49 protein-coding genes, 1 tRNA gene and 3 pseudogenes (1 of these 53 running past the window's edge) are annotated in these 57,671 nt (G+C 47.7%); 28 read left to right on the forward strand and 25 right to left on the reverse strand.

Annotation, left to right across the window (positions count from 1 at the left end; genetic code table 11):
* Positions 1-349: 349 nt before the first annotated feature.
* The 8 genes from CIK89_RS08445 to CIK89_RS08480 form a co-directional block, all read right to left on the reverse strand.
* Positions 350-420: transfer RNA gene (locus tag CIK89_RS08445), tRNA-Gln, on the reverse strand.
* 70 nt (positions 421-490) lie between these two features.
* A complete protein-coding gene (gene tyrS / locus CIK89_RS08450) occupies positions 491-1,786 on the reverse strand; it encodes a tyrosine--tRNA ligase (RefSeq protein WP_094390946.1) in 1,296 nt (431 codons plus the stop codon).
* 53 nt (positions 1,787-1,839) lie between these two features.
* Positions 1,840-2,091: a membrane protein insertion efficiency factor YidD gene (yidD, locus tag CIK89_RS08455; protein WP_094391030.1), complete on the reverse strand. Its 252-nt coding sequence runs from the start codon at positions 2,089-2,091 to the stop codon at positions 1,840-1,842.
* A 2-nt stretch (positions 2,092-2,093) separates the two neighbouring features.
* Positions 2,094-2,486 (reverse strand): ribonuclease P protein component, encoded by a 393-nt coding sequence (locus CIK89_RS08460; RefSeq protein ID WP_094390947.1) that lies wholly within the window; start codon positions 2,484-2,486, stop codon positions 2,094-2,096.
* A gap of 93 nt (positions 2,487-2,579) precedes the next feature.
* On the reverse strand, positions 2,580-3,329 hold the full coding sequence (locus CIK89_RS08465) for a uroporphyrinogen-III synthase (protein WP_094390948.1): 750 nt from the start codon (positions 3,327-3,329) through the stop codon (positions 2,580-2,582).
* 7 nt (positions 3,330-3,336) lie between these two features.
* Complete coding sequence (locus tag CIK89_RS08470; RefSeq protein WP_094390949.1) at positions 3,337-4,365, reverse strand: DUF4271 domain-containing protein; 1,029 nt, start codon at positions 4,363-4,365, stop codon at positions 3,337-3,339.
* Positions 4,366-4,374: 9 nt separating this feature from the next.
* Positions 4,375-5,634: a methionine adenosyltransferase gene (metK, locus tag CIK89_RS08475; protein ID WP_094390950.1), complete on the reverse strand. Its 1,260-nt coding sequence runs from the start codon at positions 5,632-5,634 to the stop codon at positions 4,375-4,377.
* A 94-nt stretch (positions 5,635-5,728) separates the two neighbouring features.
* The gene (locus tag CIK89_RS08480; protein ID WP_094390951.1) at positions 5,729-6,649 is read right to left on the reverse strand and encodes a site-specific tyrosine recombinase; all 921 of its coding nucleotides are present in this window, start codon (positions 6,647-6,649) and stop codon (positions 5,729-5,731) included.
* Positions 6,650-6,763: 114 nt separating this feature from the next.
* Between CIK89_RS08480 and CIK89_RS08485 the strand changes: the two genes are divergently transcribed.
* The 6 genes from CIK89_RS08485 (at position 6,764) to CIK89_RS08505 (ending at position 14,147) form a co-directional block, all read left to right on the forward strand.
* Entirely contained in the window at positions 6,764-8,614 is a 1,851-nt protein-coding gene (locus tag CIK89_RS08485; protein WP_094390952.1) for a 2-oxoacid:acceptor oxidoreductase subunit alpha, read from the forward strand.
* A 6-nt stretch (positions 8,615-8,620) separates the two neighbouring features.
* On the forward strand, positions 8,621-9,628 hold the full coding sequence (locus tag CIK89_RS08490; RefSeq protein WP_094390953.1) for a 2-oxoacid:ferredoxin oxidoreductase subunit beta: 1,008 nt from the start codon (positions 8,621-8,623) through the stop codon (positions 9,626-9,628).
* Between the two features lie 31 nt (positions 9,629-9,659).
* Entirely contained in the window at positions 9,660-9,806 is a 147-nt protein-coding gene (locus CIK89_RS13565; protein ID WP_158215003.1) for a hypothetical protein, read from the forward strand.
* 535 nt (positions 9,807-10,341) lie between these two features.
* Positions 10,342-11,442 carry a redox-regulated ATPase YchF gene (gene ychF, locus CIK89_RS08495; protein ID WP_094390954.1) on the forward strand — a complete coding sequence of 367 codons (1,101 nt, stop codon included), beginning with the start codon at positions 10,342-10,344 and terminating at the stop codon, positions 11,440-11,442.
* A 75-nt stretch (positions 11,443-11,517) separates the two neighbouring features.
* A complete protein-coding gene (gene lgt, locus CIK89_RS08500) occupies positions 11,518-12,336 on the forward strand; it encodes a prolipoprotein diacylglyceryl transferase (protein ID WP_094390955.1) in 819 nt (272 codons plus the stop codon).
* Between the two features lie 5 nt (positions 12,337-12,341).
* Entirely contained in the window at positions 12,342-14,147 is a 1,806-nt protein-coding gene (locus tag CIK89_RS08505; RefSeq protein WP_094390956.1) for a HAMP domain-containing sensor histidine kinase, read from the forward strand.
* Positions 14,148-14,210: 63 nt separating this feature from the next.
* Here CIK89_RS08505 and mutS read toward each other — a convergent pair whose 3' ends face one another.
* The 3 genes from mutS to CIK89_RS08520 are packed head-to-tail and all read right to left on the reverse strand — an operon-like array spanning position 14,211 to position 18,552.
* Positions 14,211-16,832: a DNA mismatch repair protein MutS gene (mutS, locus tag CIK89_RS08510; RefSeq protein ID WP_094391031.1), complete on the reverse strand. Its 2,622-nt coding sequence runs from the start codon at positions 16,830-16,832 to the stop codon at positions 14,211-14,213.
* Positions 16,833-16,854: 22 nt separating this feature from the next.
* Positions 16,855-17,280, reverse strand: coding sequence for a SufE family protein (locus tag CIK89_RS08515; protein ID WP_094390957.1), 426 nt, complete (start codon positions 17,278-17,280; stop codon positions 16,855-16,857).
* 21 nt (positions 17,281-17,301) lie between these two features.
* Positions 17,302-18,552, reverse strand: a complete 1,251-nt coding sequence (locus CIK89_RS08520; RefSeq protein WP_094390958.1) for a peptidase U32 family protein — start codon at positions 18,550-18,552, stop codon at positions 17,302-17,304.
* Between the two features lie 331 nt (positions 18,553-18,883).
* Here CIK89_RS08520 and CIK89_RS08525 point away from each other — a divergent pair, with 331 nt between their 5' ends.
* Both CIK89_RS08525 and CIK89_RS14030 read left to right on the forward strand, forming a co-directional pair.
* The gene (locus CIK89_RS08525; protein ID WP_094390959.1) at positions 18,884-20,431 is read left to right on the forward strand and encodes a YifB family Mg chelatase-like AAA ATPase; all 1,548 of its coding nucleotides are present in this window, start codon (positions 18,884-18,886) and stop codon (positions 20,429-20,431) included.
* Between the two features lie 6 nt (positions 20,432-20,437).
* Positions 20,438-20,833, forward strand: coding sequence for a group II intron maturase-specific domain-containing protein (locus CIK89_RS14030; protein ID WP_021989953.1), 396 nt, complete (start codon positions 20,438-20,440; stop codon positions 20,831-20,833).
* A 212-nt stretch (positions 20,834-21,045) separates the two neighbouring features.
* On the opposite strand, the gene CIK89_RS08535 is transcribed toward CIK89_RS14030, so the two are convergent.
* The 3 genes from CIK89_RS08535 to CIK89_RS08545 all read right to left on the reverse strand — a co-directional run bounded on the left by CIK89_RS08535 (position 21,046) and on the right by CIK89_RS08545 (position 24,036).
* Positions 21,046-23,454 carry a TonB-dependent receptor gene (locus CIK89_RS08535; RefSeq protein WP_094390960.1) on the reverse strand — a complete coding sequence of 803 codons (2,409 nt, stop codon included), beginning with the start codon at positions 23,452-23,454 and terminating at the stop codon, positions 21,046-21,048.
* A gap of 282 nt (positions 23,455-23,736) precedes the next feature.
* Positions 23,737-23,901 (reverse strand): integrase core domain-containing protein, encoded by a 165-nt coding sequence (locus CIK89_RS08540; protein WP_094390961.1) that lies wholly within the window; start codon positions 23,899-23,901, stop codon positions 23,737-23,739.
* Between the two features lie 6 nt (positions 23,902-23,907).
* The gene (locus CIK89_RS08545) at positions 23,908-24,036 is read right to left on the reverse strand and encodes a DDE-type integrase/transposase/recombinase (RefSeq protein WP_158215004.1); all 129 of its coding nucleotides are present in this window, start codon (positions 24,034-24,036) and stop codon (positions 23,908-23,910) included.
* A gap of 75 nt (positions 24,037-24,111) precedes the next feature.
* On the opposite strand from CIK89_RS08545, the pseudogene CIK89_RS14035 reads away from it, so the two are divergent.
* A pseudogene (locus CIK89_RS14035) lies at positions 24,112-24,260 on the forward strand (xylose isomerase); the annotation flags it as partial.
* A 23-nt stretch (positions 24,261-24,283) separates the two neighbouring features.
* Here CIK89_RS14035 and CIK89_RS13350 read toward each other — a convergent pair.
* The 3 genes and pseudogenes from CIK89_RS13350 to CIK89_RS08560 form a co-directional block, all read right to left on the reverse strand.
* Positions 24,284-24,466 (reverse strand): annotated as a pseudogene (locus CIK89_RS13350) (IS5/IS1182 family transposase); the annotation flags it as partial.
* A gap of 346 nt (positions 24,467-24,812) precedes the next feature.
* Positions 24,813-25,379, reverse strand: a complete 567-nt coding sequence (locus CIK89_RS08555; RefSeq protein WP_094380541.1) for a 6-carboxytetrahydropterin synthase — start codon at positions 25,377-25,379, stop codon at positions 24,813-24,815.
* 5 nt (positions 25,380-25,384) lie between these two features.
* Complete coding sequence (locus CIK89_RS08560; protein ID WP_094390963.1) at positions 25,385-25,801, reverse strand: Fur family transcriptional regulator; 417 nt, start codon at positions 25,799-25,801, stop codon at positions 25,385-25,387.
* Positions 25,802-25,980: 179 nt separating this feature from the next.
* Here CIK89_RS08560 and CIK89_RS08565 point away from each other — a divergent pair, with 179 nt between their 5' ends.
* The 3 genes and pseudogenes from CIK89_RS08565 (at position 25,981) to CIK89_RS08575 (ending at position 27,908) form a co-directional block, all read left to right on the forward strand.
* Positions 25,981-26,301 carry a hypothetical protein gene (locus CIK89_RS08565; protein WP_144007386.1) on the forward strand — a complete coding sequence of 107 codons (321 nt, stop codon included), beginning with the start codon at positions 25,981-25,983 and terminating at the stop codon, positions 26,299-26,301.
* A 14-nt stretch (positions 26,302-26,315) separates the two neighbouring features.
* Positions 26,316-26,483: pseudogene (locus CIK89_RS08570) on the forward strand (magnesium chelatase); the annotation flags it as partial.
* A gap of 102 nt (positions 26,484-26,585) precedes the next feature.
* Entirely contained in the window at positions 26,586-27,908 is a 1,323-nt protein-coding gene (locus CIK89_RS08575) for an alpha-L-fucosidase (protein ID WP_094391032.1), read from the forward strand.
* 690 nt (positions 27,909-28,598) lie between these two features.
* On the opposite strand, the gene CIK89_RS08580 is transcribed toward CIK89_RS08575, so the two are convergent.
* Together CIK89_RS08580 and CIK89_RS08590 are read right to left on the reverse strand one after the other, a co-directional pair.
* Positions 28,599-29,972: an ATP-binding protein gene (locus CIK89_RS08580; RefSeq protein WP_094390965.1), complete on the reverse strand. Its 1,374-nt coding sequence runs from the start codon at positions 29,970-29,972 to the stop codon at positions 28,599-28,601.
* 556 nt (positions 29,973-30,528) lie between these two features.
* The gene (locus CIK89_RS08590; RefSeq protein WP_094390967.1) at positions 30,529-32,190 is read right to left on the reverse strand and encodes a nucleoside kinase; all 1,662 of its coding nucleotides are present in this window, start codon (positions 32,188-32,190) and stop codon (positions 30,529-30,531) included.
* Positions 32,191-32,276: 86 nt separating this feature from the next.
* Here CIK89_RS08590 and CIK89_RS08595 point away from each other — a divergent pair, with 86 nt between their 5' ends.
* The 6 genes from CIK89_RS08595 (at position 32,277) to ispG (ending at position 39,369) form a co-directional block, all read left to right on the forward strand.
* Positions 32,277-33,998 (forward strand): Na/Pi cotransporter family protein, encoded by a 1,722-nt coding sequence (locus tag CIK89_RS08595; protein ID WP_094390968.1) that lies wholly within the window; start codon positions 32,277-32,279, stop codon positions 33,996-33,998.
* Between the two features lie 605 nt (positions 33,999-34,603).
* Entirely contained in the window at positions 34,604-35,251 is a 648-nt protein-coding gene (locus CIK89_RS08600; protein ID WP_094390969.1) for a hypothetical protein, read from the forward strand.
* Positions 35,248-36,765: an RNA polymerase factor sigma-54 gene (rpoN, locus tag CIK89_RS08605; RefSeq protein ID WP_094390970.1), complete on the forward strand. Its 1,518-nt coding sequence runs from the start codon at positions 35,248-35,250 to the stop codon at positions 36,763-36,765. The genes CIK89_RS08600 and rpoN overlap by 4 nt, the downstream gene beginning before the upstream one ends.
* Positions 36,762-37,382, forward strand: a complete 621-nt coding sequence (locus CIK89_RS08610; protein WP_094390971.1) for a phosphatase PAP2 family protein — start codon at positions 36,762-36,764, stop codon at positions 37,380-37,382. Before rpoN ends, CIK89_RS08610 begins: the two co-directional genes overlap by 4 nt.
* A 70-nt stretch (positions 37,383-37,452) precedes the next feature.
* On the forward strand, positions 37,453-37,959 hold the full coding sequence (gene purE / locus CIK89_RS08615; protein WP_094390972.1) for a 5-(carboxyamino)imidazole ribonucleotide mutase: 507 nt from the start codon (positions 37,453-37,455) through the stop codon (positions 37,957-37,959).
* A 27-nt stretch (positions 37,960-37,986) separates the two neighbouring features.
* The gene (gene ispG, locus CIK89_RS08620; RefSeq protein ID WP_094390973.1) at positions 37,987-39,369 is read left to right on the forward strand and encodes a (E)-4-hydroxy-3-methylbut-2-enyl-diphosphate synthase; all 1,383 of its coding nucleotides are present in this window, start codon (positions 37,987-37,989) and stop codon (positions 39,367-39,369) included.
* Positions 39,370-39,556: 187 nt separating this feature from the next.
* Here the strand turns inward: ispG and rnc are convergent, their stop codons facing one another.
* From rnc to CIK89_RS08640, 4 genes are all read right to left on the reverse strand, one after another.
* Positions 39,557-40,597 (reverse strand): ribonuclease III, encoded by a 1,041-nt coding sequence (rnc, locus tag CIK89_RS08625; RefSeq protein ID WP_094390974.1) that lies wholly within the window; start codon positions 40,595-40,597, stop codon positions 39,557-39,559.
* Positions 40,587-41,849, reverse strand: coding sequence for a beta-ketoacyl-ACP synthase II (gene fabF / locus CIK89_RS08630; protein WP_094390975.1), 1,263 nt, complete (start codon positions 41,847-41,849; stop codon positions 40,587-40,589). The genes rnc and fabF overlap by 11 nt, the downstream gene beginning before the upstream one ends.
* 110 nt (positions 41,850-41,959) lie before the next feature.
* Complete coding sequence (locus tag CIK89_RS08635) at positions 41,960-42,196, reverse strand: acyl carrier protein (RefSeq protein WP_094390976.1); 237 nt, start codon at positions 42,194-42,196, stop codon at positions 41,960-41,962.
* Between the two features lie 187 nt (positions 42,197-42,383).
* Complete coding sequence (locus tag CIK89_RS08640) at positions 42,384-43,382, reverse strand: NAD(P)-dependent oxidoreductase (RefSeq protein ID WP_094390977.1); 999 nt, start codon at positions 43,380-43,382, stop codon at positions 42,384-42,386.
* A 287-nt stretch (positions 43,383-43,669) separates the two neighbouring features.
* Between CIK89_RS08640 and CIK89_RS08645 the strand changes: the two genes are divergently transcribed.
* From CIK89_RS08645 to CIK89_RS08675, 7 genes are all read left to right on the forward strand, one after another.
* A complete protein-coding gene (locus CIK89_RS08645; protein WP_094390978.1) occupies positions 43,670-44,272 on the forward strand; it encodes a DUF4254 domain-containing protein in 603 nt (200 codons plus the stop codon).
* 8 nt (positions 44,273-44,280) lie between these two features.
* A complete protein-coding gene (locus CIK89_RS08650; RefSeq protein ID WP_094391033.1) occupies positions 44,281-45,333 on the forward strand; it encodes a glycosyltransferase family 9 protein in 1,053 nt (350 codons plus the stop codon).
* Positions 45,334-45,519: 186 nt separating this feature from the next.
* Entirely contained in the window at positions 45,520-46,125 is a 606-nt protein-coding gene (locus CIK89_RS08655) for an FKBP-type peptidyl-prolyl cis-trans isomerase (RefSeq protein ID WP_094390979.1), read from the forward strand.
* A gap of 34 nt (positions 46,126-46,159) precedes the next feature.
* Positions 46,160-47,029 (forward strand): FKBP-type peptidyl-prolyl cis-trans isomerase, encoded by an 870-nt coding sequence (locus CIK89_RS08660; RefSeq protein ID WP_094390980.1) that lies wholly within the window; start codon positions 46,160-46,162, stop codon positions 47,027-47,029.
* A gap of 176 nt (positions 47,030-47,205) precedes the next feature.
* A complete protein-coding gene (locus tag CIK89_RS08665; protein WP_094390981.1) occupies positions 47,206-47,679 on the forward strand; it encodes an Lrp/AsnC family transcriptional regulator in 474 nt (157 codons plus the stop codon).
* Between the two features lie 19 nt (positions 47,680-47,698).
* The gene (locus CIK89_RS08670; protein ID WP_094390982.1) at positions 47,699-49,468 is read left to right on the forward strand and encodes a membrane dipeptidase; all 1,770 of its coding nucleotides are present in this window, start codon (positions 47,699-47,701) and stop codon (positions 49,466-49,468) included.
* A gap of 39 nt (positions 49,469-49,507) precedes the next feature.
* The gene (locus tag CIK89_RS08675) at positions 49,508-50,512 is read left to right on the forward strand and encodes a M28 family peptidase (RefSeq protein WP_094390983.1); all 1,005 of its coding nucleotides are present in this window, start codon (positions 49,508-49,510) and stop codon (positions 50,510-50,512) included.
* 266 nt (positions 50,513-50,778) lie between these two features.
* Here CIK89_RS08675 and CIK89_RS08680 read toward each other — a convergent pair whose 3' ends face one another.
* Both CIK89_RS08680 and CIK89_RS08685 read right to left on the reverse strand, forming a co-directional pair.
* A complete protein-coding gene (locus CIK89_RS08680; protein ID WP_094390984.1) occupies positions 50,779-51,438 on the reverse strand; it encodes a DUF4294 domain-containing protein in 660 nt (219 codons plus the stop codon).
* 6 nt (positions 51,439-51,444) lie between these two features.
* The gene (locus CIK89_RS08685; RefSeq protein ID WP_094390985.1) at positions 51,445-53,049 is read right to left on the reverse strand and encodes a carboxylesterase/lipase family protein; all 1,605 of its coding nucleotides are present in this window, start codon (positions 53,047-53,049) and stop codon (positions 51,445-51,447) included.
* Between the two features lie 551 nt (positions 53,050-53,600).
* Here CIK89_RS08685 and leuS point away from each other — a divergent pair.
* The 3 genes in view from leuS to CIK89_RS08700 are tightly spaced (at most 21 nt apart) and all read left to right on the forward strand, a layout consistent with a single transcriptional unit that may run on beyond the window.
* On the forward strand, positions 53,601-56,450 hold the full coding sequence (gene leuS, locus CIK89_RS08690; RefSeq protein WP_094390986.1) for a leucine--tRNA ligase: 2,850 nt from the start codon (positions 53,601-53,603) through the stop codon (positions 56,448-56,450).
* A 16-nt stretch (positions 56,451-56,466) separates the two neighbouring features.
* On the forward strand, positions 56,467-57,423 hold the full coding sequence (locus CIK89_RS08695) for a YitT family protein (RefSeq protein WP_094390987.1): 957 nt from the start codon (positions 56,467-56,469) through the stop codon (positions 57,421-57,423).
* Between the two features lie 21 nt (positions 57,424-57,444).
* Positions 57,445-57,671: the 5' portion of a non-canonical purine NTP diphosphatase gene (locus tag CIK89_RS08700; RefSeq protein ID WP_094390988.1), read on the forward strand. 394 nt of this gene lie beyond the right edge of the window; the window shows 227 of its 621 coding nt (coding positions 1-227); its start codon is at positions 57,445-57,447; its stop codon lies beyond the right edge, outside the window.

Raw genomic sequence — 57,671 nt, forward strand, 5'->3', positions numbered from 1 at the left:
TTTGAAAGTATCTCTGATGGCAGAATTAACTGTGCCAATGCTAATAGTCCTTGATTGTTCATGGTGCAAAGATATAAATTTTCTGTAGAATCAAAGAATATTCCCCCCTAGGTTTATCGGGTGAGCCGTTTTCAAGTTGTTACGTCATGCGTGTACGTACACGCAGCAAACTCTAACAATTACCCACAGATATCTATAATTTATTGGTGTCTGTCAGCAAAAATATAATGAAAAAGGTTGTTCGGATGGGCGATAGCGCTATTCTACAAGACCACATGAGTATGGTCATCAATAGCAAAGGGCTGGACTCATTTGTGAGAGTCCAGCCCTTTTGCTATGGCTTGGAATGTTGTCCTAGGCGGATTCGAACCACCACAAACAGAACCAAAACCTGTTGTGCTACCATTACACCATAGGACATACATACCCGTTAGCGGCTGCAAAGGTACGCAAAATTTGGCGTTCCACCAAATTTTTCCTTCAAAAAATATTATTTTACTACCAACAGATAGTAGTTCTTCTTACCTTTCTGTGCCAGAAGATACTTTCCATCGATGAGATCTTCGGCTGTAATAGGACGATTCTGGTCGGTCAGCTTCTCCTTGTTGAGACTTACACCGCCTCCCTGAACCATTTTGCGCATCTCGCCCTTTGAAGGGAATACAGGTGCTGCAACGGTAAAGAGTTCGATGGCAGACTGCCCCAACTGGTCTTTGCCAATCTCAAACTGAGGAACTCCGTCGAATACATCAAGGAAGGTTTGTTCGTCGAGACGCTCCAGGCTCTCCTTGGTAGATTTACCGAAAAGGATAGACGAAGCCTCGATAGCGGTGTCAAGCGCCTCCTGCGAGTGAACCATGACAGTAACTTCCTCTGCCAAACGCTTCTGAAGAATACGGCGACCGGGGTCCTGTTTGTGTTCTTCGACCAGTGCATCGATAACCTCCTTCTCCAGTGAAGTGAAGATTTTGATATAGCGTTCCGCATCATCATCGCTCACATTGAGCCAGAACTGATAGAACTTATAAGGTGTGGTGCGCTTAGGATCGAGCCAGATGTTACCACTCTCGGTCTTACCAAACTTCTTACCGTCGCTCTTGGTGATGAGTGGGCAAGTGAGTGCAAAGGTCTCCACATCGTTGCCAAGGGTACGGCGGATGAGTTCTGTACCTGTGGTCATGTTGCCCCATTGGTCGTTACCGCCCAACTGAAGTTTCACACCTTTGTGCTGATAGAGGTAGAGGAAGTCGTAGCCCTGAAGCAACTGATAGGTGAATTCGGTGAATGACAGTCCGTCGCGTGCAGTTCCATTGAGACGTTGCTGCACACTTTCCTTAGCCATCATATAGTTAACGGTAATGTGCTTTCCCACCTCTCTTGCGAAATCGAGGAAGGTGAAGTCCTTCATCCAATCGTAGTTGTTGACCATCTCGGCGGCATTTGCTTCTTTAGAATCGAAGTCGAGAAACTTAGCCACCTGTGCTTTGATGCACTCCTGATTGTGATAGAGTGTCTCATTGTTCAGCAGATTGCGCTCCTGACTCTTACCTGAAGGGTCGCCAATCATACCGGTAGCTCCACCCACCAGGATGAATGGTTTGTGGCCGCAACGCTGCAAATGGCGCAACATCATGATACCACAGAGGTGACCGATGTGTAACGAATCGGCAGTAGGGTCAGTACCCAAGTATGCCGAAACCATTTCTTTCTGGAGCAGTTCTTCTGTGCCAGGCATCATCTGTGCCAGCATTCCGCGCCAGCGAAGTTCTTCTACAAAGTTCTTCATATACTATATTGTTTTTAGATTTCCTGTATGTTGTTTCAAGTTGTGGGCATGGTTCACGGCACGGGGTCATAACCCGAACCGCCCCATGGATTGCATCTGAGGATGCGCCAAATGGCAAGTGCAAGTCCTTTGACAGGGCCATGCTTGATGAGTGCCTGACGTGCATATTCGCTGCAAGTGGGTGTGAATCGGCATGACGGCGGTGTATATGGTGTGATAGCCACCTGATAGAAACGGATGGGTAGCAGCAACAACCACACCAAGATGCGCGATATAATCTTTATCAGACGACGTACCCACTGCATCATCATAATTTCTCTGCTATGCGGTTCAACAGTTTGTTTATCTTCTCTGCCACCACCTCAGAAGGGAAGAGTTCGTCGGCAAGCCATACAAATCCCACCATCAGTGCACGCCCCGACTGCTGTTCTACAGCCTCAACAATAATTTGCTTATTGAGTCGGTATGCTTCGCGCAACTGTCGTTTGACGCGATTACGCTTGACGGCCCGTTTGAAATGGCGTTTAGATACGCTCATCAGTACCTTGACAGGCGGTTCGCCCTCGTGGCGTTCAGTCTCTCTCCAGACTGCCCTGATAGGGAATGAAGCCACAGAGCGGCTGCCTGCCCTGTCGAAGAGTTGTTCTGTGAGTCGCAATCCACACAACCGCTCTTGCTTGTTGAGCGTATGGGTAGCCATGGTGATATCTGTCTATACCTTATTTATATATAGAGGCTCGATCATCCACTAACGGATAAGACCTCGCCATTGGGATAGCGCAATGTTGCGCAGTTAGCCTTTGTGCTCTTCCAGATAGTGTTGAAGTGCACCAGTCATTGAGGGATATTGCTTTGAAGGAGCTTCCAAGTCGACGCGCAATCCAGCATCCTGAGCAGCCTTGGCTGTAGCAGGGCCGAAGGTTGCGATAGCCACTTTTCCCTGATCGAAGCTGGGGAAATTCTTGGTGAGTGACTCAATTCCCGAAGGACTGAAGAACACCAACATATCGTAATCGAAGTCTTTTGCTTCCTGTTCGGTAAAGTCGTTGCTCACGGTGCGATACATCACGCACTCGCGATGCTGCAGTTTTTTCGACTCCAGCAACTTAGCTACCGATCCACTGTTTACATCACTCATTGGTACAAGATATTTCTCTGTCTTGTGCTTAACCATTGTAGGCAGCAAATCGTCAATCTTTCCAGTATGTCCGAAGAACACTTTGCGCTTGCGATACTGCACGTATTTCTGTATATACAGCGATATTGTCTCTGTCACACAGAAATATTTCATATCTTCAGGAATGGTGATACGCATCTGCTTTGCCAGCGTGAAGAAATTGTCGATGGCGTGACGTGAAGTGAAAACAATTGCCGTAAAATCGAGAATGTTTATTTTCTGCGCACGAAACTCTTTTGGTTCCAGTCCTTCAACCTTGATGAAAGGACGGAATACAAACTCTACGTTATATTTTTCCGCAATATCAAAATATGGCGATTTTTCACTTATTGGTTTCGGTTGCGAAATGAGAATCTTCTTGATCATCGGTGTCCTAAAAATTTATTTGCAGATAATTTCCTATGAATACCGCTATACTCCAAAAAACAAGCAACGGTACTATTTCAAGGGTGCAAAAGTACAAAAAAAATTGCAAATTAACGAGTTTTCTATTGAAAAAGATGGTCAGACACTTACTGAGCGACATGATTTTAACCAAAATGGCCACGACAGCAACGCACGTAATGCTGGTTTCCGGACTTAGACCGAAATAGGCATGCAGCAACACGACAGGGAACAAAAGCACTCCTTCTACCGATAAAAGAAACAAGGAGGACTTTATCCATTGTTCATTTTTTTTCTTTCCAAAGAACACCAGATTGACCCACGTACTAAGGAGGAGCTTACCTGTGAAATATGCCACTGTCAATCCAAAGAAGATGGCTATGAGTTGGTAGTTGGACTGAAGTGTGAAGGTGGTGCCGATAAAGTTTAGCGTATAGAAATAGCACACCAGTGCCACTAACAGGCTGGTGACTAATCCTAAGAAAAACTGGAAGCGCATCTCACTACTTGTCTCCTTCACCTCGGTGATTCCTTCTGCAGGTCGATAGAAGAACGCTTTGAATTGGCGAGCCACGAAACGACGGGCATGGGAGAATGCCACAACGGCAGCCAGGAAACATACCACCAGCATAGAGGTGATGAGGTCATCGTTATGGATGCTGTAGGGCACGGGTGAACCGGCAATACCGATACGTCCACCGGAGAGTTCGGGGTGGAACATGGCATTGTGGGAGAAGAATCCTTCGCGATAATACTGCGGGAGTTCTGCCTTCAACAGATCGTGACCCGCATCATGTCCCGGCAGATGCAGGGTGTCGGGGCGCGTACTCCATCGGATGGGTGCCGGCTTGAAATGGGCTTGAATGGCAGAGTCCTGCTGAGCAGGCGTAGCATTGCGAGGCAACCATCTGAGCACCTGAGCCGGTGTCAGTTGGCGCACGGGTGCAGCACCAGTTACCGACGCAGTGTCGGCATGTGCCGTATGTTGACTATGCGCAATGCTGTCTGCCTGTTGCACGGAATAGAATTAAAGTGCGAATTCGCGTTTGATATCCTCTACCCGATCGAGCTTTTCCCAAGTGAAGAGCTCTACATCGATGGTTTTTGTCTCATGATAACGACTGGTAAAGGTTTTCTTCACCACTTCGGGATGACGTCCCATGTGACCATAGGCTGCGGTCTCCAGATACATGGGCTGGCGCAACTTCAACTGGCGCTCGATGGCTTTTGGACGCAGGTCAAACAGTTTCTCGATGCGCTGTGCTATCTCGCTGTCGGTCATATTCACACGTGAACGACCGTAAGTATTGACGTAGATATTCATCGGACGTGCCACACCGATGGCATAGCTCACCTGTACCAACATCTCGTCGGCTACTCCGGCAGCCACCATGTTCTTAGCGATATGGCGTGCGGCATAGGCAGCAGAACGATCGACCTTAGAAGAGTCTTTACCAGAGAAAGCACCGCCACCGTGTGCACCCTTACCTCCGTAAGTATCTACAATGATCTTACGACCGGTAAGTCCGGTATCTCCATGAGGACCACCGATAACAAACTTACCCGTTGGGTTGACGTAGTACTTGATCTGATCGTCGAAGAGCCTGAGCACCTTCTCGCTCTTGATCTGTGCTTTAACGCGTGGTATGAGGATGTTGAGCACATCAGCCTTGATTGTGGCAAGCATGCGCTCGTCGTCATCGTCAAACTCATCGTGCTGGGTTGAAACGACGATGGTATCGATGCGTTCGGGTGTTCCGTCGTCGCTATACTGTACGGTCACCTGACTCTTAGAGTCGGGGCGGAGATAAGTCATCTCCTTTCCTTCGCGACGAATATCCGCCAAAGTGCTTACGATAAGATGTGAGAGGTCGAGCGAAACAGGCATGTAGTTCTCTGTTTCGTTAGTTGCATAGCCAAACATCATGCCTTGGTCGCCGGCGCCTTGGTCTTCGTCATCCTCACGGTCAACACCACGGTTGATGTCGTCGCTCTGTTCGTGGATGGCGGTAAGCACGCCGCAGGAGTCTCCGTCAAACTGATATTCGGCCTTGGTATAGCCGATTTTCTTGATGGTATTGCGGGCAATGGTCTGCAAGTCAATATATTCACGGCTTCTAACCTCACCCATGATAACCACCTGTCCGGTAGTTACAAAGGTTTCGCAAGCCACACGAGCATGCTCGTCGTAAGCCAGGAACTGGTCGAGTATGGCGTCACTGATTTGGTCAGCCACCTTATCGGGATGGCCTTCAGATACTGATTCTGATGAGAAAAGGTATGACATGTTTATCTTCTTATATTTTTGTTTTCGGCTGCAAAGTTACGCAGATTTCGGGATATGACAAAATAAAACGGCGGTGTTCTGCAAGCATTTATACCTATTTAACCTCGTTTTTGACGTTACGCGGATGATGTTCCAATATCTGCTGGCGTAGCGTACTCATATCCACATGGGTATAAATCTCGGTGGTGGCTATGGATTCGTGGCCCATCATCATTTGTATGGCACGCAAATCGGCACCTCCTTCCAGCAATGCCGTAGCAAACGAATGTCGAAGGGTATGGGGAGAGATGGTTTTCTGAATACCGGCAGCCACAGCCTGGCGCTTGATCATGATGAGTATCATGGTTCGGGTGAGATGCGCCCCACGTCGGTTGAGGAACACATAATCTTCCTCGCCGGGCTTGATATTTATCTGCCGACGGTCGGCAAACCAAAATTCAATTTCGTCGAGGGCTTTCTGCGAGATGGGTACGAGACGCTCTTTAGATCCTTTGCCCACCACTCTGATGTAGCGCTCTTGTATGAAGAGGTTGCTGAGCTTGAGTGTGACGAGTTCGCTGACACGCAGTCCGCAGGAAAAGAGCGTTTCGATAATCGCCCTATTGCGCTGCCCTTCCCATTTGGTGAGGTCTATGCTTGCCTTGAGCATATCCACCTCACGGGTGGAGAGTACCTCTGGCAGATGAGTGCCGAGCACCGGACTCTCCAACAGTTCCGACGGATCGTCGTCACGCCAACCGTCGGTCTGCATGAACCGAAAGAAGGATCGCACCCCACAAAGTATGCGACACTGGGAGCGTGGCCCGATGCCGATATCGTGGAGTGTTGCAGCGAAATGTTGCAGGTCGGGCAACTGCACGTCAAACACATCTTTGTTTTCATCGCGCAGATAGCCCAACAACTTCTGCAAATCGCGCTCATAGGCATCGAGCGTATTGTCGGAAAGTCCGCGTTGCAACCTCAGGAAACGCAAGTATGGACGTACGTAGTCTTTGCTATTTTTCTTCATATTCATTCACAAAATTACTGCAAAACGCGCAAAAAACAAAATATATATGCTTTTCTTTTTGTTATTCCGCTTTTAATCGTACCTTTGCAAACACATTTAGCAATTTAGATTTTTATTTTTATGGCTGAAGAATTAGAAATCAAGGAGCTCGACCAGGTAGTCGTACGCTTCTCGGGTGATTCCGGTGACGGTATGCAGTTGGCCGGAAACATCTTTTCTACGGTGAGCGCCACCGTAGGTAATGGTATTTCCACTTTCCCAGATTATCCGGCAGATATCCGTGCCCCACAAGGCTCGCTGACCGGTGTCAGCGGATTCCAGGTTCACATCGGTGCTGGCAAGGTCTATACCCCTGGTGATCAGTGTGACGTGCTTGTAGCCATGAACGCTGCAGCGCTGAAGACACAGCTGAAGTATGCCAAGCCCCAAGCCACCATCATCATCGACACCGATTCATTCGGTCCAAAGGACTTGGAGAAAGCACAGTTTGCCACTCCCGACTATCTCGGCGAACTCCATGTAGATCCCGATCGTGTCATCCAGTGCCCGCTCACCACTATGGTGAAAGCGTGTCTGGCAGAAAGTGGCATGGACAACAAAGCCATTCTGAAGTGTCGCAACATGTTTGCGCTGGGTTTGGTTTGCTGGCTCTTCAACCGCGACTTGAACCTCGTTGCCAATTTCTTGCGTGAGAAATTCGCCAAGAAACCTGCCATTGCCGAGAACAACATCAAGGTGGTGCAGGCTGGTTACGACTACGGTCACAATACCCATTCATCCGTACCGGCTACCTATCGCATCGAATCAAAGACCAAGGTGTCCGGACGCTATATGGATATCACGGGTAACAAGGCTACTGCCTACGGTCTTATTGCTGCTGCCGAAAAGGCAGGTCTGCATCTCTTCTTAGGCAGCTACCCTATCACTCCAGCCACAGATATTCTTCACGAACTGTCGAAACACAAGTCATGCGGTGTCATCACCGTACAGTGTGAAGACGAAATCAGCGGATGCGCTTCAGCCATCGGTGCTTCGTTTGCCGGAGCATTGGCTGCTACCAGCACCTCCGGACCTGGTGTATGTCTGAAGAGCGAAGCGATGAACTTGGCAGTGATCGACGAGTTGCCACTGGTTATCATCGATGTACAGCGTGGCGGTCCTTCTACAGGTCTGCCCACCAAGAGTGAGCAAACCGATTTGCTGCAAGCTCTCTTCGGCAGAAACGGTGAGAGTCCAATGCCCGTTATTGCCGCACTGAGCCCCACAGACTGCTTTGACGCCGCCTACGAGGCAGCAAAGATAGCGCTCGAACATCTGACTCCCGTCATCCTGCTCACCGATGCTTTCATCGCCAACGGATCTGCTGCTTGGAAGTTGCCAACCATGGAGGGGCTCCAAGCCATTAAGCCTCACTACGTAACTCCTGAGATGAAGGGCCACTATACCCCATACTTCCGCGACGAAGAAACAAAGGTTCGCTACTGGGCAATCCCCGGACAGGAGGGCTACACCCATATCCTTGGCGGACTGGAGAAGGACGGTAATACCGGTGCCATCTCTACAGATCCTGAAAACCATGACCACATGTGTCGTCTGCGTGCCGAGAAGGTGGCAAAAATCCCCGTTCCCGACTTGCAGGTACTGGGCGACAAAGACGATGCCGATCTGCTCATCGTAGGTTTCGGATCTACTTACGGTCACCTTGTAAGTGCGATGCAGGAACTGCAAGCCAAAGGCTACAAAGTGGCACAAGCCCAGTTCAAATATGTCAACCCACTGCCTAAGAACACGGCAGAGGTACTCTCGAAATATAAGAAAGTGGTCATTGCCGAGCAGAACCTCGGCCAGTTGGCTACTTGGCTGCGTGCCAATGTAGATGGCTTAGTGCCCTACCAGTTCAATCAGGTAAAGGGACAGCCATTTGTAGTGGCAGAGTTGGTAAAGGCATTTGAGGACATTTTAAAGAAGTAAAGCGTTATGAGTGAATATACATTCCAAGACTATAAGAAGGGACAGCCACGTTGGTGTCCGGGTTGCGGCGACCATTTCTTCCTGGCGTCGCTCCATAAAGCCATGGCAGAAGTGGGTGTTGCACCCCACAACATGGCAGTCATATCGGGTATCGGTTGCTCCAGCCGTCTGCCCTATTACGTAAACACCTATGCCATGCAGACCATCCACGGTCGTGCTGCAGCTATTGCTACTGGTGCGAAAGTGGCTAACCCAGACCTCTGCATCTGGCAGGTCAGTGGCGACGGTGACGGTCTTGCCATCGGCGGTAACCACTTCATTCATGCCATGCGTCGTAACATCGACCTCAACATGATTCTGCTCAACAACCGCATCTACGGTTTGACAAAAGGTCAGTACTCGCCCACCTCACCCCGTGGCTTCGTTTCTAAGTCGAGCCCCTATGGCACGGTAGAGGATCCATTCCGCCCCGCAGAACTCTGTTTCGGTGCTCGCGGTCACTTCTTTGCCCGTAGCGTTGCCACTGATGCTGCCGAGACTCAGGACATCCTGAAGGCTGCTTACCAGCACAAGGGTGCTGCCGTTTGCGAGATTCTGCAAAACTGCGTTATCTTCAACGACGGTTGCCACGAGTCGGTATATACCAAGGAAGGCCGCAAGAAGAACGCTATTTATGTGCGCCACGGCGAGAAACTCGTGTTCGGTGAGAACAACGAATTTGGTCTGGTGCAGGAAGGTTTCGGCCTGAAGGTCGTGAAAATCGGCGAAAACGGCTATACTCTCGATGATGTATTGGTACACGACGCCCATTGTGAGGACAACACCCTGCAGTTGAAGTTGGCTATGATGTCCAACGAAAACGGCTTCCCCATCGCCCTCGGTGTTATCCGCGACGTTGACGCACCTACTTACGACGAGTCGGTACACGTACAGCTCGATGAGGTGTCAAAGCAGAAGAAGTATCATAACTTTGCCGAACTGCTCGAAACCAACGACATCTGGGAAGTGAAATAAAACGCACTGACACCCTATAACCATCAACGATATGGGGCTGCAACAGCATTCGTGCCTGTTGCAGCCCTTGTTGTTGGACTGCATCCTCCCACTAACTACCGTAAGCACGGCATTTCCCGTGCTCTCCTATGGTGCATCGGTTTTCATCGTCTCTCCACAATCTTCCACCCCCACATGACACAACAGGGCATAAAACAACCGTTTCCAAGTCATCTTCCAAAAGCCACATAATCCGCTAACCACCACCACTTTGCAACACTACAAAAGGCACATTCCTCAGCAAATCAATTTGAATTGGTCAGCAAATCAATTTGAATTGGTCAGCAAATCAATTTGAATTGGTCAGCAAATCAATTTGAATTGGTCAGCAAATCAATTTGAATTGCCATCAAACATAAGTGACCTGGGCAGGTAATGATGCCACCACACAGCAGCAATGTATAGGGCAAAAACACGTCATGCCCTATTCCTTGCTTGACAGCACAACCTCTTCATGCAGAAAAAGTATTACCAAAACGCTTTATCTTGACATTTTTTTAACCAGCATTTTCCAATAATTCCCCTGTTAACTTGAATTCACTCCGACATATGACCACCATAATTGCGCCATCTGTTATACTATTTGTGCAAAATTGATAATTATTCCGTTTTTTGTTTGGCAATTAGCCGATTTATTGATAAATTTGCACTAAAATAGAAATAAACGAAGAACTATGTCTTTAAAATGTGGTATAGTGGGACTTCCAAATGTGGGTAAGTCCACTCTTTTCAACTGCCTGTCAAGTGCAAAAGCTCAGGCTGCCAATTTTCCATTCTGCACGATAGAACCCAACGTCGGAGTAATCACAGTACCCGACGAGCGACTCACCAAACTTGCTGAGATAGTACACCCAGGACGCATCGTACCCGCTACTTGTGAAATAGTGGATATTGCAGGACTGGTAAAAGGAGCATCCAAGGGAGAAGGACTCGGTAATAAATTTCTGGGCAACATCCGCGAAACAGATGCCATCATCCACGTGCTCCGCTGCTTTGAAGATGATAACATCACCCACGTAGATGGCACCATCGACCCCATCCGCGACAAAGAAATCATCGACACCGAACTGCAGTTGAAAGACCTGGAGACCATCGAGAGCCGTTTGGCAAAAACCGAAAAGGCTGCCGCTGCAGGCAATAAAGATGCAAAAATAGAGGTGGCTGTGCTCAAAGCCTATAAGGAAGTGCTCGACCAAGGAAAGAACGCACGCATCGTAGAGTTTGAGAGCAAAGACGAACAAGACTGCGCGCGCAACCTCTTCCTGCTGACTGCAAAGCCCGTGCTCTATGTGTGCAACGTCAGCGAATCGGATGCCAAAGAGGGCAACGACTACACCCGACGTGTTGAAGCACTGGCACAGGAGGAAGGTGCCGAAGCCATGGTGATAGCCGCCAAGACCGAGGAAGACATTGCCGAACTGGAATCATACGAGGACAAACAGATGTTCTTGGAAGAACTCGGACTGGAAGAGAGCGGTGTGAACCGACTCATCAAGAAAGCCTACTCCCTGTTGAACCTCGAAACATTCATCACCGCCGGAGAAATGGAAGTCAAGGCATGGACCTACCACAAAGGATGGAAAGCACCGCAATGTGCCGGAGTTATCCATACTGACTTTGAGAAAGGATTCATCCGTGCAGAGGTCATCAAATACGACGACTATATCCAGTATGGATCGGAAGCCGCTGTACGCGAAGCCGGAAAAATGGGCATTGAAGGCAAGGAATACATCGTGCAGGATGGTGACATCATGCACTTCCGCTTCAACGTATAAGCCATGGCGCCCCTTTCCATGAAAGGTGGCGCAACGGACACTCACTCATTGATTACTTAAATTCATCTACGAGACATGCTTAACCTGATCAACTTCATTGTCTGGAATCCCAGCATCTCATTCGGACCATTCCGCTGGTATTCCCTATGCTGGCTTCTCGGACTGGCGCTGGCCTATTTCACCGTGCGCCGCCTCTATCGCGAACAGCACATCAAAGACGAGTATTTTGATCCGCTATTCTTTTATTGCTTCGTGGGAATACTTGTCGGAGCACGTCTCGGTCACTGCATCTTCTATCAACCCGACTATTTCCTCACCAGCGGAAAGGGATTCGTAGAGATGTTGCTGCCCATCCATTTCATGGCAGATGGCGGATGGAAGTTCACGGGCTACGAAGGTCTCGCCTCCCACGGAGGTACCCTCGGACTGATGATAGCCCTCTGGCTCTATGTGAAGCGCACCAAACTCAGCATCTGGACCGTACTCGACAATATCGCAATAGCTACGGGTGTGACCGCCTGCTTTATCCGACTCGGCAACTTGATGAACTCCGAAATCATCGGAAAGGTTACCGATGTGCCCTGGGCATTCATCTTTGAGCGCGTCGATTCAGCACCACGCCACCCCGGACAACTCTATGAAGCGATTGCCTACGCCATTCTCTTTGCCATCATGTGGGCACTCCATAAGCGCATGACAAACCGCATCGGAACCGGTTGGTTCTTTGGATTCTGTCTGACATACATATTCACTTTCCGTTTCTTCATAGAATACACGAAAGAAGTGCAAGAGGCTTTCGAGGCTTCGCTACCGCTCGACATGGGACAAATCCTGTCCATCCCCTTCATTATCATCGGCATCTGCTGCATGTTCAGAAAACCTAAAAAGGAATAGCCACTATGCGAAACCTGCTCCTTCTCATCATCCTGTCACTGTGTGGAAGTATCACCACACAAGCGTCACACCATTCGCAAGATACTGCCTATGTAAAAATGACACTCCACTACTTTGACCTCTACCAAAAAGGCAAAGACGAGAAGGAGTATTACAAAGCGGCAAAGCAGATGAAAGACTATCTGCTGGACCACAATGATAAGGAGCTATATTATACCATTCGCAGTCAGGAAGTGATTTTCGACGCCAATCTGGGCAAGACCTACAGAGCCTTGCAGAAGGTGAACACCATTCTGAAAGACATCGAACAGGAGAAAAACAAAGACTCCTATGTACAACTTATCAACTACACGCTCGGCAGCATTTACCACCTGAGAGGCAACTACCGACTGGCAGAATACTACTATAAGAAAGCCAATGAGAAATGCGCACCAACGGATTCACCGTCGCGCATGGACATCTATTCGCAGATGGCAGAACTAAAACTCATTGGTTCGCCTAAAGAAGCAGACCAGTGGATAGAGAAACTGGGCGTTCTCACCCGTGCCAGCCATAATCCAGAATACCACAAAGCCTATCTCATGCTAAAAGGAAAACTATACTTCTATCATAAAGACAGATGGAGCTTTGATAAAATCTATCGGGATTTCTTCAGTATTCAAAGAAAACATCCCGAATTTGACAACGACGGTGTGGCACTCATGAAAGCCATGAATCTGGCTTTCTCAGGCGACTATCAATCAGCACTGCAGTTGATCAATGCCGACAACAACGAGATTGAAGCAATCGACAAACCGGGATTGCGCATCCAAATCTACAAGATGATGGATCGCTATGACCTTGCCCTTGATGAATTTGGAAAGATAAAATTGCGTCGCGACTCGCTGGATACCGACATGCTCTTCGACAGTATGACCGAAATAGATACGCAGATGTCGATCTATAACCGTACCAAACACATGGCTGACAAGAACCGCAAGATGTTGATAGCATCGCTCTTTACCATCTGCGTCATGCTCACTCTGGCACTCATATCCATCATCTACCACCATCTGATGCGCCGCCGCTATCAGAAAACCATCGAGCAAAAGAACCGTGAACTCAGTGTGGCACTGGAGCAAGCCACGGAGTCGGACCGTATGAAGACAGCATTTATCGAACATGTCAGCCATGAGATACGCACACCACTCAATATCATTACAGGATATGCGCAACTCATCGGCAATCCAGAATACGAAATATCGCCCGAAGAACATACGGAGATGGTGAACAGCATCAATGAGAATAGCAACATGATCACCACCATATTCAACGAATTGCTCGATATTGCACAATACAGCAGCAATAAAAAGTTTGTTTGTGAGGATATGGTAAACGTTGGAAGTCTCTTAAAAACCATCATCGGAGATGCTGAAGAAAAGAACAAGGGACGACTGCAACTGATTGCCGAGAACACCGAGCCAGACGACTTCACCATCAAGACCAATAAGATTGCACTGTGTCGTGTGCTCTCACAACTGATGGACAATGCCATCAAATTTACGAAGAGTGGATCGGTAACACTCGGTTTCCATGCCGACAAAGCGTCGAAGACCTTACAATTTACCGTTACCGATACAGGTATCGGCATACCGTTGGCTCATCAAGAAAAGGTGTTCGACAGATTCTACAAAGTAGATATGTTCAAACAGGGATTCGGTCTCGGACTCCCCATTTGCCGCAAAGTCAGCGAACTGCTTGGTGGTACTATTGTGGTTGACAAAGACTACGTTGGCGGTGCACGCTTCATCCTTACACTGCCCATGCTGTAAGGATGAAACGCCACGGCTATGTTTTCAAACAAAGACTTTTCTGATTTTCAGATACGGAATCGTTTATTTCCCAGAAACGATTCTACGGATTTCGTTCAGTTTGTTGAGTGCCTCAACGGGGGTAAGGTTGTTAATGTCCAACCCTAATATCTCATCGCGAATCTGACAAAGCACAGGGTCGTCGAGTTGGAAAAACGACAACTGCATGCCTTCCCTGCTATCGGCAATAGCCGCAGTAGGCTTACCTGCCGTGCCCACTTGCGCATTGTCTGCCTCCAGTTGTTGAAGAATCACGTTGGCACGCTTCACAATGGACTTCGGCATACCGGCTATTTCTGCCACATGGATACCGAATGAATGTTCCGAACCGCCCTTCATCAGTTTGCGCAGGAATATCACTTTGCCATCCTTCTCCTTCACACTCACATTATAGTTGCAGATGCGTTTGAAGTTTTTCTCCATCTCGTTCAACTCGTGATAATGGGTGGCAAAGAGCGTGCGAGCCTGTGCGCGCTGGTTTTCATGCAGATATTCCACAATAGCCCATGCTATTGAGATACCGTCGTAAGTACTCGTTCCACGTCCCAGCTCGTCAAAGAGCACCAGTGACCGTGGTGTAACATTATTCAATATATTAGACGCCTCGGTCATTTCCACCATAAAGGTAGATTCGCCGAGCGACAGATTATCGCTGGCACCGACACGGGTGAATATCTTATCCACCAATCCTATATGTGCACTGTCTGCCGGTACAAAGCTTCCCATCTGTGCCATGAGCACGATAAGGGCGGTCTGGCGGAGCAAAGCCGACTTACCTGCCATATTTGGACCGGTGATAATCATAATCTGTTGACGTTCGCGGTCCAAGTGAATATCGTTGGGCACGAAATGTTCGCCTATCGGGAGTTGCTGTTCTATCACGGGGTGACGACCCTGACGGATGTCGATCACATCGGTTTCATCGATGACCGGTCGCACATAATGGTTTTCCTCAGCCACCTTGGCTGCCGACAACAGGCAGTCGAGATAGGCCACCACCTGTGCATTGGTCTGCAGTTGTGGGATAATATCCTGCAAGGCTGTGACCAGTTCGGCAAAGAGCCGTTGTTCAAGTGAAAGGATTTTATCCTCCGCACCGAGTATCTTCTCTTCGTATTCCTTCAGTTCCTGGGTGATGTAACGTTCGGCTTGCGCCAGCGTTTGCTTGCGAATCCAGCCGGCAGGCACCTTGTCTTTATAGGTGTTGCGCACCTCCAGATAATAGCCAAACACATTGTTATAGCCGATTTTCAACGAAGCAATTCCCGTCAATTCTGTTTCGCGCTCCTGTATCTTCATCAGGTAGTCCTTACCCGAATAAGCAATATTGCGCAAGTCATCGAGTTCGGTATTGACGCCAGAACGTATCACCCCACCGCGTTGCACCAGTTGTGGCGAATCGTTGTTCACTTCGCGTTCTATTCTATCGCGCAGTTCTTCACACAACTGCAGTTGGCGCCCTACCCGCACAATAGCGTCATTGTCGGCAGACAGACAGGCCTGTTTGATGGGAGCTATGGCTTGCAAAGCAGTTTTCAACTGCACCACTTCGCGAGGTGAAACCTTTCCTGTAGCCACTTTGGAGGCAATGCGCTCCAAGTCGCCGATGCGCTGCAACTGATCATCCACACACAGTCTGAACTCCGGTTGACGGAAGAAATAATCCACCACATCAAGTCGTTCGTTGATGCGCTTAGGATCTTTCAACGGAAAGACGACCCATCTACGCAACTGGCGACCGCCCATCGGCGATACGGTGCGGTCTATCACCGACAGCAATGACTTACCGTCTTCCTGCATCGTGCCCAACAGTTCGAGCGACCGTACGGTAAACTTATCCAAGCGCACATAGCGGTCTTCCTCAATACGGTTGAGCGATGTGATATGTGAGATATGGTTATGGAGGGTCTGTTCCAGATACTGAAGGATGGCACCGGCAGCCACCATGCCGCTTTTCAAATGGTCAACACCGAAGCCTTTCATCGACTTCACATGGAAATGGCGCAGCAGTTTCTGTTGTGCAGCCTGTTCGGTAAACACCCAGTCTTCCATTTCAAAGGTACAAAGCCGCACACCGAAGTTGCGTTCAAATTCTGCTTTTCGGTTGTGGTTATAGAGCACCTCCTTCGGTTGGAAGTTGGACATGAGTTTCTCCACATAGTCGGCAGTGCCTTCACCGGTAAGGAATTCGCCCGTTGAGATATCGAGGAAAGCCACACCGCATAGTCCTTTACCGAAATGTACAGCAGCCAGGAAGTTGTTTTCCTTATAGTTCAGCACATTATCCTGCATGGCAACACCCGGTGTCACCAGTTCGGTAATGCCACGCTTCACCAGTTTTTTGGTCAACTTCGGGTCTTCCAACTGGTCGCAGATAGCCACACGCATACCTGCACGAATGAGTTTCGGCAGATAAGTATCGAGTGCATGATGCGGGAAGCCCGCCATGGCATCGCCTTTGGCGCCTGCACCGTTGTTTCGGTGAGTCAAAGTGATGCCCAACACCTGCGAGGCAGTGATGGCATCGTCGCAATAGGTCTCATAAAAGTCACCGCAACGAAACAGCAAGAGTGCCTCAGGGTGCTTTGCCTTGAGGTCGAAAAACTGTTTCATCATCGGTGTGAGTTCCTTTTCTTTCTTTGCCATCGTCGTCAGTCTTTTATTGTGTTTATCCTTGTTCTTTAGTGCGGAATGCCAATGCATACATACGCATCTGTTTCACCATAGCCAGCAAACCGTTGCTGCGAGTGGGTGACAGATGCTCTTTCAGTCCTATCTGCTCTATGAAATACAGGTCTGAATCGAGTATTTCCTGCGGTGTATGTCCGCTGAGCACACGGATGAGCAATGCCACAATACCTTTCACGATAAGTGCATCGCTCTCTGCCGTAAAGGTAATGATGCCGTCAGCATAGTCAGCCTGTAGCCACACACGGCTTTGGCAACCGTCTATCAGGTTGCTTTCCACCTTATAGCGCTCATCGAGGGGTGCTTGTTCGTTGCCCAAGTCGATCAGCAGTTGATATTTGTCCATCCAGTCGTCGAAACCGGAAAACTCATCGATAATCTCGTCTTGAATTTCGTTGATGGTCATAAATATATAATATAGGTGTGTTTAATCTTCGTTGTTTTTGATAATCTTAAAGAGTTTATCGCTAGGGCGCACCTTCTCTGGAACTTTGAACGATACGCGAGTGCCTTTCTGTGCGGTTGTCACGGCATGGGTATCGTCATGGATTTCCTCTACCGTCACATAGAGTGCGCCAGTGGTAGGACCGGTGATGAGCATCTTGTCGCCTACTGAGAACTCGCAAGCCTCGCATGAGAACTCGGCAACACCAAGTTTCGAGAAGTATTTCATGCCCTTGCCCACATATACTTTGCGCTCTGTGGCACACGATCCGTAATGGCTGTTCCACTCTCCAAGGCGCTGTCCTTGATAGTATCCGTCCCAGAAACCGCGGTTGAAAACGGTAGCAAGGCGTTCGTCCCAGTCATCCTTCTTCTCCTCGGTAAATGTTCCGTCGAGGACACTCTGAATGGCTTCCTTATAACATTCCACTACAGTTTTGACATATTCGGGACCGCGGGCACGACCTTCAATCTTAAACACACGGACGCCACTCTTCATCATTCTGTCGATGAAGCGCACGGTCTTCAGGTCTTTCGGACTCATGATATACTTATTGTCTATCTCCAGTTCGATGCCTGTCTCCCGATCGGTCACCAGGTAAGAGCGGCGGCAGATCTGCATACACTCACCGCGATTGGCAGAGCGTCCGGTATTGTCAAGACTCATATAGCACTTGCCGCTGATAGCCATACACAAGGCGCCATGACAGAACATCTCGATACGGATCTGTTGTCCGCTCGGTCCGCAGATGTGCTGTTCTTCTATCTGCTGATAGATTTCAGCCACCTGGTCGAGGTTCAATTCGCGTGCCAATACCACTACATCGGCAAACTGGGCATAGAATTTCAATGCCTCGATATTCGAAATGTTCAGTTGAGTAGAGAGATGTACCTCTTGCCCGATACGGTTGCAATAGGTCATCACCGCCACATCCGATGCTATCACTGCAGAAATGCCAGCCTCTTTGGCGGCATCCACAATCTCGTGCATGAGCGGAATATCCTCACCATAGATGATGGTATTGACCGTGAGATAGGTCTTTACCCCTTGTGCATTGCATGTTGCAGCGATTTCCCGCAGGTCGTCGATAGTAAATGCCGATGCGCTGTGAGCACGCATATTGAGTTTCTCGATGCCGAAATACACCGAGTCTGCTCCGGCTTTTAGTGCCGCAGCCAGCGAGTCATGGCTACCCACAGGAGCCATGATTTCATAGTCAGCTATCTGGTTCATGGGTGCAAAATTACAATAAAATAGGTGGATAACAAAATGAAAAGTCATTTTTATCCTCAATCGGTCATCAGATTTCAATTCTGACGGAACACACTTACGAAAGAAACGGAAATATCATATCATCCTGCTATTTCAGCAGAAGGGTAGTTGGATAGGACTGACAAGGTACTTACCTACCACTTCTTGCTGTGTAACAATATTATGTGGGAAGAATATTGTGGATTTGCATAATTTTGCTTAACTTTGTGACCACAATCAGACTGTGCCGGATGATGACTGGCATGGCAACGTACTTTTCAGTACATCAATAACGCTACAAAGAACTATAAATATGTTAGTCAATACCTTTTGTGCCGCCGTCAACGGACTTGAAGTGACCACGGTAAAAGTAGAAGTGAGCATGACTCGCGGCGTGCAATTCCACCTGACGGGACTTGCCGATACTGCTGTGCGTGAGAGCTATGACAGAATCAGGGCGGCACTACAGAACAACGGATTGAAGATGCCGATGATGGACATCACCGCCAATCTATCGCCTGCCGATATCAAAAAGGAGGGTAGCGGCTATGACTTGCCATTGGCTATCGGTATTCTGGCGGCAAGCGGAAAGGTTGACGGGAGTCGGCTGAATGATTACATGATGGTGGGTGAGTTGGGACTTGACGGCAGGTTGCAACCCATACGCGGTGCACTTCCCATAGCCATTCGGGCACGCGCCGAACATTTCAAAGGTCTTATCGTGCCGAAACAGAACATCCGCGAAGCGGCTGTGGTCAACCAAATAGAGGTGTATGGCATGGAAACCCTCATCGATGTCGCCAATTTCTTCAATGGTTCATCGGAGATAGCCCCTACGGTTATCGATACGCGCAAAGAGTTTTATGAACAGCAATCACAGTTTGAACTCGACTTCGCTGATGTGCGCGGACAGGAAAGTGTGAAGCGCGCACTGGAAGTGGCGGCTGCCGGTGGACATAATCTCATCATGATAGGTCCTCCGGGAAGTGGTAAATCGATGATGGCGAAACGCCTGCCAAGTATTCTGCCTCCATTATCGCTCAGCGAAAGTTTGGAGACCACACAGATTCATAGTGTGGCAGGTAAACTATCGCGCGACACCAGTCTCATCTCGCAACGACCATTCAGAGCGCCACACCACACCATCTCGCAGGTGGCATTGGTTGGGGGCGGACAGAATCCGCAACCCGGTGAAATCAGTTTGGCACACAATGGTGTGCTGTTCTGCGACGAGTTGCCTGAGTTCAACCGGTCGGTGCTGGAGGTGATGCGCCAGCCTTTGGAGGACCGCTGTATCACCATCAGTCGTGCGAAATACAGCGTGCAGTATCCCTGTTCGTTTATGTTTGTAGCCTCCATGAATCCATGTCCTTGCGGCTATTATGGCGACCCCACTCACAGTTGTGCCTGCACGCCCGGACAGATACAACGGTATATGAACAAGATCAGTGGTCCGTTGCTCGACCGTATCGACATCCATTGCGAGATACAAGCCGTGCCTTTCGCACAACTCTCACAGATGGCTCCCGGTGAATCGAGCGAAACGATTCGCGCCAGAGTCATTGCCGCTCGCAAAATGCAGGAGGAACGGTTTATGGATTACAAGGGCATCCACTGCAATGCCCAAATGACGGAGCGCATGCTGCATCAGTTTGCCGAACCTGATGCCTCATCCATGGACATGTTACGCATGGCCATGGAGCGATTGAAACTCTCTGCCCGTGCCTATAGCAGGATTCTCAAAGTGGCACGCACCATTGCCGACCTTGATGGCAGTGAGCAGGTGCAACTTCCCCATATTGCAGAAGCCGTGGGCTACCGCAATCTTGACAGAAGCGACTGGTCAGAGAGGGGAATTTAACAATTGATGGAATTTTTAATATTACTGAAATCCATTACCAAGCGCAGTAACGGCAAAGGTTTATCGTGGTTGAAGAACCGCTTGACGGAATACATCCGTGGTTGGATAGGATATTACTATCTGGCAGATATGAAAACATTTCTCCAAAGAACGGAGGAATGGTATCATAGACGCATACGGTGTTATATCTGGAAATGTTGGAAACGAGTCCGTACTCGTTTCACGAACCTCATGAAATGTGGTATTGGCAGATGGAGGGCATGGCAATGGGCAAATACCCGCAAGGGGTATTGGCGCATAGCGACGAGCCCTATTCTAAAGTGTGCCATAACGAACGATGGACTTGTTAGGCAAGGTTATCCCTCACTTCTTGGCATCTATACCAAATTGCATAGCAATTAGAGAACTGCCGTATGCCGAACGGCACGTACGGTGGTGTGAGAGGTCGGAAAACGAAAGTAGGAAGAAAACTGCTTCGTTTTCCTCCTACTCGATTTGCATGACGGGCATGTCATACGACACTCTGCACTCAGAGATAAATCAAAAATCTGACAAAGCGAATTAATAGAACCCACCTAAAGCCTTTTGACGGTGGGAATTAATAGAACCCACCATTAGAAGCTGATGCGGTAGTACACGTTTGGCAGTGAGATGCCTGAGTCGTAAGTCTCCACAGTGTTCTTCTTGTAGTTGTAAGTGTTCTCGTAAGGCACTTTTTTCTGCAAGAGGTTGAGACCTTCGAAGGCTATGGTGTGGTTGCACTTCTTGCCTGTTATCTTGTAGCTGATGGTGAAGTCTACGATGCATGCAGGGTCGTACTGCTCAGAGAAAGCCTTTGTCTCGTCGTACACGACATCTGGTCTGCCAGCCTCGTAGTTCAATTGGCTTGCCGCCACATCGGCAGGAGTGTATCTCTGACCGCCTTGCAGGGTGACTTTGCCGTTGACACTCAGCACGTTCTGCCTTCTCTTGCCGAGCATCCATTCCTTACCGCCGAGCACCTTAACCATGAAGGTACGGTTGTAGCGTGAGTCGCGCCATATATTGTCGCCACCCTTGTACTCTGACTTGTAGAGCGAACCGTCCACCATCCAGTAGTAACCCTTGTGCATGTATTGCTCCAGTGCGACGTCTATGCCATAGTTGCGTCCCTTGCCTTTGCTCACGAGCTCGCGCTCCTCGTAATAATAGCGGCGGTTGATGGTGCAGTAGCTGCCGTCTTCAGTCACGGGAAGGTCGAAGAGGCTCTGGTAGTATGCCTCCACGCGTAGGTTGAGCTGGTCGTTGAATCGGTGGATGTACGAACCGATGATGTGGTGAGCCTTGCTCAGTTTGAGGTCCTTGTTTACAAAGCCCTCATTTTGGTCATAGACAAAGTATGTGTCCATCTTCTCTGTCTTGCTGTGCATGCCATAACCCACAGAGAACTGGTTCTTCTCGTCCGGATTCCACTGGAAGGCTGCGCGTGGCTCAACTGACACGTCGTCGTTGAGGCGGAAATACTGGGTATTCAGACCAAAGGTGAAGGTAAGCCAGCGGCTCATGTTCCACGAGTTGGCTATATAGGCGTTGAACAGGCCAGTGTGGCTGTCGGCTGTATAGATTGATTGTGCAGGCATGGCGGCTCCTACCTTTGGAGCCATCTTGAGGTCGATGTCGAAGAAGTACTCTGTGTATGTGGCACCAATCTTGGACTGGAACTTAGGGCTGAAACGCTTCTGCACATTCGTTGTGGCTGTAAACTGCGAGTTGTTCTGGCGCATCCTTATGTAGGGCAGGCAGTTGCCGAGCTTGTTGGCCTGGTTGGGCTGTCCGTCATAGTAGCTCTGGTCTCCATCGTTCTTGAAGTAGGAGGCTGCTATGGTGCTGTTGATGTTCCAGTTCTTGCCGAGGTACGCCTTGTGGTTGATGCCGCCAGCGAGCATTGTCTGATTGCTGACCGTGTACTCCTGGTCATACATGCTCTCCCACTTTGAGGGGTCTTCGAGCTCGAGCCAGTACTTGTCCTTCAGTCCTACTCCGAAGACGGAGAATGTGCCAGCCTTCTTTGTCGGGAAGTTGAGCTTGAAGTTGAAGTCCTGGAAGTCGGCCTGGTCTCCGTCGAGGGAGAGGAGTCCTATCTCACGGGCGATGGTGGTGACGGAGTAGCGGTAGTTGACGAGGTAGGATGCTCCTGTCTTCTTACTTATGGGGCCTTCCGATGTGCCTTCGAGGCCCAGCGTGCCTATCTGGAGCGCATGGTGGTAGCTGTCGTTGTCGCCTGCGCGCATTCTCATGTCAAACACGCCTGAGAGGGCATTGCTGTACTCGGCTGTGAAGGCTCCGAGGTGGAAGTCGGAGTTGTCGAGAACATTGGAGTTGAGTGCGCTGACGAGTCCTGTGCCCATGTTGAAGGCGTCAGTGAAGTGGTTCGGGCTGAAGATCTCCACGCCCTCAAGTCGCCACTGCATGGCCTGCGGCGCATTGCCGTGCACCGACACGCCGTTGTCGTTGCTGTTGCCAGCCACACCGGCAAAGGCTGTGACGAGGCGCGCCGGGTCGCTGTATCCTCCTGCATATCGGCTTGCCTCTTCCATGCTGAGCATCCTCGCCCCGACAAGAGCCATCTTGTTCACAGCGCTTTCTTTGCTGATGCGAGGCTTCACCACTACTTCTCCCAGCTCGTTCAAGCTCTCGCTTATGGGGACGTTGATGACCACCTCCTTGCCCTCCGTAACGAGAATCTCGGGGATGACGGCTGGCTGGTAACCTATGTACGAAGCTTCAATGGTGTAACGGCCTGTTGTGAGACCTGTTATCGAATATTTGCCGTTCATATCTGTCACGACTGCTTTCGATGTCTCCTTCACCTTGATCGTTGCGCCGATGATGGGCTCCCCGTTGTCAGCGTCTGTCACAACGCCTTTGATGGTTTGTGCGTTCGCAGTTGCGACGAAGAGTGCAACAAAGGCCGCAAGCATTGATTTTTTAAGGTGGGTTATATTGATTACCACCTTAATTCGTTGTGTCTGTGAATTTCTCATATCGTTTATTTCTTTTGTATGTGAAATTATAAAATATTGTATTTACTTATTTTTTTTATCTAAAAACAATGTTTTTGTACAAAGTAACATAAATATATGAAGATGGAATGAAACAATAGTCCATTTCTGCTGTACGATATTGTTATTTTTTATAGTACTCCCTAATATTCGAAAAGTGGTTGAACATTGGTTGCTGCGCCATCCAGAGCATGCGGACAATCCCGAACGTTCTCTTGTCTTGGCGTCACAAAGTTAATACTATTAGTTGAATTGTGCAAGAGTTTATCCTACTTTCTTCTCTTTGTTGCCGTAGAATGATGCTGGTGTGAAGTTGTCCAGACTCTGATGAGGACGCTCATAGTCATAAAACTTCACGTAATCAGCAATTCCAGAACGGAGTTCACTAACGTTTTCCGCAGGGTTGAAATATATGTACTCCTGCTTGATGCTGCGTCAGAAGCGTTCTATCCATATATTGTCTTTACAACGACCTCTACCATTCATGCTTACTTGTATGCCATAGCTGGTCAGCAGATCCTGCCAGTCCTTGGTCGTATACTGGCTTCCCTGGTCAGAATTCACTATTAGGCCATAAATTTGTTGCGAATCATTTTTTCTCTATATTTGCAACCATATTTATTACTACAATAAAACAACTTTATTGCACATATCAGGGTATGGATGCCATGGCACGTGCCCTCTTGAATGCTGCTGACATTTTTATTCCCGAAATGCTCCACACGTGTTATGCAAGTTTCGACAGTGGTGCGGGTAAGGAGTTTGAAGAAGGCAAACTCAATCTTGAGCGTCCACGACCGTCCTTTCCCTTATTCCTGTCATCCTCCTCCTTCTTGCTGTCCTCCATGGCAAGATTGATGCGGATGCTTTCCTTGAGGATAAGCTCCACGCCCTCCTCTCCGATACGGTGACGGAAATGTACAAGCTCGGATGAGGCGCAAGGTGCGGATATGCAGAAAGCCTCAAGACCGCAAAAGTACTGATAGTAGGCAGACAGGTAATAATCCCTCTAAACCAATCGGCTTTGCATTGGTTACCTGAGCGAAACGGATGCAAGCCGAGCCAAAAGGTGTTTGAACTGACTATATTGGGAGTATGTAACAGGTATCTAAAAAAAATGGCTGCGGATGCAGGGATTACGAAAAATGTCAGTTTCCATACGAGCCGTCACACAACACAGGTATATGCCGATGTGGTTATGGAAACAAAGGTTGAAGCCATTAGCCGAATTTCAAATTATTTTTCTAACTTGTAAAATACAAGGCTGCGCCGTAAACCTTAATTACGACACAGCCCCATATTTTCATCATTACTTTATTTTATATGCAGCTTTACGTGGATTATTTTTTCCGATAACCACATTTTGGGCATACTCCATCCGCATTGAGGGCGACACCGCAAAGAGGACAACGGTCGATGTTATTCTTTGTGGTAAACTCGGCAGACGCGGCATTCACACCGCTTGTGAAAGTGATCTTAGCGATGTTCAGTTTGTCTTTCAACAAGTCATATACAATCTTAATCATACCTTCCACTGTCATGGTTTCTTTGGTAACAACCAGACGGGCATCGGGGTAAGCCGTTGCCAATTCTGTCTTGAAGGCCTCTCCTTTCATTTTGTTTTGCGGATGACCGTTCTTGATGCCTTGCTTTTCATACACATCAAGAATGGCAGGAAGCAAAGGGTCATCTTCGCGGAGCACCAAGGCATGGTCAAAATTCTTCAACAGGCTCCATGCCACCTTTTGGATTTCATTACAAGGGTACACCATGTTTACACCTTCTTCAACCGTATCTTCCACCTCAATGGTCAGTGTGCCAGTGTGACCGTGAAGATACTGGGCTTCGCCTTGGAAGCCATAGAACCGATGTGCATACTGCAAATCGAAAGTCGTGATACTTCTCATACTTTTTAATTTTTAGTGTTTAACTTTGGATTATTTATCGTTATCTGCACCTGTATTCGACTAATGTCAACCGATGCAAAATTCTTTTCTTTCAAATACTGTCGTATCAATTCCGTAAGCTCTTCATCCATATAATCCATGATGCTCTCTCCCTCGAATATGTGGTGATGCTCTGTCACGGTAATGTCATAATAGCTTTTCCCCACTTCGGGATGGAACACAAGTGACAACAGATTAGCCTTGCAAAACGAATCAAGAATGCGATAGATGGTTGAGATGGTTATCTCATTATCTTTGGATTGCACACACTTGATTATTTCATCAATCGCAGCATGACGCAATTCCATCATAACCTCATAAACCACTTTACGTTGCGGAGTGATTTTTAGGCCTGCGTTCTTTATAATCTCCGTACTTTCCATTCTTCTCGTATTTTGATGTCACAAAGTTAATGAAAATATTTCGCATTTGCAAATTTTTACCAACAAAATTATGTTTTTTTAAGAATAAAGCCGCATTACCTATTTATCTGTTCGAAGATAGTGGCATACTGGTGGGGGGCACATATAATGATGTGGTTCCCGAGTGTTATATTATCACTATGGATGGTCTTGAATCGGAACCTTTCGCCGACGTTGCGTCCTACATTTTTGAGGATATGGGACGCGCCTATGCTGTCGTAAAGAAGCAATACCGCAATACAGACCTCAAAAAACATGTTATCGGACTCAACCTCGTTGAAATACATTCCTTAGATTCTGTCTATCAGAAATTCACCTGGCCCATGTGGGAATGTATAGAGTCTATGCACAATGGAGCAATTCTAATCAAAAAGGCTCGACTAATTAAACAAAAAGTGTTATCTTTGCATTGTGAACATAAACAATGGCCATTCACCTATGTCCTTGATAAATCATCGTAGGCGTAGTGCTAAATGGCATGGAGCGATTGAAACTCTCTGCACGAGCATATAGCAGAATTCTCAAGGTGGCACGCACCATTGCCGACCTTGAAGGATCGGCGCAAGTGCAGCAACAACACATCGCTGAAGCCATCGGTTACCGCAACCTCGACAGAGGTGACTGGGCTGAGCGAGGGATATAAATCACGCCTATAGGGATTTGAAAACCCAAGCAATTATCACACAATAGAAATATGCCGTTCACCAAGCAGAACGGTGGAGCATAACAACTAAACAACTTGATGATGAAAAAACTATTCACAACCGTCATGCTGACGCTGGCATTGACATCGACAATGGCACAACAGACAGTGCAACAGTCGGCAGACTACGTACCTACCAAGGAGAACCTTGAGGCACGCAAACATTTTCAAGACGAGAAATTCGGCATCTTCCTCCACTGGGGACTCTATGCCATGCTTGCCACAGGAGAATGGACCATGCACAACGCAGACTTAAACTACAAGGAATATGCCAAACTCGCAGGCGGCTTCTATCCCTCTCGCTTCAATGCCAAAGAGTGGGTAGAGCAGATCAAGGCATCAGGTGCCAAATATATTTGCTTCACTACCCGCCATCACGAAGGCTTCTCCATGTTCGACACCAAATACTCTGACTATAATGTCGTGAAGGCTACACCATTTAAGCGTGACATCGTGAAAGAACTTGCTGACGAATGTCACCGACAGGGTATTGACATCCACTTCTACTATTCACACATCGACTGGCAACGTGAGGATGCTCCGCTGGGACGTACCGGACACGGCACAGGACGACCCAAGGACAAACAAAATTGGAAGTCGTACTATAAGTTTATGAACAACCAACTCACCGAACTGCTCACCAACTATGGCAAGGTAGGAGCCATCTGGTTTGACGGTTGGTGGGATCAAGACATCAATCCATCATTTGACTGGCAACTGCCCGAACAGTATGCACTCATCCACAGTTTGCAGCCTGCATGCCTCATCGGCAACAACCATCACGTGACTCCATTCCCTGGCGAAGACTTCCAAATGTTTGAGCGCGACCTGCCTGGCGAAAACTCTGCCGGACTCTCCGGACAGTCTATTTCGCAGTTGCCACTTGAAACATGCGAGACAATGAACGGCATGTGGGGCTACAAGATTACCGACCAGAACTACAAATCGACCCATACACTCATTCAATATCTGGTGAAGGCAGCAGGCAAAAATGCCAATCTGCTCATGAATATCGGTCCGCAACCTGATGGTTGTCTGCCAGCTGTTGCGGTGAAACGTCTGAAGGAGATGGGCGACTGGATGAAGGTATATGGCGAAACTATCTATGGCACACGCGGTGGATTTGTTGCACCTCACGACTGGGGAGTGACCACACAGAAAGACAACCGACTGTTTGTGCATATCCTCAACCTGCAAGACAAGGTGCTCTATCTGCCCACTGGCAACAAGCAGATGAAGAAGGCTGTAGATTTTGTCAGTCGTAAGGCGGTGAAGATGCAGAAGTGTCAAGGCGGTGTGATACTCACGCTCGATGCTGTGCCTACAGCTGTTGATCAGGTCATCGAAATAGGATTCATCCAGTAAACGGATTGCTGCTATCAGCAGAAACGACAGTTCATCTGAGATGAATGAATCTAATATATAAGGTTTGCGTGCGTACATACACGTGTACGCACGCACACGCGATGTCGTAAAAATCGACCACTCGACCACCGATATGTCATAACACGCTGTAATATATACGGTTAAATGGGTGGTCGAAAATCTTACAACGGCGTTTTCGACCACACTTCGACCACCCGTGCAACGCCCTGAGGATACCAAACATAAACAATTAACTAACGTCCTGAAAGGACAAAGTAAAGCGTAATCCTATGTCCCTTATAAAATACGATCGTTTATCATCGTTTTTCCAAACCTTGATAATCTTTTTATCCAACGTTGGATAATACTTTTATCAAATATTGGATAATACCTTTACCAAATATTGGATAACACTTTTATCAAATATTGGATAACATCTTTATCAAACGTTGAAAAGACCTTTTTCAAACGTTAGACATTACTTTTGTCAAACGTTAGGTAATACTTATGCCAAACATTGGAAAAACACCTTTGCCAAACGTTGGGTAATACTTTTGCCAAAGGTTTGGAAACGCCTTGGCAAAATATCGGGCAATATCCCGCACATAGTAGGATTGCGCCTTAGCGTAAATTAAAGGTGGAGTCTCGTACGGAGACTCCACCTTTACTGATATCTTACGATGCAGATGCTTATTTGTCTTTCAGTTCCACTACAAAGCGGATGCCATGACGGAACTCGTCGTCAAGACGGAGATGACCGTTGAGTTTATATGCCATCAGACTGCAAGTGGGGAAGGTAAGTCCGTCGTCTTCAGTCAGATCGGCAATCTCGGAGAATGCCTGGAAAAGTGTTTCGCGCTTCTCTTCGGGCAAGGTCATACCCACAGCCGTTACCAAGAAATTACCGGTATGGGGGTTGCGCTTCTTAAACTCAAGGTTGATGCGCTCCACACCATCGGCCTTTACCACCTCTTCTACGATATTGAGCAATATGGTGCGCAAAGCGTCCTCGTTAGTAGCGAAAGAGATGGGTTGGGCAGTACAAGTCACTTCGGTAGTGGACTTGACCATAGCCTTTACCTCTTGGGTGACTTTCTCGCAGAACTGTCCCATATTGTGACTGGTGAGTTCGTAGTGTTCCTCGCGAGTCTGCTCAAGCATCATATAGTTTTCTATGTGTGCGATATAGTTTTGCAAAGCCTTGACCTGTCGTTTGGTATCGCCTTGCTCCATGGCATCGAGTGACGGGCGGATTTGTGCGCTGATATTATTGAGGAACTTGTTTTTCTGCTCGTTATTGCTATTTGCCAAATCGAGGCTGGTCTTCAAGCGCTTGATTTCTCTGACGTTTTTGAACATGACAAAGAGGAAGAAGAGAAGGCCGGCAGCCAGTCCTACACCAATAACTATAAGGATGACGATAAACGCCCATTGCGCAGTAATGGTAGTAGCCTTGGTGCTTATTTCGTCCTGTGCTTCAGCGTATTGTGCTTTGACAGTTTTCAGTTCGTTGACAGCTCTGATGCCTGCAATAGAGTCGGTCCATTCGTCATACATCTTGTTGATGATGCCCGCCATCAAGTCGTTATTGTCTTGTTTGGCTTTGGCAATAAGGTCTTTGAAGCACTTTTCCTTGCCGTTATCATCCTTGCCTTTTGCATTCATGGTGAAGATCTCCTTATAGCATACAGTAGCCAAAGGTGCGTTGCCAGTAGTACGTGCAAAGGCAGCCTTCTTCATGAGCATGTCTTCAATGACATCTTTTTTCTTGCTGGCACGCGCATAGTTTTCCATCAGCGCCATTTGAGCTTTACGTTCTGCCGACTTGTTCAGACGGGTGTAGAGGCGGAAGCGTTCGTTGCTGACAAGATAATGCAAATCGGGATTGCCGGCTCCAAGCATGGCATCGAGAGCTCTGCATGTGGCAAAAGCCTCTCGCCAGAGATGGTTTTCTGACTGTCGGATGCTGGTCTGTACACCGTTTTCTACGGTTTGTCGCAGGTTTTGTGCGACCGTTGTGAGTGTGCTGCAAGCAACTAGTAGGGCAAGGATTAACTTTTTCATAATCTGACAGGTGTTTAGGTTATCTTATGCAAAGGTAGTAAATGATATTCAAAAACGAAACACATCTGCTGTTTTTTTCGTCTATTTTTCACCTTTTTTCGTTGTTTTCAATAGTTTCTTTGGATTGAAAGACCATGCTCATTTCCTTTGTGTCATACTTGACAGGGCAACAAGGCCCTAAGAGGAAGGCCATAATTCCTTTCCTTATTATCTTACGCACGCGTACATTATTATATAAGTAGGACGATTCGCTGTGGATGACCGACTGTTGAATGGCATTTCTTTCAAACATCAACAAGACCTTTTGCCCAATATTGTATAGAAAAGAGAGTATATGGCTTCGGGATGCGTTCGGGATGCGTTCGGGATGTGTCTTACTCATATTGGTGGTCGATGGGTGGTCGAAAACGCAGCAATTAAGCCATCGACCACCACCATAATGCCATATCTCTCAAAGGATTACATCATAGTGGTGGTCGTGTGGTCGAAATATTTCTGAAAACTAAATTTTCTGTATGTCAGCTGGTACGCTATCCTACCCGCTGGGAATGATGCATCAGTATTCAAACGAACTGCCGCCAAGAAACTCGCGAAGTAGCGATGTGGGCGGTATCTGGTCTTCCTTGATGGTGTGGATGTAGCGCAGAAACTTCATCAATCTATATGCCTCGGCATGCTCTTCGCAGTTTTCAGGCACCTGTTCCAACAAGGGCAACGCCTGATTCTTCAGTACTGCCAGTTCGAAAAGCATGGCAGAATTGAACATGGCATCGGCATTTTCCTGATAAGGGAATATCCAGCGGTTCTCACCCCGGCGTACCGAAGGCCAACGACGGATGGTGTCGCATGCCGATACCCCACGGTATTTATAGTCGCGAACGATACGGCGCAACAGGCGGTTGTCGGTAGTCGGTATGTAATTGTGCGTGTCGAGCAGGATGGTGGTCAATGCCGAAGCATAGACACGGAATATCTGATCGTTGGGGATAGATGCTGTCAGTTCGGGATTGAGCGCATGGATTCCTTCCAAGACAAGTACCTCGTTGCCCTGAAGTCGTAGGCGACGACCGCTTTTTTCACTTCTGCCCATCTGGAAATTATAGCGTGGCAGTTCCACCTCTTCGCCTCTGAACAGGGCATTCATCTGCTCGTTGAGCAAAGGAATGTTGAGTGCATGCAGATGTTCGTAGTCGTAGTCGCCAGTCTCATCGCGCGGTGTCTGTTCGCGGTTCACGAAGTAATCGTCGAGCGAAATGCCAATGGGATGGATGCCGTTGACCGCCAGTTGTACCGAAAGGCGCTTGCAGGTGGTGGTCTTACCGCTCGATGAGGGACCGGCTATGAGCACCATCTTCACATTCTTCCGTTTGGCAATCTCATCGGCTATCTGCGCTATCTTCTTCTCTTGCAGCGCCTCGCTCAGTTGGATGAGTCCGTTCGACTTCCCCTCTTCCACCGCTTTGTTCAGGTCGCCAATGGTACTGATGCCGAGGATGTCCTGCCAATGGTGGTGCTCCATAAAGATGTCGAACATCTTGTCCTGACGCACCAGTTCGCCCAAGCGTGACGGATCTTGTGGTGACGGCACGCGCAGAAGGATTCCGCCGAAATACGGTTCGACGCCGAAAAGTGTCAGTTGCTCGGTATTGGTGAGCATCGAGCCATAGTAATAATCCGCATAGCCATCTATCTCATAATAGGTGGTATAGAGCGATCCCAACCCTTCAAGGAGCTTCACCTTCGATACGGTTCCCATCTCACGAAACATGCGGATGGCATCTTCGGTTGTTGCCTGATGGCGATGAATGGGGATGGCAGCAGCCACAATCTCCTGCATGCGCTTTCTAATGGCAGCCACATCAGCGTCGGTCACCTGATGCCCGATATGCAAATCGCAATGGTAGCCATTGCTCACAGGCACATTGATAACCACATGTCCCGTGCCGTAAAGGTCGTGGACAGCCTTACAAAGCACAAAAAACAAACTGCGAGTATATGCTCTTAGCGCAGAAGGATGGCGGAGACTGAGAAACTCCACATCCTTACAATTATACACGCGATAGTGCATTCCCTCTATCTTATTGTTAACACGTGCACTTATCGGACCGTACTCCATGGTAAGGCCCGAAAAAGAAAAAATATCAGAAAGTGTACTTCCGATGCTTACATTTAATATTTTTTTATTATTTTTGCAACGGATTTGAACCATTTGTTCCATAGGCATATTGTTTGCATTAGTCGTGGACAAAGTTAGTGAATATATTTAGAATACAATAAGAATTTAAACTTTTTAAACTTCCAAGTATGTCAATTTGGATTCTTTTCAAGCTTTTGGGATCACTTGCCCTGCTGATGTTCGGTATGAAATCAATGAGTGAGGCGCTCCAAAAAATGGCAGGACCGCAATTGCGACATGTCCTCGGTGCCATGACCACCAATCGTTTTATGGGTATGACCACTGGTATGCTTGTCACGGCAAGTGTACAGTCGAGCACCGCTACAACTGTGATGACCGTTTCGTTTGTAAACGCTGGTCTGCTGACTTTGGCACAGGCTATCTCAGTTATTATGGGTGCTAATATTGGAACAACCCTGACGGCGTGGATTATGTCGGCAGGGTTTTCTTTTAATATCACCGACTTCGTCTATCCGGCTTTCTTTTTCGCCATTATCCTCATCTATTCGAAGAAAAAGCGCTTCATAGGCGACTTCGTGTTTGGTATTGCCTTCATGTTCCTCGGTCTCGGCACACTCCGACAGACCGGTATAGACATGCACCTCGGAGAAAACCAAGCCGTGCTCGACTTCTTCGCATCGTTCGATCCCAACGCATTCAGCACCACACTCATCTTCCTGCTCCTTGGAGGTGTGCTTACCTTCTGTGTACAGTCGTCGGCTGCTGTCATGGCTATCACCATGATTCTCTGTTCGAGCGGAGTATTGCCCATCTACCAGGGTATCGCACTCGTCATGGGTGAGAACATCGGTACCACAGTCACCTCAAACTTGGCTGCCATGTCTGCCAACACACAGGCGCGGCGTGCAGCACTTGCACACATGTTCTTCAACGTCTTCGGTGTGATATGGATACTCTTCGTATTCCGTCCTTTCGTCGATATGGTCTGCGGACTCGTTGGCTACGATGTGGATATGGACCGCGCCACTACCACAGCCAAGGCTTTTCTTGCCAATTCCGCCAAACTCAGTTTTGTGCTGGCTGCCTTCCACACCTGCTTCAATGTTGTCAATACCGCTATCCTCATCTGGTTTATCCCACAAATCGAACGCTTCGTATGCTGGGTGATCAAGCCTAAGAAAGTGGATGAAGAGGAGGACTTCCGTCTGCACTTCATTACTGCTGGCTTCATGAAGACTCCGGAGCTCTCGGTATTGGAGGCTCAAAAGGAGATACAGCAGTTTGCCATCCGCATACAGCGCATGTTCGGTTTGGTCAAAGAACTGTTGGTGGAGAAAGACGAGAAGACATTTAATAAGATGTACTCGCGTATAGAGAAGTATGAAGGAATATCCGACAACATGGAATTGGAAATTGCACAATACCTCGATGAAGTGTCGGACGCTCATCTCTCTGACGATACCAAAGCTAAAATCCGTGCGATGCTGCGCGAAATATCAGAGATTGAAAGTATCGGCGACGCTTGCTACAACATTGCACGCACCATCTCTCGCAAATATCAGGGCAAGCAAGACCACTTCAATCAAAAGCAGTATGAGCACATTTTCCAAATGATGGAACTCACAGACCAAGCCCTGACGCAGATGAATGCGCTAATGGCTGGCAGAAAAGTATCGTACGATGTCAACCGTTCGTTCAACATCGAGAACGAAATCAATAATTACCGCAATCAGTTGAAATCGCAAAACATCAACGACGTGAACAACCATGCATACACCTATGCCGTGGGCACCATCTATATGGATATCATCAACGAATGTGAGAAATTAGGCGACTATGTGGTCAACGTAGTTGAAGCACGCATGGGTACACGTCAAAAAATTGCATAAAAATGCAATTTTAACATTGATGTAACATTTATTTGTATTTTTTTAATCAAATTTGCCACGGATTTATATAACAAACAACAAGTATAACAAAAAACTACTTCTTCTGATGGTTATGAGTGTTGACTTCAACACTCACCATCATGGCTCAGATCACTACCTCCGCCCTTAGCGGTAAGGTAACGACGCAAGACACGAAGGAGGAGGTGATTGGTGCTACGGTACTGGCGAAGTATATATCTATGGTACACTCGATAAGAAGGGTAATACTAAGAACTTTGCAAGTCTCGGTATCGAAGAAGGTGACGAAATTACCGTTATCGGTTACAAGACATCGTTCAACAACAAGCCACAAATGGGTGGTGCATTCTATTTCGAACCTAAGAAATAATCAGACTATACAAGTCATATATCAAGGGGAACTCCTATCGGGGTTCCCCTTTTTATTTATCCGCCAATCGGTTCTTTGATAAAGAAATGACCGATTTGTAATTAACTAATATCGCGAAGGTGAATAATATCACGGAAATAACCAAATTGCGAACCGATTATTTTGCACTTTCACCATTATTCGCTAACTTTGCACAAAAAGCAAAAGCTATAAGGCCATGGCAAAGAATCAGAACTGGAAAGACGACTGCTGGGTGTTGCTCATACAACTATACCAAAAGAAGCCGGCAGGGCTCAAACCCCTGTACTGCAAGGCTATGGTGGATCTCAGCCTCGAACTACACGTTCCGCCACAAACACTCCATCAGAAGATGAAGCAACTGGAAAGCCTCGACACGCCCCGTATCCAACAACTATGGCAACACTATGCCAACAACCCACAACGTCTGAACCGAGCAGTAAAGTTGCTGAGACGAATGGCAGGATTCGGCAATAGTGGCGAATTCTACGAAGGGGTGGAACTGCAAGAGTCGTTTGAACACGATTTCAGACCCATTGAAGGTGATAGTCAACTGATGCCTGTCACACTCATCATCATTCTCGACCTATATTTCAGACTGACACCCATCACCATGGTTCCAGAAACTCCAGAAATACAAGACCTGGCCCGACTAATGCACATGTCTGCAGCAAAGATTGCTGACATCATGGAAGTATATCAACACTGCGACCCCTATCTCAATAGAAATGAGATGCTCTTTAGTCCCATCTTCCCTGCTTGTCAGGATATATGGCAGAGATACGGCAATAGCGATACCGAACAACTGGCTACGCTGGCCGAACAACTCAAGGCGTATTACCGATGAAACAAGAACAGACACAAGAACAACAACTGTCACAATCGCTCCGGCAAACCCAGAGCATCACACAGCAACAGTTGCTCCAAGCGCAACTCACAGAGATGCCTATGGCGCAACTCATGGAACGCATACGCACTGAAATGGACGATAATCCTGCGCTGGAATCATCGGGCACCGATGAAGAGAACGATTGGCACGACGATGAACCATCAGACACCGATACTGATACCAACGAAGACTACGAACAACGCAACGAGCGCGAAGAGCGGAACGATGCGCTCGATGCCGCTTTAGAACGCATTGGATGCGATGATGAAGACCTTCCCGTATATCACAGCGGACCATCTTATGACGAGGAACGCGAAGAGATGGTCTATGGCGAAACTCTCTCTTTCTATGATCAGCTCAAGGAACAAGTGGGGCTCTTGCCACTTGATGAGCGCCAACGATATATCATGGAATACATCATTGGCTCACTCGACGAAGACGGACTACTGAGAAAAACGCTCGATAGCATAGCCGACGAACTGGCTATCTACCACAACATTGATACCAATGAACACGAATTGCAAAAGCTCTTGGAGATGCTCCAAGACTTTGACCCCGCTGGTATTGGTGCACGCTCATTGCAAGAATGTCTGCTCTTACAAATCAAAAGACGTGAACCATCGCGGCTGACCACTCTAATGGAACAAGTGGTCAACAACCACTTCGAAGATTTTACCAAGAAGCACTGGCAACAAATCAGACAAAGCTTGCAATTGACAGAGATGCAAGTCGATACACTCATGGCAGAGATGCGCAAACTCAACCCCAAACCTGGTGCATCAATGGGCGAAGCCGTAGGGCGTTCACTCCAACAAATCACACCCGATTTCATCATCGATACACAGGACGACGGTACCGTGACCTTCCAACTCAATACTGGAGAATTGCCAGAACTGCATGTATCACCATCGTTTTCCGAAACACTCAATCAATATCAGACCAACAAAGAAAATATGAGCCGCCAAATGAAGGAAGCGCTGCTCTATACTAAAAAGAAAGTGAATGCCGCTCATAGTTTCATAGAAGCTATCAAGAGCAGACGCCGCACACTCACCATGACTATGAATGCCATTATACAATGGCAGCATCGCTATTTCGAAGAAGGCGACGAGGCACTGCTACGACCTATGATTCTCAAGGATATTGCGGAAAAGACAGGTCTCAACCTCACCACCATCTCCAGAGCCTGCAACGGTAAATATGCACAAACACGATGGGGCACTTTCCCCCTTCGCCACTTCTTCACCGAAAGCTATACCACTGCTGAAGGTGACCAACTCTCCACTCGGCAACTTAAGATGATTCTGCACGACCTCATAAACAGCGAGGATAAACAGCAACCACTGAGCGATGATGCACTCTGCAAACTGCTCGCAAAGAAGGGCTACCCCATAGCACGACGTACCGTGGCAAAATACCGCGAACAACTTGGACTGCCTATAGCACGACTGAGAAAGGAGGAGAAAAAATGAAAAACGAAAAGCGCCTCATCATCGCTGCACGTGCGGTAAGCCTATTCTTCACACCATTCTATTTGCCCATCGTAGGCATGCTTGTACTTTTCACCTTCAGTTTCATGAGCATCTTCCCTACTGCCTATAAATTGCAGGTACTGGCAATGGTCTATTTCTTCACGATTCTGATGCCAACCATATCCATTCGACTCTACCGCAAATACCAAGGATGGACACTCATCGAACTAGGCCAACGTGAACGGCGCATGGTGCCCTATGCTCTATCGATAGCCAGCTATTTCGCTTGTTACTATCTCTTCCTTCGGCTTCACATGCCACATTTCATCGGTTCCATCCTTTTGGCAGCACTCTGCGTACAGATGATATGTGCGCTTATCAATGTAGTATGGAAGATATCTACCCACTCGGCAGCAATCGGAGCCGTAGGCGGTGCACTATTTGCCTTTGCCGAATATCTGGCATTCAATCCCATATGGTGGCTCTGCCTGGTATTCCTTGTCGGAGGAATCGTGGGCACCTGTCGCATGATATTACGACAGCACTCTCTCGGACAGATAGTAGGAGGATTCTGGATTGGCTTCTTTGTAGCAGCCATCATCATTCTCTTCATCTAACGAATCACAATAGATTATAACATACAGACAACAACATCGTTTAACAACAACAAGACATACAAATACGATTATGAAACCAATTGTCAGCATCATCATGGGCAGCACAAGCGATTTGCCCGTTATGGAAAAAGCATGTAAACTACTCGACGAGATGCAAATTCCCTTTGAGGTCAATGCGCTGTCGGCACACCGTACCCCTGACGCAGTAGAGGCATTTGCTGCAGGGGCTAAGGAGCGCGGTCTGAAAGTGATTATCGCAGCTGCCGGAATGGCGGCTGCACTACCGGGCGTCATCGCAGCATCAACCACACTCCCCGTTATCGGAGTGCCCATCAAAGGTATGCTCGACGGACTCGATGCCATGCTCTCCATCATACAGATGCCCCCAGGAATCCCTGTAGCAACAGTAGGTGTCAACGGTGCACAGAACGCAGCTATCTTAGCTGTAGAAATGCTTGCACTCTCCGATGAAGCCATTGCCAAGCGCCTGGCAGACTATAAGGCTGGACTGAAAGCCAAGATAGAGAAAGCTAACCGCGATTTGGCCGAAGTGAAATACGAATATAAAACCAACTGAAGCACTGCTTCACCAATCCATAAGAAGATGAGTTACAAACGAAGAGTATCATCCATTGCCCACGTAGGACAGCTCGGCATCGGAGGCGATAACCCTATCCGCATCCAGTCGATGGCCACCAAAGACACCAACGATACCGAAGGTTGCGTGGCACAAGCCAAACGCATCATCGATGCAGGAGGTGAGTTGGTGCGCTTCACTACACAGGGAACACGTGAAGCCGAGAATATGAAAAACATATCTCAACGGCTGAAAGCCGATGGCTATACAGCTCCATTGGTAGCTGATGTACATTTCACAGCCCGTGTAGCCGATGTGGCAGCATGCTACTGCGAGAAAGTTCGCATCAATCCCGGCAACTATGTTGACCCTGGCAGAGTCTTCAAACATCTCGAATATACCGATGCAGAATATGCCGATGAACTAAAAAAAATAGAAGCCAAACTAGTGCCGTTCCTCAATATCTGTAAAGAGCACCATACTGCCGTACGCATAGGAGTAAACCATGGTTCGCTCAGCGATCGCATCATGTCGCGCTATGGCGACACTCCCGCAGGTATCGTAGAAAGTTGCATGGAGTTTATGCGCATCTGCAAACGTGAGAACTTCAACGATGTGGTCATATCCATCAAAGCCAGCAATACTGTGGTCATGGTTACTACGGTACGCCTCTTGGTGGAAACCATGGACCATGAAGACATGCACTATCCACTGCATCTCGGTGTTACCGAAGCTGGAGAAGGCGAAGACGGACGCATCAAGAGTGCCGTAGGTATTGGTGCCTTGCTGACAGAGGGCATTGGCGACACCATCCGTGTATCACTCAGCGAAGAACCAGAATGTGAAATTCCTGTAGCACGCCAACTTGTAGATAACATCGAAGCATGTGCTATTCTGCGTGAGAAAGCCGAGGCTTCCATCGCCGATGATACCATCACCATCACCTTGGATGATGAAGATTGGCAGACCATGCAACTCAAAGTCGCCATGACAACAGGAGCCTTACTCATCGACCGTAAAGCTCATCAACTTGTCATCAACAATCCCCACTTCTCAGCAGAACGTCTCGTAGGTCTGGCAGATGCTATTCTGCAGGCTGCACGCATTAAGTTTACCAAGACAGAATACATCTCTTGTCCGGGTTGCGGACGCACACTCTACAATCTACAAGACACCATTGCCCGCATTAAAGCAGCAACCAGTCATCTGGTAGGACTAAAGATTGGCATCATGGGATGTATCGTCAATGGTCCTGGTGAAATGGCAGATGCCGATTATGGCTATGTGGGTGCAGGACGTGGAAAGATATCACTCTACCGACAAAAAGAGTGTGTAGCAAAGAATATCCCTGAGGCTGAAGCCGTAGAACGCCTATTACAACTGATTGACGATGATCGAAAAAAACAATAATATCAGTTATTCGCATGGTGTGGCAACAATCGGTAAAGCCTACAGACTATTCCATTTTGTCGTTTGACGATAAGGGCTAAAGGGCCCAATAACATCTAGCAGATGACATACACACCACTTCTATACAAATTGACAAAGCCCTGCTTCCAGATATAGAAAGCAGGGCTTTGTCAGATATCAGTATCACTTATTCAGCAAAGGCAGCTTCCTCTGCTTCGGCAATAATCTCCTCACGGCTCTTTGCCCGTGGTGTTGCAGTAATATCATCAAGTGAAAAATCCATATCATGACGGTCTGCCGACTGGTTATCATTAGCCGATACATTCTTCTGCTGTGATTTCTGTGGACGAGGAAAATCTCTTTCTGTAGTTTGAGGCTGCTCCACAATAAAATCACGCTGATCTGCTTCTGGATCAGGTACAGAGAGTATCGGTTCCTCCTCCATCTTTGTACGTTCCGTCTTTGCAGCAAACACGCTGTCTATGAATTGTGGCTCGCGACGCAAACGCTGTAGCGTATCCTTGCAGGCATTCTGCTGACTCTCTTTTTTACTGTATCCTTTACCCGCACAACCTTCTACACCTTCAAGTATCACCTGATAGACAAAGACAGGACTGCTATTCTCATCTTTCGTCTGTTCCACTTGTTTAAACTCCAGCCGCACACGGTTTTTCTGACTCCATTCCAACAGTTTCGACTTGAAATTGACCTCCTTATAGGCCACTTTATCGATGTTGATAATCTGGTTGAGGATACGCTTCTGCATGAAACGCATGCAGGCTTCATAGCCGCGGTCGAGATAAATCGCACCGACAAGGGCCTCGAAAGCGTTTCCCCCCATGTAACTGTTATGAACTGTAGAGCGGTCAGACGTAGTGATCAGCCGAGTGATACCCATCTCTTTGGCCAATCGTCCGAGTGTTTCGCGCTGTACGAGTTTAGAGCGAGTATTAGTAAGAAATCCCTCGCGCTTGCCTTCAAAATGACGAAATACGATATCGCCCACCACAGCATCAAGTATGGCATCACCCAAAAATTCGAGGCGCTCATTATTCAAAGGACGTCCTTTCTCATTTCGGCGACGCAGACTCTTGTGTAGAAGAGCCTGCTTATAGAGCTGTATGTTGCGAGGATAAAATCCTAGAATTTTGTATAAAGAAGAATAAAGCTCCTTCTCCTTGCGGAAAGGGAGCCTTATTCTATCTATGAAATTATAATTATTCAGCATACTTCTTGAACACTACACAAGCGTTGTGACCACCAAAACCGAAGGTATTGCTCAGTCCGGCACGCACTTCGCGCTTCTGTGCTTTGTTGAAGGTGAAGTTGAGGTTGTAGTCAATCTCTTCATCGTTATCGCCTTCCTCATGGTTGATAGTGGGAGGAACGATGTCGTTCTTGACAGCCAATACGGTAGCCATAGCCTCTACAGCACCTGCTGCACCAAGGAGGTGACCAGTCATCGACTTGGTACTGCTGATGTTGAGCTTATAAGCAGCATCGCCAAACACTTCCTTGATAGCCTTGGCTTCAGAGATATCACCTACGTGGGTAGATGTTCCGTGTACGTTGATATAATCGATATCTTCAGGATTCAAGCCTGCATCCTCCAATGCGTTGCGCATCACGAGGCATGCACCGAGACCCTCTGGATGAGAGGCGGTGATGTGGTGAGCATCGGCGCTCATTCCTGCACCAACCATTTCTGCATAAATCTTAGCACCACGTGCCTTAGCATGTTCGAGCTCTTCAAGAATCAAGCAACCAGCACCTTCAGCCATGATGAATCCATCGCGACTTGCGCTGAACGGACGGCTTGCCTTTTCAGGTTCATCGTTGCGAGTTGACAGAGCGTGCATCGCATTGAAACCACCAACACCTGTTGCACAGATAGCAGCCTCAGCACCACCACTTACGATAATGTTGGCCTTGCCCAAACGGATAAGGTTGAAAGCATCAGCCAATGCATTGCTTGAAGAAGCACAAGCCGAAGCAGTGATATAGTTTGGTCCGTGGAAACCGTACATAATAGAAATCTGTCCGGCAGCAATATCGGCAATCATCTTCGGAATGAAGAATGGATTGAATTTAGGACCATCAGCCTCGTGAACACCATAGTATTTCACTTCATCCTCGAAGGTCTTAATACCACCGATACCTACTCCATAAACAACGCCAATGCGGTTTTTGTCTTCGGTATCAAGGTCCATTGCACTGTCTTCCACAGCCTGTTTAGCAGCAATAAGAGCCAGCTGTGTGTAACGATCCATCTTACGAGCCTCTTTACGATCAAGATAATCATTGATGTTAAGGTTCTTCACTTCGCACGCAAACTTAGTTTTGAAGTTTGTGGTATCGAAGCTGGTAATGGGGGCTGCGCCACTCTTTCCCGCCAGCATGTTCTGCCAGGTCTCCTCAGAAGTGTTGCCCAGTGGCGTGACGGCACCGAGTCCAGTCACTACTACTCTTTTCAATTCCATATTTTAGATTTGGTTGTCTTAGTGATGTCCTATTACTGAATGGGTGTTGAACATTGGCCACCAAAAGGTACGCCAACACCCAACACCCAAAAGTCCATCACAGATGTGATTTATTTTTTGTTCTCCTCGATGTATGCGATAGCATCACCTACAGTGCCAATCTTCTCAGCCTTGTCGTCGGGGATAGAGATACCGAACTCTTTCTCAAATTCCATGATGAGCTCAACGGTATCCAAAGAATCAGCGCCGAGGTCGTTGGTGAAACTTGCTTCGGGCTTTACTTCTGCCTCGTCAACACCGAGCTTGTCAACGATGATTTCCTTTACTTTGCTTTCAATTTCTGACATAATGTTCTTTTTAAAATAGTTTATAATGTATTCTTTTTTTGTGTGCTTACTACCCCATAGGGCACTTAGCGGTTGCAAAGTAACTAATTTTTATTGAGTTACGCAAATAATTTCGGTAAAAAAGCGCTTTTCTTTGCACAAATACCTATAATCTGTGCACTTTTTAGCCCCTTTTCTGCATATTTTTTCAGATTTTTTCACGTCTAAGTGGGTAATTATTGCGCAAAGATTCAAACAGCGAAGGATCGTTTTTAAGTTTTTCACTATCCTTGATGGGGTTGTAAAGCTGTAAAGGATCACCTGTGAAATGAAAACCGTCAGGTAGAGACGGAGGGTCTATACGACCGGGATTGGGCAAATGGAAATGATGACAAAGAGCTTGAATTACCATATTATCAGCATTAGTCTTGCCATCTGCAGAGTAGCCTGCAATATGTGGAGTGGCAATAAAAGCCTGTTTCAGGAGTTGGAGATTGATATCAGGTTCACCCTCCCATACATCGATAACCGCATCGCGCACTCGCTTTTCACACAATGCTGTCAACAGAGCGTTATTATCAACCACAGGCCCACGACTTGTATTAATTATATAAGGTACGCGCGAGAGCCTTTGGAAGAACGCTTCATCTGCCATATGCCATGTAGCATAACATCCTTCGCGGGTAAGTGGCACATGGAAAGTGATGACATCTGCCTCCCGCTCTATCACGTCTAACGACACATAGTCTGAGGAGCCCACTGGCGGATCGCATACCAAGACACGCATACCCATGCGTTCAGCTACGTTCTTCACTTTCTGTCCCACATGTCCACATCCCACGATACCGATAGTGGCACTATTGAGTTGAAGTCCTTTCTGTTGTTGAAGCAAAAGAAGTGACGATTCGAGATACTGTGCGACCGAGGCAGAATTGCATCCTGGACAACTGGTCCATGTTATGCCTGCACGCTCCATATAATCGGCATCAATATGATCAAATCCTATGGTTGCAGTGGCAACAAAAGTCACTTTCGAACCAGCCAACAGTTTTTCATCACATCGCGTACGAGTTCTCACTATAAGTGCATCAGCATCTTTCACATCGGCAGACGCTATTTTTGCTCCGGGAATAGCCACCACTTGGTCGGCCAGCATCTGGAGTTTCTCGCGGATATAGGGTATTTTATCGTCAACAACTATTTTCATAATTGGATGCAAAGATAATGAATCGGGAAGGAAAAGAGAAAAAAATCACGGTTTTCTTTTGTATTTCACTCACTTATTCTACACCTTTGCCGCCATGCGCCCAAGGTACTCACGTTCGGAAATGCAAAAGAAAACGAGGTTTTCTTTTGTATTTCACTCACTTATTCTACACCTTTGGCGCTATGCGCCCAAGGTACTCACGTTCGGAAATGCAAAAGAAAACGAGGTTTTCTTTTGTATTTCACTCACTTATTCGTACCTTTGCACCAAACAAAAAAATATAGACTATGACATTTACTGAAAAAGCTAACCAAATCTTCAAGCAAGCTATTCGTGACTATCACTTGAAAGATCATGTGGACACGCCCATTTCTAATCCTTACGAGCGCGACTCTATTGAGTATAGCCTGTATCTGAAATGCTGGATTGATACCGTACAGTGGCATCTGGAAGATATCATCCGCGATCCACACATCGACCCAACAGAGGCACTGGCTCTGAAGCGTCGCATCGACCACAGCAATCAAGACCGCACCGATTTGGTAGAGGAAATCGACTCTTACTTCCGTAAGTTATATAGTGACATCAAGCCTTTGACCGACGCACGACTGAACACAGAGAGTCCAGCATGGGCCATTGACCGTCTTTCCATTCTGGCTTTGAAGATCTGGCACATGCAAGAACAGACCGAACGCAAGGATGCTGACGTTGCCCATGTAGAGAAGTGTCAAGCCAAGCTGCAGGTTCTTCTTGAACAGCAGGTGGATCTCAGCACAGCCATCGACCAGTTGCTCGAAGACATTGAGCAGGGTCGCAAGTACATGAAGGTATATCGCCAGATGAAGATGTACAACGATCCTTCTACCAACCCTATTCTCTACAAGAAATAATTCAATTGGTGAAAAAGGAACATCTTCTCGTCATCCGATTCTCTGCATTAGGCGATGTGGCCATGACAGTGCCCGTCGTCTATGCATTGGCACAGCAATATCCTGATGTGCGCATTACGGTATTGAGCCGTAACTTTGCACGTCCTTTATTCGATGATCTGCTACCCAACATCAATTTTATGGAGGCTGACCTCAAACGCGAATACCGCGGTATCACTGGTTTGAACAGTCTCTACCGCCGTTTGTTGGCCAAACAGTTTACAGCCATTGCCGACCTTCACAGCGTACTGAGGTCAAGTTATCTGCGCATGCGCTTCAATCTGGACCATTATAAAGTGGCACACATTGACAAACATCGCAAAGACCGCCGTCGCATCACCTCTTCAAGCAATAAGCAACTGATTCAGTTGCCTACTTCATTCCAAAACTATGCTGATGTATTTGCCCGCTTGGGCTATCCCGTCAACGTACAGTTCCGCTCCATTTTTTCAGAAGATGGTGGTGACATGAATCTTTTGCCAGAGAGTCTTCCCCGTCCCACTGTCGGTCAACCGTGTATCGGCATTGCACCTTTTGCCGCACACGAAGGCAAAATCTATCCAGTTCGATTAATGGAACAGGTAGTAGAGCAATTGCTTGCCAAACATCCTGATACTCGCATCTATTTATTTGGCAAAGGCCAGCGCGAAGACGAAACATTCCCGAAATGGTGTGCTGCCCACCCCCAGTGTGTGTATGTAAGCCAACATTTGAATAATCTGCGCGACGAACTCATCTTAATGAGCCACCTCCAAGTAATGGTATCCATGGATTCTGCCAATATGCACTTGGCATCGCTGGTAGCCACACCCGTAGTAAGCGTATGGGGCGCCACTCATCCTTTTACTGGTTTTATGGGTTGGAATCAGAACCCAGAGAATGCCATCCAGATAGCGTTGGAGTGCCGTCCATGTAGCATCTACGGCCAGAAACCATGCTTACGAGGTGACTATGCTTGCATGCGCAACATCGCACCAGAGCAGATTGTCAACCGCGTAGAACTGATTCTGAACAAGCATTAAATCCCGTTTACGGATAGTTCTGCCAGCTATTTCCATGTAGCACTATCCGTCAATGGCTTTTCTTGATATGAGAAAAACCATGAAACACTATAATTTTTCATAAAAAAATAATGCGGTATCAGAAAATATGTGTACCTTTGCGCCGATTTTAAAACAGATACATTAATAATATTATAAAGACAAAAAATGGATAAAGTAAGTTACGCTATGGGCATCGGTATCGGCATGCAGCTGAAGCAGATGGGTGCCACAGACATGAACGTTGACGACTTTGCAGCAGCCATCAAAGACGTGCTTGCAGGCAACGAACTGAAGGTACCAAACCACGAAGCGCAGCAAATTGTGCAAGATTACTTCATGGCACAAGAGAAGAAACTCAACGAACAGCGCGCCGCACAAGGCAAGATTGCCAAAGAAGCAGGTGAGAAATATCTGGCAGAAAACGCAAAGAAAGACGGTGTGGTTACACTGCCCAGCGGTCTGCAATATCAAGTTATCAAGGAAGGTAACGGTAAAAAGCCATCTGCCAAAGACACAGTACGCTGCCACTATGAGGGATTTCTCATCGATGGCACAGTTTTCGACTCATCAGTACAGCGTGGTGAACCCGCAGAATTCGGTTTGCAGCAGGTGATTGCCGGATGGACCGAAGGTCTGCAGCTGATGCAGGAAGGAGCTAAATACCGCTTCTTCATACCTTATATGCTGGGATATGGTGAGAGTGGAGCAGCAGGTGCTATTCCCCCATTTGCAGCACTTATTTTCGATGTAGAGCTCATCAAGGTGCTCTAAACCAAACAGAAATGATACAAACATTAGTAATACAATGAAGAAATTTACCATTGCAGCATTCGCTGTAGCCGCAGTAGCCATGCTTTCTTGCGGCAATGCCGCTCCCAAGGCTAACCTGAAGAGCGACGTAGACACACTGAGCTACGCCATCGGTATGGCACAGACTCAGGGTCTGAAAGATTATCTCGTAACACGTCTTGACGTGGATACCGCCTATCTGGACGAGTTTATCAAAGGTTTGAACGAAGGAGCCAATGCCGGCGACGACAAGAAGAAAGCCGCTTACTACGCAGGTATTCAGATTGGCCAGCAGATTTCAAACCAGATGATGAAGGGCATCAACCACGAGCTTTTCGGTGAGGATTCTACCAAGACCATCTCTCTGAAGAACTTCATGGCAGGTTTCATCAGCGGAACAACTGGTAAGGGTGGCCTCATGAGCATCGACTCAGCACAGATGGTTGCTCAGAAGATGATGCAGAGCATCAAGGCCAAGACCATGGAAAAAGCCTACGGTCCTAACAAGGCAGCTGGTGAGAAATTCCTTGCAGCCAATGCCAAGAAGGAAGGTGTGAAAACTCTTCCCGGTGGTGTACAGTATAAGGTTATCAAGGTAGGAACCGGTAAGATTCCTGCTGACACCTCAATGGTAAAGGTTAACTACGAGGGTCGCACCATCGACGGCAAGGTATTCGACAGCTCATACAAGCGCAACATGCCCGCAGACTTCCGTTGCAACCAGGTTATCAAAGGTTGGACAACCGCTCTGACCCACATGCCTGCAGGTTCTGTATGGGAGGTTTACATTCCTCAGGATCAAGCTTACGGTGAGCGCCAGCAGGGTGAAGACATCAAGCCTTTCTCTGCTCTCGTCTTCAAAATCGAGCTTCTCGAAGTGAAATAATCATCAGGGAAAACACCCCAACACAATAGTGTATATCGGTATCAAGGTCGATGAATCTGGCCATGATACCGATATTTTGTCTAAAAAAACATAAATTATCAAGCAAAGTGTTGCCTGTTTCAACAATAATAACTACTTTTGCTTACAAATAGTAAAATATCTAAAACCATATAAATATGGCAGCAAACGACAAGATTGATAATCTCGACAAAAAGATTCTGAATATTCTATCTAAAAATGCCCGAATACCCTTCAAGGATGTTGCGGCAGAGTGTAACGTATCACGTGCAGCTATCCACCAGCGCGTCCAGCACCTCATAGAGGGTCACGTCATCATGGGTAGCGGTTTCGACGTTAACCCCAAAAGTCTGGGATACACCACCTGTACCTACGTAGGAATCACCTTGGAACGTGGTTCGATGTATAAGGACGTAGTGGAAAGAATACAGCATATCCCAGAAATCGTGGAATGTCACTTCACTACAGGTCCATACACCATGCTCGTAAAACTCTATGCCCGCGACAACGAACAACTTATGCAGTTGCTCAACGGCCAACTGCAAGACATCCCCGGTGTAGTGGCTACAGAGACTCTGATATCGCTCGAACAAAGCATCAAGCGTGAGATTCCTATCGGACCTAACGAATAATCATCTATCAACACTGCGTATGAACCGTTTTGACTGGCAAGCACAGCTGGCCAAATGCCATGCGTCGTTTCCTGCAGCAACGCACAAACCTGTCATTGCCATCACGGGAAACTATGGCGAAGGAAACTGCAAGCTCGCTCAAACCTATTATAAATCGGTGGAAGATGCTGGTGGCGTGCCTATCATCATGCCTCCCTCTGCACAGACCGATACTATCATCAATACGATTGAACATATTGATGGGCTCCTCATCAGCGGTGGCTCCGACTTCAATCCGCTGTTTGCAGGCGAGCAACCTGTTGTCAAGCTTGGAGGCATCAATGCCGAGCGCGACCTTGCCGAACTGCTCACTATACGGTTAGCCTACGATCGGCAGATTCCTATGTTAGCCATTTGTCGCGGCATTCAAGCATTGGCTATGGCTCTTGATGGCCATGTGGAACAGGATATCAGCCACAGAGCACAGGTAAAACACAGTCAGGACGCAGACCGTTCAGAGCCCACCCACTCCGTAAAGATAGAGCCCGACTCTATTCTCGGTAGTCTCTATGCCGATACGCTCAAGGACACCGACGGCATACTCTACGTCAACTCATTTCATCACCAAGCAGTAGATCACTGCGGACCACGTTTCCGCACCACAGCAGAATCTGCCGACGGTATCATCGAAGCCATAGAAAGCCGTGAATACAAGAGTATCATTGGCGTGCAATGGCATCCAGAGTGTTTGGTCGATGGAGCGCCACTTTTCCAATGGTTAGTGAAGGAGTCAGAACATTTCTACCAAGCCTGCAAGCTCCATGAGCGCATCATCACCCTCGATACGCATTGCGACACACCGATGTTCTTCCCTCAAGGCGTAGATTTCGGCAGTCGCGACAAGAAGATATTGGTAGATCTCCACAAGATGACCGAAGGTCATCAAGATGCCACTATCATGGTGGCTTATCTGCCACAACCCAAACCCGGCGAGGACTTCCCATCAATTGTTGATTTCGATGTGAAGAATCCTACGGAATATGCAGACCTCATCTTCGACAAGATAGAAACCATGGTGGCCCACAATAAGTCCTACCTCAGCATTGCACGGACACCTGCCGACCTCTATGCCAATAAGAAGAAAGGGCTGAAGAGCATCATGCTGGGCATAGAAAATGGCTTAGCCATCAATGGCGATCTACGCAAGCTGCGCCATTTTGCAGAGCGCGGCATCGTCTATATGACACTCTGCCATAATGGTGACAACGACATCTGCGACTCAGCACGCGGTTGCAATACCCATGGCGGTGTGAGCGACTTCGGCCAACAGGTCATTAGGAAGATGAACAAACTGGGCATCATGGTAGATATGAGTCATGCTGGTGAGCACAGTTTCTACGATGCACTTGACATCAGCCAACAGCCCATTGTGTGTAGCCACTCCAGCTGTAGAGCCCTTTGCGACCATCCTCGCAATCTCACCGACGACCAGATGCGACAGCTGGCTGCTAAGGGTGGTGTGATGCAAGTGACGCTCTATAATGGTTTCCTCTGCAAAGATGGCGAGGCTACAGTACTTGATGCACTGGCACATCTCGACCACGCTATCAATATTATGGGTATCGACCATGTCGGTTTAGGTTCTGATTTCGATGGCGATGGAGGCATTCGCGGACTCTCCTGCTCATCGGAAATGATCAATTTCACCCGACATCTCATGGCCAAACGCTATTCCGAACGCGACATCCAAAAGATTTGGGGACGCAATTTCCTGCGTATCATGAAACAGGTGCAAAGCGCCAAATCGTAGAAATCATTATCATATAGACTACAGACTACAAACAGAAAAATGACGAAACACCACATACTCAATATCGCCATGCTATGGGCTGCAATAGCCACCATCATGGCTTGCGGTACTACCAACAAACAACCTGCAACTGAGGAAAAACCTGTCAATATTGAATTTCATGCTGATTCTGCCTATGCTTTCTGTGCAGCACAATGTACCTATGGACCTCGCACAATGAATAGCGAGGCGCATGAGAAATGCGGCAAATGGATTGCTTCACAGTTTCAGAAATACGGTTGCAGCATTGAACTTCAGTGTGCAGACCTCAAGGGATTCGACGGCACAATACTCAAAAGCACCAACATCATCGCCTCTATGCCCAAACGCAGCACCGACGAAACACGCATCATGATATGTGCACACTGGGACAGTCGCCCATGGGCAGATAATGATCCCGACTCTGCCAACTGGCACAAACCCGTCATGGCAGCCAACGATGGCGCATCGGGAGTGGCTGTCATGCTCGAACTGGCACGCCTGCTTCAACACAACGACTCACTACCTGTAAGCATCGACTTTGTCTGCTTCGATGCCGAAGACTGGGGCGTACCACAGTGGAGCGATGCCGCAGACGATGGCGACTCATGGGCATTGGGCGCACAACACTGGGCCAAGAACTATGCCGCAAGCGGTTCTAATAAGTATCGCTATGCCATTTTGCTCGATATGGTGGGTGGTCAGGGTGCCCGTTTCTACCACGAAGGCTTCTCACTGCAACATGCCGGACGCCTCGTTGACCGCATCTGGAGTGCTGCAAGTGCCGCAGGCTATAGCAGTTTCTTCCCTATGGAGGCAGGCGGCTACGTGACCGACGACCACATACCAGTGAATGAAGTGGCCCATGTCCCCTGTGTAGATATCATCAACCACTATCCCGATTGCCAACAAAGTTCCTTTGGACCGACGTGGCACACCGTCAGTGACGATATGCAACATATCGACAAGAACACGCTAAAAGCCGTAGGCCAGACCCTGCTACAAGTGGTTTTCAACGACAAATAATCACAAGGTAGGTCAATGGGCTTTACTGTATTGCCAGACTATGAACCATTGCTCCATCCAACAAACCCCATTGCGATTGCTTGAGAACAAGTAATGCCGACGCCCAAGAAGGCATCACGCGGCAACACATATATTTTAGTTTTTCATTTTTTATCGAACACCGAACACCACTATAACGTAATTCATTATCGGATATAACTTTATAGTGGTGTTCGATGATGATAAGTTTAGGTTATCAAACACCTGTCAAACACTTACGGAACACATCAGAGTTGACCAGCTTCCACCATCAGCACGACTCGTTCGGTGAGTCTATCCACACCTTCCGGATCGTATTCTTTCTTCAAACTGGCGCCGAACGCCCATGCAAAAGCCTGATAGAATCCAGCACGCACAGGTCCGAGAAAGGCTTGAATCATATTGTAGGAAGATGAATGACTCTCGCGATAGATGAGTTTGATGAGGAGTTTTCCCTGTGAATACGTCAGTTTTTTCATCTTCGGCTGATACTCTTTCCAGATGCTTTTCTCTACGCGCTTCATGTGTTCCTCCTTCGATTTCTTGTCAGGCAAAGTTTCCAGAAACTCCGCAGTCTCCATCATAATGGTGCGCGCCTCCTTGGCAATAGGCAGTACGCGCTTCACATTGCGCACCAATCTATTAAACGCCATCTGCTGTTTCTTGCTACTGAAGGAGATGGGGGGATAAACATAGACATTGTTCATCTCCATATACTGGATGCTGTCGCCGCCTTCCAGCACCTTTCCAACCTTGACCATCGGCATGAACGTAGGGCCAAACGGATCGTCGTCGGCCTTACTCTCGTTGGCAGGGTCGGTCTGTTGCGCATAGAGTGACAATGTCATAACGGCCATTAGCGACACCGTCAGACATCGAAGCGTATCAGTTTTAAGGTATTGCAGCATGATGGTTTATTTCCAAAACAACTTGTCCATCAGCAAATAACGCTGTTGCATCGCCTCATCGGTCTTAACAAAAGTATGCACGTCAATCTGCAATACAGGTGGAACATTTTTGCCGTTGACTGCCGGCCAATTCACCAAACCGAGTCCGTTGGGGTTTCCTGTCTTCACAAAATTAGCGTAATAGTTGCTGAACACATCAGAGATCATATAGTCATCGGGCTGCCAGTCATAGACTCTGTTTGTGGGCAACGTACCCATGGCATACTCAATATCGGCAGAATGTACCGCTCCTTTGTCCTGTGACACTGCGGGTTCACCATCTTTAGCATCTAGTATTCCACCAGCCAGTCCTGCCACTTTCCCCTTGACAGCCATTGCTGGGCGCGGATGGCAGTAGCGATAGCGATAAACTGGTTGTCCACTGGTCAACTGGTGCATGTGTCCCCACTTCCATGTGGAATAGTCGAGGAATAAATCAGAAGCCAAGTCAGTGCCCGGCTGTCCTGTCACATCGTTAGCAGTATAGATGCCATATAGACGGAACAGTTGGTCGGTGGCATCGCCAAACTTCTGACGTGCAGCTTCTTTCAAAACCTCTACAGAGGCTGGCTGACCAGCCAGAATCGCTTGAGGCGACATCTCTTGATTGTTTCCACCAATGAGCAAAGGAATGTGCAACTGCTTTCCGTCGGCATAAGTCTGTGTGGGTTGTTCTGTGAAGAAATAGCCATCGATGCAGTATTTCGGTACGTTTCTCACGTTGGCACGCTTCATGAGTTCTTCTGCCGGCATGGCACGCAACTGTTTAATAGTCTTACAACCCAGCGCTTTTGCTATTTCTACGCCAGCTGTCTCAGCCTCTTTGAGTGTAGCAACAGCGTTGAATCCCATGACAGAGCCGCTTGATCCGATGGCTTGTGCTATCAGTCCTTGACACAGTGGCGATGCCATCAAGGCACTTACTGACATTGATCCAGCCGATTCGCCTGCTATCGTGATGCGTTCGGGATCGCCACCAAAGTCTGCAATATGTGTTTTCACCCATTGAATGGCAGCCACTTGATCCATGAATCCATAGTTTCCCGAACCTTTATAGGCTGTTTCTTTCGACAGTTGCGGATGAGAGAAGAAACCGAAGATGCCTTCACGATAATTGGCAGTAATAGCGATTATGCCCTTTCGCGCCATGCTCTCTCCGGCATATCTGGGTTCGCTACCGCTTCCAGCCATGAGTCCTCCACCGTTGAAATAGATGAGCACAGGTAGTTTCTCCTTCATGGTGTGAGCAGGAGTCCATATATTCAGATATAGACAGTCTTCGCTGTTTTCCTTCGTACCGAAGTTCATGTCGCCAAATATATTCTCTTGCATGGGGTTAGGCCCAAAGTCTTTAGCACTACGCACACCCTCCCATGCTACAACGGGCTGTGGTGCTTTCCATCGCAGATCGCCCACTGGCGGTGCAGCAAATGGTACTCCGAGAAACACTTTCACACCAGAACGCTCCATTCCTTCAAGCGTTCCATCAGTTGTTTTCACCTGTGGGTTGCCTTGTGCCATCATTCCGATGGTACAGAAGCAAGCAGCCATCATCATCAGCATCTTATTCATCTGTCGTTTCGTTTTAAATTTGTTTCTATTCTATAGATTATCGGAAAAGGTAATTCTGTTCCTTCTTCGCGATGTTGCAAAGGTACGATTAAGTGAGCGAAAAGCAAAAGAAAAACTCGTTTTTATTATGTTTTTCCGAACGGGAGTACCTTGGTGATGCAATCACAAAGGTACGATTAAGTGAGCGAAAAGCAAAAGAAAAACTCGTTTTTATTATGTTTTTCCGAACGGGAGTACCTTGGTGATGCAATCACAAAGGTACGATTAAGTGAGCGAAAAGCAAAAGAAAAAACCATTTTTATTATGCTTTTCCGAACGGGAGTACCTAAGATGAGAAGCATCAAAGGTACGATTAAGTGAGCGAAAAGCAAAAGAAATTTCATTGTTTCATATTTCTTCTCTTACGTGAGTCGCTTTACAAGGTCATCATAAAGATAGTGCTACACCTCTTAAATAAAAGAAAAACGGGGTTTTTCTTTGTATTTCGCTCGGTTTGCACTACCTTTGCAGTAATATTATATAAATAAGGAGAAAACAAAAAATACGAAAATATGGAATACAATTTTAGAGACATCGAACAGAAGTGGCAGAAGCGCTGGGTAGAGATGAAAACCTACCGCGTGACAGAAGACCCTACAAAAAAGAAATTCTACGTGCTCAACATGTTCCCCTACCCCTCTGGAGCCGGACTCCATGTGGGTCACCCATTGGGCTATATTGCCAGCGACATCTACGCTCGCTATAAGCGCCAGCAGGGCTACAACGTGTTGAATCCGATGGGATACGATGCCTATGGACTCCCCGCAGAGCAGTATGCCATACAAACCGGACAGCATCCAGAGAAGACTACTACAGAGAATATTGCGCGCTACAGACAGCAGTTGGACAAGATTGGATTCTCCTTCGACTGGGAACGCGAGGTGCGCACTTGCGATCCTATCTACTATAAATGGACACAATGGGCGTTCCAACGCATGTTCAAATCATACTACAGCACTTCTTCACACAAAGCACAGCCTACCATCAAACTGATAGAACACTTCGAACTGATGGGTTCTAAAGACTGTGGTGCACTGGGAACAGAGGAATTGGACTTCACTGCTTCCGACTGGGCATCGTACTCTGAGAAGAAAAAGCAAGAAGTGTTGATGAACTACCGCATAGCCTATCTTGCCGACACCATGGTCAACTGGTGTCCTCAACTCGGCACGGTACTTGCCAACGATGAGGTAGTGGATGGCGTCAGCGTACGCGGTGGCTACCCTGTAGTGCAGAAGAAGATGCGCCAGTGGTGTCTGCGCGTATCTGCATACGCCCAGCGTTTGCTCGACGGACTCGACACAATCGACTGGACCGACTCTTTGAAAGAGACTCAGCGCAACTGGATTGGACGCTCCGAAGGTACCGAAGTAGAGTTCAATGTGGCCGATTCCGACAAGCACTTCACCATCTTCACCACGCGTGCCGATACCATGTTTGGTGTAACCTTCATGGTTCTTGCTCCTGAATCAGATCTCGTTGCCGAACTCACCACCGATGCTCAGAAAGCCGATGTAAGCGACTATATCGCCTATGTGAAGAAGCGTACTGAGCGTGACCGTATTTCCGACAAAAAAGTGACAGGTGTTTTCTCTGGTTCATACGCTATCAATCCGTTCACAGACGAAAAAATTCCCATCTGGATTTCAGAGTATGTATTGGCCGGATACGGCACAGGTGCCATCATGGCAGTACCTGCCCACGACTCGCGCGACTATGCTTTTGCCAAGCATTTCAACCTTCCCATCATCCCACTGATAGAAGGCGCCGATGTTTCTGAAGAGAGCTATGATGCCAAAGAAGGCATTGTCTGCAACTCTGCTTCAGCAAAGTTCAGCCTCAACGGATTGACCGTGAAGGAGGCCATTGCCGCCACCAAGAAATATGTGGAAGCCAACGGACTGGGCCGCGTCAAGGTGAATTACCGTCTGCGCGATGCCATCTTCAGTCGTCAGCGCTATTGGGGCGAACCATTCCCCGTATATTACAAGGACGATATGCCCTATATGATTCCGAAGGAATGTCTGCCTTTGGAATTGCCTGAAATAGACGAATACAAGCCAACAGAGTCTGGCGAGCCCCCATTGGGCCGTGCCAAGTTGTGGGCGTGGGATACCAAGACCAACCAAGTAGTAGATAAGAGTCTGATAGACCATAAGAGCGTATTCCCTCTCGAACTCAACACCATGCCCGGATTCGCAGGTTCTTCTGCCTACTATCTGCGCTATATGGATCCTAAGAACGAGAAAGCCCTCGTAAGTAAAGAGGCTGATGAATACTGGCGCAACGTAGATCTCTATGTTGGCGGTACAGAGCATGCCACCGGTCACCTCATCTATTCACGCTTCTGGAACAAGTTCTTGTTTGATTCAGGCTACAGTTGCGAGGACGAACCATTCAAGAAACTGGTAAACCAAGGCATGATACAGGGTCGCAGCAACTTTGTATATCGCATCAACGACGAGGGCGCAGACAAGGGCAAGTTTGTCAGTCTGAATCTCAAAGGCAGTTACAAGGATGTAACTCCCATACACGTTGACGTGAATATCGTCAGCAACGACGTGCTCGACCAAGATGCTTTCCGCGCTTGGCGACCAGAGTATGAGCATGCAGAATTTATCCTTGAAGACGGAAAATACATCTGTGGTTGGGCAATTGAAAAGATGTCTAAGTCGATGTTCAACGTGGTCAACCCCGATATGATTGTTGAGCGCTACGGTGCCGACACCTTACGTCTATACGAAATGTTCCTTGGTCCAGTAGAACAGTCTAAGCCTTGGGACACCAACGGAATAGACGGTTGCCACCGCTTCTTGAAGAAGTTCTGGGCTTTGTTCTATGGCAACAGCCGCGACAACGCCGATGGCAAACTGCTCGTTGACGATGCTGAGCCCACAAAAGCCCAGTTGAAGAGTGTCCACAAACTGATTAAGAAGGTGTCACAAGACATCGAGGAATTCTCTTACAACACGTCTATCTCTGCCTTTATGATTTGCGTTGGCGAGATGGCACAGTTGAAGTGTCACAACCGCGAACTTCTCCGCACCCTCGTTACACTATTGGCCCCCTTCGCACCCCATATCAGCGAAGAACTTTGGGAGGCTTTGGGCGAGACCGGCAGCGTTTGCGATGCCCCATGGCCCACATGGAATGAAGAGTTCTTGGTAGAAGATACCGTAAAACTTGGTGTTGCCTTCAACGGCAAAACACGTTTCGACATGGAGTTTGCTGCCAATGCTGACAATAAAACCATCGAAGAAGCCGTGATGGCAGATCCTCGCTCACCGAAGTATATCGACGGCAAGCAAGTGGTCAAAGTCATCATAGTGCCCAAACGCATGGTAAACATCGTTTGCAAATAAATATCAAATACGGCATATGACTATCAATCACAAAATGCTGTGGAACGAGATGAAGGACTATTTCTTCATCACCGTTGGCTTGCTGCTATATACCATTTCGTTCACTGTATTCCTCATGCCTTATGAGATTGTAGGTGGCGGAGTGACTGGCTTGTCGGCCATTATCTACTATGCTACCGGTTTCCGTTTGGAAAATACCTATATCATTATCAACGGCATTCTGCTGATTGTCGCGTTGAAGGTATTGGGCTTCAAGTTTCTAATGAAGACCATCTATGCCATCGTTACGCTCTATTTCATGCTGAAGTTTGCCCAAGACATCTTGCCCAAACAGCCCAACGGCCTGCCCATCAAGTTGCTGGGCGAAGGGCAGGACTTCATGTCGATGGTTATAGGATGTATGTTTGGCGGCATTGCCCTTGCCACCGTATTCTCCAACAACGGTTCTACGGGTGGTACCGATATTATTGCAGCATCTATCAATAAGTATCACAACGTATCGTTGGGTACTGTACTGATAGCCGCCGACTTCTGTATCATCGGTTCGTGTATGTTCTTCCCACAGTTTGGCACCTATATCGAGCGCGCCCACAAGGTAGTGTTTGGTTTCTGTGTGATGACGATGGAGAACTTTGTGCTCGACTATGTGATGAATGCACGAAGGGAGTCTGTGCAGTTTATGATATTCTCTCGCAAGTGGCAGGAGATTGCCAATGCCATCGGAACACAGATGGACCATGGTGTAACCATCCTCGATGGCCATGGCTGGTACACTGGTAAGGAACTCCGCGTATTGTGTATTTTGGCCAAAAAGAATGAGAGCGTCAACATCTTCCGCCTCATCAAGATGATCGACCCCAACGCCTTTGTAAGCCAAAGTGCCGTTATCGGTGTCTATGGCGAAGGCTTTGACGAGATGAAAGTAAAGATTAAAAAAGTTAAAAAGGCGGTGGAAGAAATCCCTAAGGAATGATGCCGCCGACAAACTATAACGATGAAAATTGTATTTGCAACCAATAACCAACATAAGTTGGAAGAGATTCGCAGCATCCTTGGAAACCGTTTCGAGGTGGTGTCGTTAGCCGACATCGGCTGCCATGAGGATATTCCCGAAACGGGCAAGACCCTTGAGGAGAATGCCCTGCAGAAGGCTCAGTATGTGTATGACCACTATCATGTGAGCTGTTTTGCCGACGATACCGGTCTTGAAGTAGAGGCTCT

Source organism: Prevotella sp. P4-119 (genome assembly GCF_002251345.1).
Lineage (GTDB): Bacteria > Bacteroidota > Bacteroidia > Bacteroidales > Bacteroidaceae > Prevotella.

Bases quoted from the DNA above. Each gene is read 5' to 3' on its own strand.
- tyrS (WP_094390946.1), bottom strand. From the start codon at position 1,786: ATGAAGAACTTTGTAGAAGAACTTCGCTGGCGCGGAATGCTGGCACAG.
- yidD (WP_094391030.1), bottom strand. From the start codon at position 2,091: ATGCAGTGGGTACGTCGTCTGATAAAGATTATATCGCGCATCTTGGTG.
- CIK89_RS08460 (WP_094390947.1), bottom strand. From the start codon at position 2,486: ATGGCTACCCATACGCTCAACAAGCAAGAGCGGTTGTGTGGATTGCGA.
- CIK89_RS08465 (WP_094390948.1), bottom strand. From the start codon at position 3,329: ATGATCAAGAAGATTCTCATTTCGCAACCGAAACCAATAAGTGAAAAA.
- metK (WP_094390950.1), bottom strand. From the start codon at position 5,634: ATGTCATACCTTTTCTCATCAGAATCAGTATCTGAAGGCCATCCCGAT.
- CIK89_RS08480 (WP_094390951.1), bottom strand. From the start codon at position 6,649: ATGAATATGAAGAAAAATAGCAAAGACTACGTACGTCCATACTTGCGT.
- CIK89_RS08485 (WP_094390952.1), top strand. From the start codon at position 6,764: ATGGCTGAAGAATTAGAAATCAAGGAGCTCGACCAGGTAGTCGTACGC.
- CIK89_RS08490 (WP_094390953.1), top strand. From the start codon at position 8,621: ATGAGTGAATATACATTCCAAGACTATAAGAAGGGACAGCCACGTTGG.
- CIK89_RS13565 (WP_158215003.1), top strand. From the start codon at position 9,660: ATGGGGCTGCAACAGCATTCGTGCCTGTTGCAGCCCTTGTTGTTGGAC.
- ychF (WP_094390954.1), top strand. From the start codon at position 10,342: ATGTCTTTAAAATGTGGTATAGTGGGACTTCCAAATGTGGGTAAGTCC.
- lgt (WP_094390955.1), top strand. From the start codon at position 11,518: ATGCTTAACCTGATCAACTTCATTGTCTGGAATCCCAGCATCTCATTC.
- CIK89_RS08505 (WP_094390956.1), top strand. From the start codon at position 12,342: ATGCGAAACCTGCTCCTTCTCATCATCCTGTCACTGTGTGGAAGTATC.
- mutS (WP_094391031.1), bottom strand. From the start codon at position 16,832: ATGGCAAAGAAAGAAAAGGAACTCACACCGATGATGAAACAGTTTTTC.
- CIK89_RS08515 (WP_094390957.1), bottom strand. From the start codon at position 17,280: ATGACCATCAACGAAATTCAAGACGAGATTATCGATGAGTTTTCCGGT.
- CIK89_RS08520 (WP_094390958.1), bottom strand. From the start codon at position 18,552: ATGAACCAGATAGCTGACTATGAAATCATGGCTCCTGTGGGTAGCCAT.
- CIK89_RS08525 (WP_094390959.1), top strand. From the start codon at position 18,884: ATGTTAGTCAATACCTTTTGTGCCGCCGTCAACGGACTTGAAGTGACC.
- CIK89_RS14030 (WP_021989953.1), top strand. From the start codon at position 20,438: ATGGAATTTTTAATATTACTGAAATCCATTACCAAGCGCAGTAACGGC.
- CIK89_RS08535 (WP_094390960.1), bottom strand. From the start codon at position 23,454: ATGAGAAATTCACAGACACAACGAATTAAGGTGGTAATCAATATAACC.
- CIK89_RS08555 (WP_094380541.1), bottom strand. From the start codon at position 25,379: ATGAGAAGTATCACGACTTTCGATTTGCAGTATGCACATCGGTTCTAT.
- CIK89_RS08560 (WP_094390963.1), bottom strand. From the start codon at position 25,801: ATGGAAAGTACGGAGATTATAAAGAACGCAGGCCTAAAAATCACTCCG.
- CIK89_RS08565 (WP_144007386.1), top strand. From the start codon at position 25,981: ATGGATGGTCTTGAATCGGAACCTTTCGCCGACGTTGCGTCCTACATT.
- CIK89_RS08575 (WP_094391032.1), top strand. From the start codon at position 26,586: ATGAAAAAACTATTCACAACCGTCATGCTGACGCTGGCATTGACATCG.
- CIK89_RS08580 (WP_094390965.1), bottom strand. From the start codon at position 29,972: ATGAAAAAGTTAATCCTTGCCCTACTAGTTGCTTGCAGCACACTCACA.
- CIK89_RS08590 (WP_094390967.1), bottom strand. From the start codon at position 32,190: ATGGAACAAATGGTTCAAATCCGTTGCAAAAATAATAAAAAAATATTA.
- CIK89_RS08595 (WP_094390968.1), top strand. From the start codon at position 32,277: ATGTCAATTTGGATTCTTTTCAAGCTTTTGGGATCACTTGCCCTGCTG.
- CIK89_RS08600 (WP_094390969.1), top strand. From the start codon at position 34,604: ATGGCAAAGAATCAGAACTGGAAAGACGACTGCTGGGTGTTGCTCATA.
- rpoN (WP_094390970.1), top strand. From the start codon at position 35,248: ATGAAACAAGAACAGACACAAGAACAACAACTGTCACAATCGCTCCGG.
- CIK89_RS08610 (WP_094390971.1), top strand. From the start codon at position 36,762: ATGAAAAACGAAAAGCGCCTCATCATCGCTGCACGTGCGGTAAGCCTA.
- purE (WP_094390972.1), top strand. From the start codon at position 37,453: ATGAAACCAATTGTCAGCATCATCATGGGCAGCACAAGCGATTTGCCC.
- ispG (WP_094390973.1), top strand. From the start codon at position 37,987: ATGAGTTACAAACGAAGAGTATCATCCATTGCCCACGTAGGACAGCTC.
- rnc (WP_094390974.1), bottom strand. From the start codon at position 40,597: ATGCTGAATAATTATAATTTCATAGATAGAATAAGGCTCCCTTTCCGC.
- fabF (WP_094390975.1), bottom strand. From the start codon at position 41,849: ATGGAATTGAAAAGAGTAGTAGTGACTGGACTCGGTGCCGTCACGCCA.
- CIK89_RS08635 (WP_094390976.1), bottom strand. From the start codon at position 42,196: ATGTCAGAAATTGAAAGCAAAGTAAAGGAAATCATCGTTGACAAGCTC.
- CIK89_RS08640 (WP_094390977.1), bottom strand. From the start codon at position 43,382: ATGAAAATAGTTGTTGACGATAAAATACCCTATATCCGCGAGAAACTC.
- CIK89_RS08645 (WP_094390978.1), top strand. From the start codon at position 43,670: ATGACATTTACTGAAAAAGCTAACCAAATCTTCAAGCAAGCTATTCGT.
- CIK89_RS08655 (WP_094390979.1), top strand. From the start codon at position 45,520: ATGGATAAAGTAAGTTACGCTATGGGCATCGGTATCGGCATGCAGCTG.
- CIK89_RS08660 (WP_094390980.1), top strand. From the start codon at position 46,160: ATGAAGAAATTTACCATTGCAGCATTCGCTGTAGCCGCAGTAGCCATG.
- CIK89_RS08665 (WP_094390981.1), top strand. From the start codon at position 47,206: ATGGCAGCAAACGACAAGATTGATAATCTCGACAAAAAGATTCTGAAT.
- CIK89_RS08670 (WP_094390982.1), top strand. From the start codon at position 47,699: ATGAACCGTTTTGACTGGCAAGCACAGCTGGCCAAATGCCATGCGTCG.
- CIK89_RS08675 (WP_094390983.1), top strand. From the start codon at position 49,508: ATGACGAAACACCACATACTCAATATCGCCATGCTATGGGCTGCAATA.
- CIK89_RS08680 (WP_094390984.1), bottom strand. From the start codon at position 51,438: ATGCTGCAATACCTTAAAACTGATACGCTTCGATGTCTGACGGTGTCG.
- CIK89_RS08685 (WP_094390985.1), bottom strand. From the start codon at position 53,049: ATGAATAAGATGCTGATGATGATGGCTGCTTGCTTCTGTACCATCGGA.
- leuS (WP_094390986.1), top strand. From the start codon at position 53,601: ATGGAATACAATTTTAGAGACATCGAACAGAAGTGGCAGAAGCGCTGG.
- CIK89_RS08695 (WP_094390987.1), top strand. From the start codon at position 56,467: ATGACTATCAATCACAAAATGCTGTGGAACGAGATGAAGGACTATTTC.